The organism is [Flexibacter] sp. ATCC 35208 (assembly GCF_001975825.1).
Classification (GTDB): Bacteria; Bacteroidota; Bacteroidia; order Chitinophagales; family Chitinophagaceae; genus Chitinophaga.
In genome coordinates this window covers 1-57,671 of the sequence record NZ_MTKN01000041.1, presented here as the reverse complement: position 1 = coordinate 57,671, position 57,671 = coordinate 1, and the positions used below count along the sequence as shown (strand labels likewise).

Sequence of the window (57,671 nt, the reverse complement as noted above, 5' to 3'; positions counted from 1 at the left end):
TCCCGCAGCCGGAAGGTAAACCTGCGGCGATTTCCAGTGCTCCGGATGAGGATGTGGTTTATGCCTGTGTGTAAAGGTAGCTGCACCGGGTTTTGCACAGTTTTTACTTCATGGCCATTACAATACAACACCGTGCTGTCTCCGGCTGTCAGCCATGCATCTACTACCCGGGCGCTGTCTGTTTGTAGCTGGCAATAGGCATATACAACAGATGGCAGGTATTTTTCTTCCAGGTCGATAATCCCTCCATTTGTGGCTGCAAACTTCTGCCAGCGATACTTATTACCATCATAAATGTATACATCGCCAGGCGAAGGTTGCAACGCTTTATCCATTCCATCTATTGACGGCAGGTTACCGCACAGCAGCCAATTGGTAAAGTAAAAGGAGGTTGTTGGTATGATATCCTTTCTACGGGCTGGCAGCTCCTGTAATTCCTTCACCTTTTGCGACCAGGAGTGTAACACCGTATCCAGCCAGTAAGGTTGATTTTCATTCAACCATAGCTTCCTGAAGGTTTCGGCAGTAGCCTTGTAGGCTGCTACGAGACTGTCTGTGCTCATATCAGGATCTACCATAACCTGCCTGGTTCGCAGCATCAGCTCATACTGATGGATGACCAGCTGCATCGCTGCAAGATCTTCCGGATGAAGCGCAGGCACTGCCCGGTGGCTTAGGCTAGTGGCTATTCTCACAATATGTAATGCCTCGGCTATACTGTTATTATTCAGGATCATTTGTTTGCCGCTGTCAGGTACAATCTGTTGTTTCCACAGCTGATCATTCAGGTTATAGGTAACTGGCTGTTCACGCAGCTGCATCAGCGTAAAAAGAGCATTTACATAGTTACCATTATACGTACCATATGCAACGTTTTCAAAGCGGAGATCAAACCCATCAGCACCCGTATTCCAGCTTTTGTCTGCAGCAAGGTAAACCCCATACCAGTCTGCATCAAAAAGGTAGGTGCCGCCATCATCCCACACCGTAGTAAACACACCAGCGGCACCGCTCTCCCTGCCCTGTTTAATAAATCCGCCTATGTTTTTTTTCGCCATGATCATATCAGGAAACATGCGGTAAGAGTTGACAATACCCGGGCATACCATATACTGTAATCCCCGCCGGGCAAAAGGTTTTATCCACTGATCAAAGTTCGCCTGGTCTCCATATTCCCATGAGAGGTACATGATGTCTCTGGGGAGGAGGTCCAGAATTTCCGTATGCTTTAAGGCCATATCTCCCCACATCATCATTTTTTTACCATGTTGTTTCACGACATCATATAGTAATTGGAGAAAGCCGGCATAAAACTTCGGGATGCCTACGCTGTCAACATATTTTGCTGATCGTCCTTTATCAATTCCAAATGTTTCGTCACAGTTTACATTAAACCAGGGCGCGCTGAAGGCATCGCACAGCTCTCCAATTACATCCTTCAGGAATATGCGTGCACTGTCGTCAAGTGGTGAGATGAGCATAGCTGATTCTCCCATATGCCTGTATTGAGGTAATGCGAGGATCTTCTCAAAGTGGCCGAACGACTGAAAATTTCCTACCAGCTGCATGTGATAATCTGCTGCATAATCGCTTAGTTCACGGATTTGCCGGATAGTCAGCTTTCCATCTGCCGGGGCAAAATCCGGATGAGATAATGGCTGTACTACATGTTCTATATAAAACGAGAGATAATTGACCTTTAACTCTGCCAGGCGTTGAATTTGCTTTTTTATATAATCGACTGTCGATATGGGACCGCGGCTGATGTCGTCAAACACTACCCGGGCTGGAAAATCAGGCCAGTCAATAATGGTGACTGCTGTTTTCCAGTGTGCCCCTGTAAGCTGTCTGAGCGTTTGTAAACCGTAAAACAGTCCAACTTCATCGTTGGCAGCTATGAACCGATGTTGGTGATTGATGACTAGTATATATCCTTCTTTTCCTATTTTCTCAATATTATTTTGAGCATAACGCCGGACAAGCGCATTGATAGTTGCATTACCACTAATGATATATAGGCTAATGGCTTCCTGCGGACCGGATGCTGCCGGCAGTTGCCAGTGGCGAAGGAGACGTGCCTGCATAGCACTGTCCTTTCCAGTCAGCAGTAACTTTACAGGCATGCTGACATTGTCTTTCCCCTCCTTTACAAACTGCGGATAAGGAATTACCGGTAGAACAGCTGCGTGCGTGAATACCATGGGCAAAAACATCCCCATTAATAGAAATAGATTTCTATAAGCTGTCATAGTTTATGTATATCCACTGGAATAAAAGAATTGTCCCCCCTGATAAATTAGCTCCTACTTACCTATAGTGTGTTTAAACGAACATTTACATGAAAATGAAATACCTCTACTACAATATAAGAATTTTTCCGGTAACGTACCCGTAATTATTCAATTAATTTCTTTTTTGCACCTTTCTCCTGTGTAAAACCATTGCTGCTATCCTGTATGCTTATTCCTGCTACATCCAGATCAGTGCAGGCAAATTGTTGTGTATGGCTGATCACCAGGCCTGGCCTGCTGTCCTTTTCTTTAGCACGGAATGTAATATCAGATAATCTTATATCCTTTGCATATCTTATAAACAGGCCATAAGCTGGTAATACGCCAAACATGGTAGCTTCAGGATAATCCTTTTCCAGTTCCGGCACTGGCTGGCCAGAGGCTTTGCCACCACCAGCTGTTTCGATAGTAATATGAGATAGAGAGAGCGCCTGCAAGGGTGTACCTGCAATACCTGTGATGGAGCATCCTGTAACGTCGGCACCTGTAGCATGAATATCTGACAAATGTATATTTCTTATTATTCCGGGAGCTGGTGTTGCGCCGCCTTCCTTATATTTCCGGCCCCTGTTGCACAGGCGAATGAACAACGGCACTTGTGGCCCATCTATTACTATATTATTTATGGATACATTTTCCATGATGCCACCATCGGCCATTTCCAGTGAAATGCCGCTGTTTCCTGCAGGTTTGCCGTAAATGGTAATTAATTGCGCAGATGGCCGTATCACACAATTGGTGACGGCGATATTCCTGAAACCACCGGTGGATTCTGTACCAAACTTCAGCGCATTGCAGTGGCTGCTAATGACACAATTGCTGATAGTAATATTTTCCGAAATACGTGGTGATGTGCTCTTAATCGTAATTCCATCATCATCGCTATCCCCGTTGATGCCTGATATGATTACATTACGACAGCCATCAATATCCATCATATCATTATTCTTGTTGGAATGGTTCCAGATTCTTATATCCTGGATCTTTACATCGTCACAGTCAAGGTAGTGTTGCATCCAGAAGGCTGAATTACGTAGTGTAATGTCCCGCACAGAGATATTTTTACACCCGATGAACCACAGAAGGTATGGACGATTGCGGTATCGGTCCGGCTTCTTTAGGGTATTGGTCACAAATGCTGCGCCCTGTCCATCTATGATACCATTCCCTTCAATGTGCACGTTTTCCTGGTCTTTGCAGAAGAAGAGCGCCTGCTGTGCCCATTCATCTCCATAAAATCTAATACCGGCCTGCTGATGCGGGTATAATTTTGTATCCTTTTGTCCCAGGATGGTTGCTCCTCCTGCTATATATAAGGTGACATTACTTTTCAGATAAACGGTTGCACTCAGGTATTTCCCTGCTGGAAAATACACCTTTCCTCCCTTGGCAGCACAAGCATCCACTGCTTTTTGAATAGCAGCTGTATTATCAGTGGTGCTGTCTCCGATGGCTCCATAGCTGGTTATGTCGAACCATTGGCTGCGGGCTTCAATAGTAAATAATAAGCACCAAAGCCATATGCAATGCCTTATCATGAGTTTCTCATTTTACATGTGATGTAACAAAAACTGCTATCGTTTAACTAAGATAATAAATTTACGGGTACGTACCCGTTTTTTTATTATTTTTTTGAATGAGATAATTTATCAAACGATAAGCCTATAGGTAACACTACGAATCCGCTGATCTTCCGAAGGCTGTAAAATCAACTCCAGAGGGTATGCTTTCAATGCGGGATAAGGCGTCCGGTACCTTGCTACTATCCAGCTGTCATTGCCTGAGGTGATGCTGAGCGCCCATTGATGTGTACCTGTACTAAGCAATTCCGTTTGGCTATCTACCATTGTAATTTTCATGCTGTTGTCCCGGATAATTGGTTCAATAATCCTGACCGGTGGCAGGGCGTCATGGCCGATAACTGTAATTTTTTTTGAAGGAAGCTGTCGTCCAATAAATAACGGATCTTATAGCCTACGCCTCTTGTGAGCCATTCCTTATCTTTCATCTCACCAGATACGGTCACTTCGTAGGTGCGTGGCCAGGTCTGGTTTGCAGATAAACGGCTGTCGAACTCAAACATGTTGGTAAAATACCCTGTGCTGTCAGTATATTCAATCCGTGGTGTTAGTGGCAAAACGCCCCAGGCTTCCGGAAAGCTCATATGCTCAGGACGGGTGTAGATGGTGGGGCTTGAAGCGCCCATGAACCCGCAGCCTGAGGCCCACAGGTGACTCACCTTTCCCCCATCAGGACAGAACATCTATTTCCCTTTGCTGCCTGGTCTTTGTAGCGGTACACAGTGATTGTGGCCATAAAGCAGGCCGTTTTGACCTCAATCACATCAAGTGTGGGCAAACATCATCAAACTGGCTTCATCAGCAGGAATCGCCTTATAATGCCACATTTTTTTGTTTCCAACTCATAAGCCAGCACCAGGTTTTTAGCTTTTGCAAAAGTGGGATATACACAGGGCGGGGTATTTAAGACTGCTATATGCTGTGGGCCGTATCCCAGCAAGCTGTCTTTCAGGATATTCTGCCGGATAAAGGCCAGGTTCCGCAGGGCCGCGGTGGCATAACGGTCATCCTTGTTTAATAGAGGTAGTCAGCGGTGGCTGTCATGCCGGTGCGCCATTGCTGTTGCTGTGTGGGCGTTAATGCCAGCTTCTGATAAGACAGCAATAACAACAGCAACTGATCTGTAGTGGTGCCTGTTCACACCAGATGCTGCCATCAGCAGCCTGCCTTTGCAATAAGGCACCTGAAAGGGTGGGTAAAGTACCTGCATAGGCCTTATTGGGATAAAGCTCCTGCGCACTACCAGGCAGGCAAAGGAGCATGAATCCTGACAATAAAAGGATCAAGTGCTGGCTACGAAACATTGTGTGTGTGTTTAATTCCGATAGTACCGGCAATTTTCTTTTGTAACAATCTCAATTGGCATAAGGTACTCAGGCTCTACGGGTTGGTCATAAACAAGGTGCTGGAACAAAGTGATGATACCTCTGTACCCTTGCTCACGCGGCTTCTCACAGATAAGAAAATCAATAGTTCCAGACTGGAGATAGCTTACATTATCTGGAATAAAATCATATCCCAGCAGGATCAGGTGTTTAAGGCCAGCCTTTTCAAGGCAACGGGCAACCAGTGATACCCTGGAGTTAGTGACGAAAATAGCGCCGATGGCATTATCTTTTTTAAGGAGCTTTGTCAGATGGCGGGCCACTATTTCATAATCCGTATCCTTAGAATCGAATGTAATCAGCTCATAAGGCAGCTGATTGTCTTTGAAATACGCCCTGAAGCCTTCTTCCTTTCTCAATATGGAATAGTTGGTATCTATTTCCTGCGCGATTTTCGTAATAACAATCTTCTGCCCTTCCCGGATGCCATAACTTGCAAGCTGAGCGGCTACGTAGCCACTATGAAAGTTTTCAGGCCCAATATAGCACATGGCGTTAAAGCCGGGAATATCTGTATTGATCAGCACATAAGGAATACCGGACTCCTTGCAGTAATCAATGAGCTGTAAGGCAGTATCAGAAAATGTGGGTGTTAGCAGGATGCCATCCGGGGCCGAGCGTATGATTTTTTTTACCTGTTTTTTAAAAGTGGCTTCATCGTTCTGGTCAAAGAAAAGCCGCTCTACCTTTATTCCATACTGCCTGATTTCATTTTCGGCCTGGTCAATCCCTTCCTTGGGTGCTTCCCAGAAAGCTGTCTCTGGCGAGGTGACAGGCAATAGCGTGGCCAGCCGCAGATTTCCCCTGCTGGCCAGTGCCAGGCGCCGCGCCAGTACATTGGGCTGGTAATTCAGCCTTTTCATGATCTCCCGGATCAAGGCCTTTGTCTTCTCAGATACTCCTTCCCTGTTGTGAATTACCCTGTCTACCGTTGCTATAGATACCTGTGCAAGCCTTGCAATTTCTTTTACTCCTGCGGCTGCTTTGCTATTATCTTTCTTCATAATATTATTAGCTATAACAAATATAAACAATTAAACAGCCGCGTTGTATGACATTGCCTCCATGTTTTTCACTGTCCTTTCTCCAGTATGATCGAATCCCCTTTCCCGTTCATAATCCACCATAGCGGCAGACCTGTAATTGATGAACGCCTGGTGCAGGTGGCAGAGCTATTGCCCCTGCTGTACTTACTAAAATAAAAAAGCGCACCTGCCAGAAGACAGATGCGCTTTTTTACATTTGCTTTTTTTCAATAGTAGATATCTACCACCCCATTCGGGGTACCATTCGTTACCACACTCGCATGTTGTCCGCAATCCGTCACCGCATTCGCCACTGTCCAGGACAATGCTGATTGCGTACCACCCTGTAACTGTATCTGAATATTACTGAAGGTGGTCTTCGTTGTATTCGGATAATCAGTACATACTACAGGATAGTATACTTCCAGTGACTCAGCTGCCCAATAGAGCTTTTGGATATTACTCACTGAAAGATTGATAGAAGAATAGCCGGTGAAAGCAGATGTGTAGCTATAGGTGCTGCCACTGCTGCCGGTGAGGGTCATGATACCAGTGAGGCTCGTACCGGCACTCACCCTCACAAGGTTACTGAAGATAGCAGTTCCGCTGGAACCATCTACATACCAGTTGGCAATGGCCCAGTAGTTACCACCACCTGCTGCAGAAGGCCCCCATTGTAAAACGGGTTGCAGGATGTAGGAACTATTTTGGAGACCATTGAACATAAAGATGGTCTGCCCATTGGAAGTGGAAGGTGCAGGTGGTACCGTCCAGGTGGTAGAAAAATAAGAAATCGGTGTAGACACCGGGTTACTCCAGTAAGTGTAAGCAATCCAACCGGAGCTGAGGGGTTTTACTTTCCGCGCTAAAGGAGCAGCGCTGTTGACATTACCAGGGTAATCAGGAAATGCGCCGGCATCGGCATGGATAGCGCCAAAGTCTTTGGCGACTTTGCCTGTGGCATCGTCGATGGCTCTTAAACGGCCACCCTGTACATCCAGGTGTTGTCCTTGTTCGATTTTGCTAACTTTGTCAGCTGGGCGCCAACCGCCGGGAGTTAGTACCATACCTGCCTGGGCTGAGTTGTCAGTGGCAACGGTAGTGGTAGAAACGGGGGGCGCGTCCGGAGCAGATTTGGTCGTTTCTTTGCCGCATGCAGCAAAGAAGAGGGCGCTGATGAGTATCAGACCGCCAACATAGGTGTGTTTCATGCGTGATCGGGTTTTCTGGTTATTATGGGGATGTTCTTAAAGTTACCTTGTTTGGATGCGGGGACATAGCAGGGGGAGGTTTTTAAGTTGTTTTTAAGTTCCTTTGTGATATGAAAAGGGAATTACTGGTCACGGCTGATGGCTCCCATACAATAGCTATTCCGGACATGAACGTAACATATCATAGCACACACGGTGCGATACAGGAAAGTATGCATGTATTTATCCATTCGGGTTTACATGCTATACAGGCACCTGCCATTCGCATCTTTGAAATGGGATTTGGTACAGGATTGAATGCTTTGCTCACTTTACAGTATGCTACTACACCTGTATATTACTACGCTGTAGAACAATTTCCCTTGACAGCACAGGAAGTAGAAGGATTAAATTATGGTGCCGATCTACATCAATACCCCTGGAATAAAGATGTAAAAATTTCTGAAAAGTTTACCCTGCACAAAGCCCATGCATCTTTATTAGATGTAGCTCCTTTTGTCCAAACCTTTCATTTAATTTATTACGATGCCTTTGCACCTGCAGCCCAACCGGAATTATGGTCGGTCGCTGTCTTTGAAAAATTATATAGCTTATTAGAACCGGGAGGAATACTGGTTACCTATTGTAGTAAAGGAGATGTAAGAAGAGCTATGCTGGCCGCGGGTTTCAATGTAGAAAAATTAGCAGGCCCGCCGGGAAAAAGAGAAATGCTGCGAGCGGTAAGACCCTAACGACAAATGTCCCAACATATGTTGAGACACCTGTTCTTTTTTTAAACAGATTATTTTTGTACGACCTGTGTACGCAGCGTTTCTACGAGTGCACCTACCCTTCCGATCAACTGATCAGACAAGCCATTTTTCTTTGCACCTATTACGAGGTCTGCAACAAATGCATCGAAATCATCATTGGCAGCCTTCCCATTCATGCGGGAATTCTGTGCCGGATCGTGTGCTGCTGTCATACTTTTACCACCATATGTATAACTGGTAGAACCTGTACCTACACATACAAAGTCAGTGAGGTTCTTGCTAAGTGCTTCAAAACCGCTGGTATTGCCGGCGGTAACTTCTGCCAGCAGAGTTTGGAAAAATCCATTGATAGCAGTATCTGCTGCAATCACGAAGATGGTACTGTCTAATACAGAACGAATGCCAAGACGACCCTGTTGAATCATAGTACCAGAATTGGCAGGATCATTCACCATAGTGGATCCTCCGAGCGAATCATACAATGTTTTTGTTGTTTCCGTTTTATCTGAATCTTTCTTGCACGAGGTGAGGAACAGGCCTGTGCCAAAGATACCAGCTAATAATAACAGTGCTGCGTTACTTTTCATTTTCTATTTTTTACTTATGAATAAGTTCATAATTTTTCCGGTGAATGACTGTGCCATAGCCGGACAGCCTTTCTGCATATCAGCAGCGCTGGGTACAAATCGTGTAGCCGTATAATGTAGTGACTGACCACACCTGCTGATGATGTCGTTGGCATCCGCCAGCAATGGAGAATAAGTAAATATAGCGATACGTGTTCCTGCATTCACCAATACGTGATCTACGCCGGGCTGTGCATAGAGCCAGGCCTGTACCTGTTCTCCTTCCTGGGCCGTAAGTGATTGCTGAATGTCCATTCTGGCCATGATTCGTGTATGCGCATCCGCTGGCTTTGGCCGGGTTACAAGGTAAATGTGTACTGCCAGTACGAGTACCAGGCACGCGAGTATACCTCCCGCCCATGGCAGGATTTTCAGAGCTTTCCTTATCATAAAATAATGTGTAAATTATAGAAACCAGCTTCCGTATCTGACGATGTAGTTTTGCTACATATTCAGATACGGGAAATATATTCAGCTGGATTTAAAAGCTGAAAAATAATTGAAGAGGGGTTATTCGGAAGTATATTCTCCTTTCAGTATGCGATCCAGTTTAAAATATCCCAGGTGTACCCGATCTGGCTTTGCAGCTGGACCAGCAGGTTTTAACTCCAAAGCATATTGTGCTCTGATAGTAGCAGGGAGTATTTCTTCTATCAATGCAAAATCATCGATATCTACACCATACTTGTCATCGATGTGTGATGTAGCACCGGGGAATGTGGTATGCTTGAAAAACGCAGTAGCTTTTGCTTTTCGAAGCGCTTCGTTCTTTTCTTTACCAGTGGAGAGCAATTTGTAATGGTATTCCTCCATTTCATTTTCTTTGTATCCACCAAGGTTGATGAAGTAAAGTTGTGTACCACCAGCTTCTTTTTCTGTACGGGGTATCACCTTTACCTGCATATCATCTACAAGCGTCACTTCTCTGAAAGCATCAAGGTGAAGATTCCCTTTTGCTTCCGGCCAGAAGGCTTCCAGCGCAGGTATTACCTCCTTCAGTGAAGTAGCGACACCAAAGAATACATCATGCTGTTCTGTGTGTCTGCCTGCAGGCTTGCATCCTGCAAGGATCATAAAAAGCTTTACTTGTTCCATAATGATAAAAGTATTGCGACGTCTTCACCCCAGTAAAAATGAATGTAGGAGGCGAGCACATTTTGTTGTCTGTAAATAGGTGTTAGTACGGCTTTACCACGGGCATTCTGTACTTCGCCGATGGTGATGAGATTTGATGTGGCGTGTGAGTAATGGAATTCGTGCCCTTTCAAAACCGCATCTTCAATTTTTACTTTGCGATAACCTAGTGATAAGCGACTATCAACCATGCTGGTCTCAAGGTCCAGTACACCACACATGTCGTGGCGGGTGCCTTCCTGATCTGTAATAACGTTGCCCAGGTACATCATCCCCCCACATTCTGCAATCACACGTCCGCCGTTTTCGCAATAGTCGCGAATAGCTTTTCGCATGGCGAGGTTCTGCTGTAAGGCGGATAAATATAATTCAGGATAGCCTCCGGCGAGGTAGAGCAGATCTGCTTCAGGTAAAGATGTATCATGTATTGGACTAAAATAGGTCACATCTCCAAACTGACGGATATTCTCTGCATAGATAAAATTAAATGCTTCGTCCCGGGCTACAGCGATCTTAAATTTCTTTTGAAAAAAAGAATGCCTTGTCTCTGTCGAAGGTCTGTTTTTCTCCGTCAAAGCCAATAACCCATCAATATCCACCGACTTACTTACATGAGCAGCTGCCAGCTCTACAATCGCCTCATAATCATTTTCACCTGACAATGCCAACCCCAGATGTCTGGAAGGAATCTTTATCTCTTCATTCACAGGAATATACCCCAATGGCATAATACCCACATCCCCGCACGCATCCTTCAGAAACTGATAATGACTCTCCGTATTGACAAAATTGAAAATAACCCCGGCAATCTTTACATCCGTATTAAAATTCTTCAACCCATACAACAACGGCGCCACTGAATACGCCATTGCCTTTGCATTCACCACCAGTATCACAGGTATATCCAGCAACAATGCAATCGCCGCACTACTCCCCTCCCATTTCACTGCTCCGTCATACAACCCCATCACACCTTCTGTGACTACCACATCTGCATCATCGCTGTAGTGACTATACAGATCCTGCACATGTGCCTCACTCATCATAAACGTATCCAGATTGATGCTCTGCCTGCGGGCTGCCCGGGTATGATGGGTTGTATCGATATAATCAGGGCCGCATTTAAAAGGCTGGACCTGCAAGCCCCTGTTATGCAATGCCCGCAACAACCCCAAAGTGAGTGTGGTCTTGCCTGAATGGCTGGATGGTGCTGCGATTAAAAACTGAGGCTTCTTCATTTGGTCAAAGATAGTACATTTGTAAAATTATCTATACGCCCAACGCTATGCAGCAATTAAAACCCATCATGTTTGTAGGTACCGCTTCAGACGTCGGGAAAAGCTTTATAAATACCGGTTTCTGCCGCATCTTCAAACAGGATGGTTACCAACCAGCTCCGTTTAAGGCACAGAACATGTCACTCAACAGCTTCGTTACTCCTGACGGACTTGAAATAGGCCGAGCGCAAGCAGTACAGGCAGAAGCCTGTGGGCTGCCCTGTAGTGCAGATATGAACCCTGTATTGCTGAAACCTACGAATGACAAGACCTCGCAGGTTGTATTGATGGGTAAACCTGTGGGGAGCCAGTCGGCCTATGATTACTTCATGGGGAATAATAAACAGGAATTGTTGAATGCTGCCAAAGCAGCCTTTGACAGGTTGCTGGCCCAGTATAGCCCTGTAGTAATGGAAGGTGCAGGTAGTATCAGTGAACTAAACCTGAAACACAGGGATATTACAAATATGCGGATGGCACTGCATGCAAGGGCAGATGTATACCTCGTTGCAGACATTGACAAAGGCGGCATCTTTGGGAGTGTATATGGCACAATCGCACTTTTACCTCCTGAAGAAAAAGCATTGCTGAAAGGCATCATCGTCAATAAATTCCGTGGCGATGCCCGTCTTTTTGAAACCGGAAAAACCTTGCTGGAAGAGCTGTGTGGTGTTCCTGTAGTTGGTATCATCCCTTATCGAAGGGATATCTACGTAGAGGAAGAAGACTCTGTGGCACTGGCTCGTAAGCAACAACAGGCAGGTAGTGGCAAAGTCAATGTAGTAGTAGTTTTACTAAACCGTTTGTCCAACTTCACAGACTTTACCGTACTCGAAAAAGATGAGCGCGTACACCTGTATTATAGCAATAACGCGGCTGAAATTGCACAGGCAGACATTGTGATTATACCCGGTAGTAAAAATACCATTGCAGACCTGGTGGATATCAAAAATAATGGTGTGGCAACAGCCATCACACAGGCATTCAAAGACGGCAAGACTGTGATTGGTATCTGTGGTGGTTACCAGATGATGGGGCATAGTGTGGAAGATCCTGTAGGTGTGGAAGGTACTGTTTCTTATATGCCCGGGCTGGGGTTGCTACCAGTAACAACAGTACTTACTGAAGTAAAGACCACACAACAATGCACCTTTCAATATAAAAATAGTGCCGCTATCTGTGAAGGATATGAGATTCATATGGGGATTACCTCAAGCAACACCCCATTGAATACGATGCCCCATGGCCACGGTGATGGGTATATATTGAACGACCGCTGCTGGGGCACCTATATCCATGGCATTTTGGATAACCCTGTAGTCGTGGACGACCTGCTTTCCCCTTTCAGGCTGGAAGCTGCCGCCCCCTTTGATTACAACAATTATAAACATGAGCAGTACGATAAACTGGCACAACATCTGCGCGAACATGTCGATATTGCCTACATTTACAGTCAATTAAAAAGTGAACAATGATATTAGGTCATGGAGATGACAGGTATCTGTATTCCCGGGAAATTCTTGCTGATTTTAGTTCTAACGTGTATTACAAAGGACTTTCCATTGGTTTGGTACATCACCTGAGCACACAACTTTTCAGATTAAAAAATTATCCGGAAGCAAACGCACAAAGTTTGCAGGAAGCATTGGCACAATGGCATGAGATTACGCCGTCACAAGTCTTAGCCACAAATGGCGCAACTGAAGCTTTTTATCTGGTAGCCCATGCATGGAGAGGCCAATCGGCAACGGTTGTCATTCCTGCATTTGCAGAGTATGAAGATGCCTGCAGGGTGAATGATATTTCAGTATCGCATCTTGAATGGTCTTCTCTAAAACAGGATACTACATTTGCGACAGAGCTGGTATTTTTAGGTAATCCTAATAATCCTACCGGGGCTTTGTTATCAGTTGACTTTCTACAGGCATTGCTGCTAAACAATACTACAATCACGTTTGTGATCGATGAAGCATATGTAGACTTTACCCATGAAAGAAAATCGCTGGTTAACTCACTGGATGACTTACCGAATTTAATTATCATCAAATCACTCACCAAAACTTATGCAATACCGGGTTTGAGGCTAGGGTATTTATTAAGTAGCACTGATACGATCGCTAAAATAACAGTCTCAAAAATGCCCTGGTCAGTGAATGCACTGGCCATTGAAGCGGGCTTGTATATTGTGGCGCATAAAGAACAACTGACATTTAATGCAGTAGATTTATTGCAGGATACGGCTAACTTAATGGCGGCATTGAGTATTCATGTGAAAGTCATGCCTACTCAGACGAACTTCTTTTTATGTGAGTTAATAAATGGTACTGCTGCTGATCTAAAGGCATATCTGGTAGAAGAGCATAGCTTACTCATCAGGGATGCCAGCAATTTCAAAAGTCTCAGTCCGAAACATTTCAGGGTGGCGACACAGACGCCCGAAAAAAATGCTCTATTGATTAAAGGTATCAATGCATGGATGGAAAAATAATATGGATTCCTTTGGTGGTGGGGTATGTGTTGGATTTGCTCCTGGGCGATCCAGGGTGGTTGCCGCATCCGGTGCGGTTGTTTGGCAATCTGATCGCATTTGGTGAAAAGAGACTCAATAATGGATCCAGACGTATTCTAAAAGGAGCTGTATTAACCGTGGTATTGTGCCTCGGGGTGTATGCTTTCTTCTATTCCATGCAGGAAATACTGCCGCTCTGGGCGAGGTATATTTTCAACAGTATTTTTGTTTTTTACGGTTTGGCCAATAAGAGCCTTTTACAGGAGGGCGCAGCCGTTTATGACGCCTTATGCCACCAGGGGCTGGAAGCAGGCAGAAAACGCCTTGCCTGGATCGTAGGCAGGGATACTTCAAAGCTGCAGGAGAACCAGATCCGGATAGCGGTATTGGAGACCTTGTCAGAGAACCTTAGTGACGGAGTGATTGCCCCCCTGCTCTTTTATGCAGTAGGTGGTGTACCTGCTATGATGCTGTACAAGATGATCAATACGCTGGACTCTATGATTGGGTATAAAAGCGAGCGCTATTTATATTTTGGCCGGTTTGCCGCCAGACTGGATGATGTGGCAAACTATATACCCGCAAGGGTGACGGCGTTTTTGATGGTGCTGGTCTCCTTCAGTAAACGGGGATGGCAGTATATATTTAAATACGGTCACAAGCACGCCAGTCCCAATTCAGGTTACCCGGAGGCGGCGCTGGCTGGGATTATGAATTGCAGGTTCGGCGGGCCGAATGTGTATCATGGCGTGGTGGTAGAGAAGCCTTATATCGGTGAGCACCAACGGGAAATTCAACATGAAGAATTACGAAAAGTGATGTTTATAAATCAATCAGTAACTTTCCTGATGGTGGTGCTGATAATATTATTTAAAGCATTCTATTCATAACAATAAAAGCGGAACTCTGAAACCTGGTATCAAAGACCAGTTTTTATCCCCTCCCCTAACGAATCTAAATCGTCCGCCAGCTCACTCTTCCCTTCACTATCCATATAGTTATACTTCATAAGGTGGGTTTATTGTCCTTAACTGCCGGAAAGTTAATTTTATTTACTACTTTTACCCCGGTTTATGGTTTTTATACGCCTCCCAGGCGGATAAAATTAAAAGGGAATCTGGTGTAAATCCAGAACAGTTCCCGCTGCTGTAAGTTCCATCAATCGCTTTTAACATCTGCAAAGCCACTGTTCCTACCGGAACGGGAAGGCGTTAAAAGTGGAACAAGTCAGAAGACCTGCCAAAAACTATAACTACTTATCCAATGCTTTCGGGAAAAAAGTACAGGGATTGCAAACAACATACACTGCGTTTGCTCTTGCCGCTTTTTCTCCTGTCTGCTTGTTTAATCGTTAACGGGTAATTAACTGCATTAAATGTTTTAAAAGGTATGGCTATTAAAGATCTGACCAAGGTTCAGAAGATGGTTTTTATTTGCAATGGTGGAACCTGTGCTAAAGGCGGTGCAGACGAAAACACTTTAGCTTTGAGGGCACACCTCACCAAACATGGCATGGATGATGAAATTCATACTGTTCGCACTAAATGTATGGGTCAATGTACCAGCGGACCAATTATATTCATTCACCCCGAAGGTGCCTGGTATGGTGGCGTAAACCCTGAGATTGCACGTGATATTGCGACTCAGCATCTCTTACAAAACACTTTACTGAAACCACAACTTTGCTTCCCGGAACCAGATGCCTTGGTGTTACAGCCTGTAACGTTTAGCGCAGCGAAAGCAGAATAAACCACAGCATCGTCACCAACGAAAATGGTGAATATACCCTTGCCTACCTTGCTCCCGGAGAATACACATTGATCCATGCCCGGACTCATACACAGAGAACCTGTTCAATACACAATAGGCTGAGGCATAGTTTTACGACGAATCAGGATTGAAAGGTGAGGCGGAACCTGTTTATGATTTTCACATCACACCAGGCATACCCTTGTTTATAAAAGGAAGTTTGCGCGTATATTTTTAAATTATGGGAACCGATATTTCAGGATTTATCGTATTGGCTGTCCTTGGCCTTCGCCACGGACTTGACCCGGACCACATTACAGTGATCGATGGTTATACTTACCGCCTCCACATGCACAAAAGTACATGGAGCAAATGGGTAGGTACCCTCTTTACATTTGGACATGGCATTATGGTCACCGCCATTGCATTATTCCTTTGTATACTGAAGAACAATTTCAATATCCCACCATTGCTGGATATCGTGGTTGAATGGACTGCCTCGCTGATGCTGTTCTTTATGGGTATTTCTAACCTTATCTATTTGAAGAGAGGTCAGGTACAAATGGCCGGTATCCGACAGAAATTAATCCCGAATGCATTCAACAAAAGCCTGAATCCGTTCACAGTAATACTCACAGGCATCATCTTCGGGTTCATCTTCGATACCTCTTCGCAGATTGCAGCCTTTGGTTATGCTGTAGCAGTATCAAACCAATGGATCTACGCAATCCTGGGTGGCGTAGTGTTCTCCCTGGGATTAATCCTCACAGGCACCTGCGATTCCATGTTGCTCAGCAAACTACTCAAGACCTTCGACCAGAAGAAGATCCAAAACCACCGGTTCAAATTAAATGTACTGATCACAATCATGTGTTTCGCAATTCCCATCTATAAAATACTCAGTACATGGAATACTTCCCTGGAATTGAGCGACACACAGAACAATATTGTGGGAATAATTTTCGTAAGTATCATCATTTCATTGTATGCTGATTTATATTTGAGGCACAAATTCAGTAAATCAGACAATGGAACAGAATGAGTATACAAAGAACAGATCCATCAGCATCTTAGGCTGTGGCTGGCTCGGCTTACCATTAGCCGAACTTTTTGTTCAGCAGGGATACCAGGTTAAGGGGTCTGTGACCAGTGAAGAAAAGCTGGAAACACTGTCTGAAAAAGGGGTACTCCCCTACCAGGTCACCATCACCGACCAGGCCATTGACTGTAATGACCTGCAGGCATTCCTGGATAGCGATATCCTGATCATCAATTTCCCACCCGGTCGCAGACCGGATATTGCCACTTATCACCCTGCCCAGATTGCCCTACTGATTCAGGCAATTGAGGTAAGCCCTGTCAAACACGTGCTGCTTATCAGCTCCACCTCCGTATACCCTGACCTGAACAGGGAAATTACGGAAAAGGACATAGTACCCCCGACCAAAGGTAGCGGACAAGCCCTGTTGCAGGCAGAGAACCTGCTCCTTTCACAAACGAAATTTACCACTACTATACTTAGATTAGGAGGTTTGATCGGGTACGACCGTATGCCGGCGCGCTTCCTGGCGGGCAAAAAAGATGTGGAAAACGGAGATGCCCCTATCAATGTGATCCACCAGGACGATTGCTTAGGACTGATCAGTGCGCTCATTGAACAGGAGGTTTGGGGAGATATTTTTCATGCTGCTGCCGATGAACACCCGACCCGCAAAGTTTACTATACATTGGCAGCTGAAAAAGCAGGGCTGGAAGTTCCTACCTTTGCCGAAGGCAAACCATTGTGTTTTAAGATTATCAATTCTGATAAGATCAAGCACCGCCTGCGTTATACATTCAAACATCCTAACCCACTGGCATTATTATGAAAGGGATATTAATATGCGGACATGGCAGCAGGGACCCGGAAGGAGTACGGGGATTTAAAGAGCTGGTCGCTTTGCTTAAAGAGCGATACCCGGACTATATGGTCGATTATGGCTTCCTGGAATTTTCACATCCCGTATATGCAGCGGCGGTAGAACGCATGTATCTGGCAGGAGTGCGCGAAATCCTGGCAATTCCGGCTATTCTCTTTGCCGGCGCGCATGCCAAGAATGATATTCCTTATGAGATGAATACCCTGCAAAGCCAGTATGAAGGATTGACGATACGGCTAGGCAGGCATATAGGCATTACGCCGTCTATTTTAAAACTCGCACAGAAACTTATACGGGAAGCAGGTGGTACGGGAGATCTTTCTGATACCTGTCTGCTTGTAGTTGGCAGAGGAACTTCCGATCCGGATGCCAATGCTGATGTGGCGAAAATGACCCGGATGCTGTGGGAAGGAATGGGATTTGGCTTTGCAACGACGGCCTATATCGGAGTGACAAAGCCTTTGCTGCAGGAAGCCTTGCCCCTGGTGAATCTCTTGCCCTATAAGAGGATCATCTCGGTGCCGGTATTTTTGTTTACAGGCGTGTTATTGAAAAAGATATATACGCAGCTGGACGAATACAAAGCACAGACTGATAAAACAATACTATATACTTCCGGTTTCGAATGTGATGACCTATTATTAGAGACGATCGATGAACGGATCAGAGAGGTAGAAGTTGGAAGACCAGAGATGAATTGCCAGCTTTGTAAGTATAGAACTCAGATAATTGGATTTGAGGAGGAGGTGGGCAAAGAGCAGGTGGGGCACCATCTGGCTGTGAAAGGGATCTTGTTTGAAGAGGATGAGAAGATTGAATCGGGGAATAAGGTGATCAGCAAATTTAAAAAGATATTGGGGATCTGAGTTATGGCAAAACAAGGTAAAATTTATGGTGTATCTCTTGGCCCCGGCGATCCTTTATTGATAACCGTTAAGGGCCTGCAGGTGTTGCAGCAGGTAGATAGAATTTATTATCCGGGCTCTTTGCTCGAGGATGGCAGTACCATCAGTTACTCACTGGGAATATTGCAATATCATCAACTGGATGAGAGCAAATTCAGGGGCATGTTCCTGAAAATGAGTAACGACAGAAGCGAGGTAGCAGGCACATATGCAAATACGTTCCTGCAGATGTGGGAGGACTACCAGATGGGATTACAGGCAGCGTTTGTCAGCGAAGGGGATATTTCCTTTTACAGCACATTTGCTTACCTGATGGAGCATATTCAGCAATATAAGTTGGATGTGGAGATCATTGCAGGAGTACCTTCTTTCCTGAATGGAGCGGCAGTTCACCAATTTCCATTAGGTGTACTGAATGAGAAGATAGCCATTTTGCCACGCATGCAGGATGCTAAACAATTGGATCATTTATTAGATTCTTTTGATACAGTAGTACTGATTAAAGTGCGGAGTGTGATCAAAACATTGTTGCCGGTGATGCACAACAGGGCATTGCGGATGATGTATTGCGAAAGACTGGGTACACCGGATCAGTTTATCACAACAGATATACAGGCTATTAAAGAGAGAGAACTGCCCTATTTTTCGCTGATTATTCTAAAGAAATTATGAGATTAAGTGTAGTGGGCATAGGTCCCGGCGGCGCTGATTACATTTTGCCAGTCGCACAACAGGTATTATCAGATGCAGATATCGTGATTGGATATAGTTACTATTTCCAGTTCATCAGTCATTTACTAAAACCCACCTGCGAATGTATTGGCAAAGACCTCACTGAAGAAGAAGCACGTGCAGTACTGGCAGTAGATAGCTGTGCCCCCGGTAAGCATATAGTCGTGATCAGCTCTGGTGATGCAGGGATTTATGCTATGGCATCGCTGGTATACCAGTACGCAGGCAAACACCCGGAAAAAGAGATTGCATTACAGACTATTCCGGGTATCAGTGCATTCATAGCCGCTGCAGGTAAACTAGGCGCGCCACTGGGCCATGATTTCTGCTGCATTTCCCTATCAGATTTAATGACACCATGGACCACCATAGAGCAACGTATCAAAGCTGCGGCCTTTGGTGACTTCGTCACCTCATTATATAATCCAAGAAGCAAAAAACGCTTCTGGCAACTGGAACGCTTTAAAGAGATCTTTTTAGAACATCGTTCGCCGGATACACCTGTGGCAATTATACGCCAGGTAACACGCCCGGAAGAAAACATCCTCATTACCACACTAAAAGAACTACCTGTAGCAGCTGTAGATATGTTCTCGCTGGTGATGGTGGGTAATTCCCAGACATACCAGTTCAAAAACTTCTTAGTTACGCCACGTGGTTATTTAGATAGAAAGCCACAGAGCGGACAGGAGATCCAGGACGAAAGTTTCAGACAGATCGCCGCACAAATGCAACGTACTGATTTATCACCTGCCGATAAGTGGGCGGTAATGCGTTGTATACACACAACGGCTGATTTCGAATATGAAGATTTATATCATTCTAACGATAATGCCATTGACCGCTGGCAGGAATACCTGCAACAAGGCGGTACAATTGTAACGGATGTGACAATGGTGCAATCTGGTATTACCCGTTCTTTTCTGGAGAAATATCAGTCTCAGGTACATTGTTATTTAAATGCAGAAGGCGTACTTGAACTCGCGGCACAGAAAGGTTTGACAAGAAGCCAGGCCGGGATGCGGCTGGCGATAGAGAAGCACCCGGAGGCATTGTTTGTAGTAGGAAATGCACCGACGGCTTTGTTTGAGTTATGTGATCATTTGGGAAATGCGGGCTTTAAACCTGCAGGCATCATTGGTGCACCGGTAGGTTTTGTGAATGTGGTGGAGTCAAAATTGAAATTGCAGGCGATGAAGCATATACCTTATGTGATAATAAAAGGTCGCAAGGGAGGTAGTAATGTGGCAGCAAGTATCGTAAATGCAGCATTCTCTTATGAATAAATACGTGGTCATAGGTATTTCAGATCAAGCACACTTCACCTTACCAGATGAAGTGCAGACCCTATTACCACAACACCGGTATTTTTCGGGAGGCAAACGACACCATGAACGGATACAGCAATACCTGCCTGAGAAATATGAATGGATCAATATTACAGGTGACGTTCCCGGCTTGATACAACAGTTTCGCCAGCTGGATGGCACTATAGTGATCTTTGCTTCAGGCGATCCTTTATTTTATGGATTTGCAAATAGCATCCGGAAGTATGATCCACTGGCAGCTATGAAGGTCTATCCTTATTTTAACAGCCTACAGTTATTATGTCAGAAATGCAATATCGCTTATGCCGGAATGTATAACACATCTGTTCACGGGCGTGGATGGGATGAATTGGATACAGCACTGATCAAAAGAGAAAAGCTGATCGGAGTATTGACAGATGGAGTAAAAACACCTGGTGCTATAGCAAAAAGACTTTTATCATTTGGGTATAACAACTACACAATGATAATAGGTGAAGGGTTGGAAGGTGTGGAGGAAAAAATCACAAGACACTCATTATCAGAAGCCACAAACAGTTTATTTCACACCTTGAATTGTGTATTATTAATACAATCTACGCCACGCAAAAAATATTCAGGCATACCAGATGCATTATTCGAAGGACTACCGAACAGGCCAAACATGATCACCAAGATGCCGATAAGGCTATTGAGTTTGACCCAACTGGATTTGTTTCAGCGAAGTGTATTATGGGATATCGGTTTTTGTACCGGCTCAGTAGCCATTGAAGCAAAGAATAATTTCCCTCATTTACAGGTAGTCGCTTTTGAAAAGAGAGAAGAATGTGATGCATTGCTGGATATAAATGCCTGCAAATTTGGAGTACCTGGAATCATAAAGGTGATGGGTGATATTTTCGAGCAGGACTTATCTGTCTATCCCCTACCCGATGCGATATTTATTGGAGGCCATGGAAATAGGTTAGACACTTTAATCCATCGCTTGCATTTGCATATACAAAAAGGCGCCCGCATTGTCATGAATGCGGTCAAACCCGACAGCAGGGAGCAATTTACGCAGGCTATAACGACCTTAGGCTATCACCTGCATCCCCCTGTAGATATTACAATTGACGATCATAATCCGATTACTGTCCTCACGGCAGAAAAAATATAAACATGAACAAAACAGCGATCATAGCCAGTACAGACAGAGGCGTGGAATTAGGCTTGCGCATCAGACAGGAATTTCCTCATGCTGTAGTGGTAAGTACGCGCACACATGAGCAGGTAACCTCCATCCCTGCTATTGCAGATTTCTTACAGACCAATTACGACAACTTCGACACCCTGGTATTCATTGGCGCATTAGGTATTTGTGTAAGAAGTATTGCACCCTATTTACAGAACAAACATACAGACCCTGCAATCATCAATATGGACGACCATGGGTATTATGTGCAGGCAGTAGTATCCGGGCATGAAGGTGGCGCAAATGCATTAGCCACGAAACTCGCACTTGCTACGGCAGGACAGGCCGTGATCACGACCAGTAGTGACCTGCAACAGTTATGGGCACTGGATACATTGGCCGCGCAGTTTAATTGGAAAGCAACTCCAAATAATGCATTGATTGCTTTATTTGTCAATAACAAACCCACAGCAGTTTTATTAGATATTAAAGATAAAGGCACACAGTATCTGGAAAGAACAAAGCCGGCCTTTGCCGATATTTATTACGCTTTTGAGGAGATCGACTTTTCGAAATATGAATTACTGATTGCGGTAACTTATAAAAACTATGAGGCCCCCATTCCGGTATTTCACTACCATGTCCCCGTATTGAATATAGGTATGGGATGTTCAAGAGATATTGAAACTGACCTGCTGGAAGCTTCACTCCATGAGCAGTTTCAGATACAGGGACTGGCTTTATCCGCTTTAAAAGCAATCGGCTCTATTGATATCAAAGGAGACGAAACTGCTTTCATCGCCTTAGCACAAACATTAAGTGTACCCTTTATCACCTTTACTGCGGATGAATTAAATACACAGGTAGTTCCAAATGCATCTGAAGTAGTTCTGTCTAAATTAGGCGTGCACAGTGTATCTGAAGCTGCTGCCATGTTGCTCTCCGGTAATACCGGTTTATTTCTCGAAAAGCAAAAGATAACAGTAGCCTCCGGCAAAAAACATACACTGGCTATTGCCATTGATAAAAGTGCAGTGCGCAAAGCAGAGGTGGTGATCGTAGGTGCAGGACCGGGAGATGCTGAATTGATCAGTATCAAAGGAAAACAGTTATTAGAGACTGCGGACCTGATCTTATATGCAGGTAGCCTGGTTCCGGAAGAACTCACCCATTATGCGAAAACAGGCGCAGTGGTACGTAACTCCGCTAGCATGACGCTGGAAGATCAAATCAGTCTCATGGAAACACATTATGCGAAAGGACATCTGATCGTACGTTTACAATCCGGCGATCCTTCCATATATGGCGCGATACAGGAGCAGATGACCATCTTTGATGAGAAAGGCATGGACTACTCCATCGTACCGGGTATCTCCTCGTTCCAGGCGGCAGCAGCTTATCTGAAATCTGAGTTTACCATCCCGGAAGTCGTGCAAAGCATCATCTTAACACGCGGTGCCGGCAAAACCCCATTACCGGAAAATGAGAAACTGAATGAGATGGCAAAGCATAAAGCGACCATGTGTATCTTCCTGAGTGCGACTATTGCTAAATCAGTACAGGCACAACTACTGGAACATTACGCACCTGAAACACCGGTGGCAGTTTTGTACAGAGTAACATGGAAAGACGAAGCAGTATTTACCGGTCAGTTAAAAGATCTTGCCCAGATTATCAGGGATAATAAACTGACCCTCACTACCCTGGTCATTGTTGGTGATGCAATTGGTGCAAGAAAAAACAGGTCACATTTATATAGTCCTGAATGGAAACACACATTCAGAACAGGTAAAACATTAAAAGTATAATCATGATACTTGTATTTGGTGGAACGACAGAAGGAAGAAAAACGATGGCCCTGCTGGAACAGGCAGGCTTACCCTATTGCTATTCCACCAAATCGGAACTCGAAATACCATCGCAGACCTATGGTACATACAGGCATGGCGCGCTCACCCCTGCTGCATTACAGGCTTTCTGTAAAGAACAAAGTGTACGGGTAATAGTACATGCCAGTCATCCGTTTGCAACTGTATTACACCAGACAATTGCGGAAGCAGGCTTGCCTGTTCTACGCTTTGAAAGAGAATATCCGGCGCGTACAGTACATCCGCTGGTGCATTATTTTGATAGTTATAATGCAGCAATGGACTACCTGTCCATACATCCTGTAAAAAAACTATTAGCATTGACAGGTGTACAGACAATCAGTCAACTATACAGATATTGGCAGCATAATGAAACACTCTTCAGGATCCTGCCAAGGAATAGTTCACTGGAACAGGCCTTGGCAGCAGGTTTTCCGAAAGAAAACCTGATCATGGAAATGCCGGGCAATGAAGCGGCACTGATTGCTTTTCACAATATTACAGGTATACTGACAAAAGAAAGTGGAGAATCAGGTTTATTATCTGTCAAGATCAATGAAGCACTGGCAGCTAATATTCCCATTTTTATCATTTCCAGACCTGTTATGCCGGCAGGCTTTATATCCGTAAATGAGGATGATTTATTGGATCATTTAAAAGTCTATGGAGCATGTCTCTAAGAACAGGATATACCACCGGCGCCTGTGCGACTGCCTGTACCAAGGCAGCCCTTACAGCGCTGTTGACTCAGACACCTGTTGAAGAAATTGAGATCACATTGCCACTGGGTCAAAAGGTATTATTCAAAGTAACCTGTTCTTTTAACAACCTGAATGCAACCTGCACCACGATCAAAGACGGTGGCGATGATCCGGATGCAACACATGGAGCTACCATCGGAAGCAGGGTTTCATTAAATACAGGTGACGATATCGTTTTTCTAAGAGGCGAAGGTGTAGGTGTAGTCACATTACCCGGTCTGGCCATCGGTGTTGGCGAGCCTGCGATCAATCCCGTTCCAAGAAAAATGATGCAGGATGCCGTGAATTTTATCCGGCATCAGTACCAGCTCACACAAGGCGTTGACATACAGGTATTCGTGGTGAATGGAGAAGAGATCGCAAAGAAGACGTTGAATGCACGTATCGGTATTATTGGCGGTATATCTATATTAGGTACCACGGGAATTGTAAAACCATTCAGTGCCTCCGCTTATATCGCCAGTATTACCCAGGGCATCGATGTATCAATTGCCAATGGTTGCGATACCGTAGTGATCAATTCAGGAGGTCGCTCTGAAAATATATTAAGAAAGCGCTTCGCGCATCTGCCTGAGTTTGCCTTTGTGCAATATGGTAACTGGATTGGTGAAACATTGAATAAAATAAAAACCACGCCCCTTCGGAAAGTGAAGATGGGGATTATGCTTGGTAAGGCCTGTAAACTGGCACAGGGAGAGCTAGACACACATAGTGGTAAATCCAGCTGGGATAAACAATTCATAAATGAATTGGCTATGGGGTGCGGGTATCCTCCGGAACAATGTCAGCCTATTCTGGATCTGAACCTGGCACGGAGACTAACAGAATTGTTTCCTTTTAATGCGGAAGAACCTTTCTACAAAGCATTGGCAGAACACTGCTATGCGGTATGTAAAGCGATCATCCCTGCCGTAAGACTGGAAATATTATTGATTGATGCGAATGACAATATAATTAGCTGCTAGCGAGGTTTGGAAATACTATTGATTGATGCGAATGATAATATAATATGATTGGATTTTTATTAACAGATTCTATTTTATTAGGAGTACAACATTCTTTTGAACCGGACCATATGGCCGCCGTTTCAGTATTAGCATCTGAAAAAGCGAACAACAAACTAAGTCTCCGCAAACTCATCTGGCGATCTTCCCAATGGGCATTAGGACACTCGGTTTCTTTGATCCTCTTCAGCTTTTTTGCTTTATTACTGAAATCGGCTTTGCCCGTAAATATATCCGGCTATGCAGAAATGGCGGTAGGCCCCGTCATGATATGGCTGGGAATTTCCGCCATCCGCCGCAACCACCAGTTAAAGAAACTGATGGCTACCCACAAGGAATTTGCAGAACACGACCACCTGAACAATGCCCTGCATATTCATGGTAAACAAGGGAAGGAGATCGCCATGAATCCCCTGAGCCGTAGCTTTTGGGTAGGCATGCTACATGGCCTTGCAGGTACGGGTGGCGCCTGTGCCATCGCCCTCATCCTGGCATCAAAAGATGCAGGTACGGCCATGTGGATCATCGTATTGCAAAGTTTGGGAATCGTTATTGCCATGACCACATATAGTTGTGTACTGGCATTTTCCGTATCCCGTTTTATTGAAAGAAATCAGGTGGCGTTCAAATCAATGAACGCGATCGTCGGCCTCTTCTCGATTGGAGTAGGCTGTGTATGGGTATATAATTGTTTTGTATGATCACGTATCCTTTTACTGCTATCTGCGGACAGGAAGATTTTAAACTGGCGCTGACACTGTGTATGATCGATCCCGGATTGGGAGGCGTACTCGCACTGGGTGACAAAGGCACTGGTAAAACCACCACTGTAAGAGGGCTAAGCCATCTCCTGCAGGATGTTCCTTTTGTAAACCTGCCAATAGGTGCAACAGAAGATCGTGTACTGGGCACCGTAAAACTGGATGTACTCCTGAACGAAAAGCGGCTGGAAATACAACCCGGTTTGCTGGCAGCAGCACATCATGGAATACTCTATATAGACGAAGTGAACCTCCTGAGTGATTATCTCATGGATGTATTACTGGATGCTGCGGCAAGCGGTGGCTATTATCTGGAAAGAGATACCATCTCTCAGTGGATGGAAAGCCGCTTTTGCCTGGTAGGCACCATGAACCCGGAAGAAGGGAATCTTCGTCCACAGTTGTTAGATCGGTTTGGACTGAGTGTACATATCAGTACACCTACAGATAAAGCATTGCGCATGGAAATTGTACAACGCAGGGTAGCTTTTGATACAGACGCAGCAAAGTTTGTTAAAGAATATTGTGAACATGAAAAGATGCTTGAAGCGCAGATCGTAGCCGCTCAGAATTTTTTACCCGCTGTTGCGATTCCAACAAAGATCTATGATGTAGTAACTGACCTTTGTATCCAGCACCAGGTGGAAGGGATGCGTGCAGATATATTATTGATGAAAGCAGCCAGGGCACATGCCGCGTTTCATGGACAAAATACAATAAGAGAAGATGATGTGCGTGTAGTACAAAACTTTGTCCTCTCCCATCGTTCACGTCAAACACCGCCCTCTCAAAGCTCTTCCCGCGAAAGTAAGCCTTCGGGCGATAAGGAGGGTGAGCCGAAAAAGGTCAGAACGATTTAAATAATTACCTTTTACAGGCAGCTGGCACTGAAAAGAGGTTGAACCTCAAAAGCGGTCCGAAAGGCCGTAAAAGAGGCCTGCCAATGCCTGTAATGTCCACTCCGGTCATCGGCAATGATCATCGAACACGCGATCTGCTAGGCACAGTGAAAAATTACTTACTCACTGGCCAACCTGAAATAATATACCAGCGTAAAGCTTCCAAAGCCGCCCTGTCCTTGCTATTTTTGATTGACAGCAGCGGCTCCATGATCAAAGACAGGCAGATCGCTTATATCAAAGGAGTCATTGCTCAAACCATTGCGCAGCATCAACACAAACGGCTGCGATATGGCGCAGTAGCCCTTACACAGGGCGATGCACAACTGGTATCACATTATACAACAGACACGACCAGTTTTATCGAAAGTATCGCCCAATTACGGTCAGGCGGCAAAACCAATCTGAAAGCAGGGTTACAACTAATACAACAAATGAAAACATCCGATAAGACACAACTTTACATCTTCACAGATGGAAAGATCAATACCGGCGGAAGTTTGCAGGAATCGGCCCTGTATTTCAAACAACACCTCCGGACTTTATCGGCAACCACTGTTGTCAATATTGAAAGCGGTTTTGTGAAACTGGGTAAGGCTGCTGAACTGGCAAAAGGTATCGGTGCTACTTACTTAAACTTATAAGAAGTGGTCCATTTTCAAACTGGCAGAATGCATGAACTGGCAAAAGGTATCAGTACTACTTACTTAAACTTATAACAGATGATCCATTACATTTCTGGCGGACAAAGGTCCGGCAAAACAAAATTTGCTATGCAGACTGCCTCGCAGCTGTCCCCAAACCCTGTTTACCTGGCCACCAGCCGCATCTGGGATACAGAACACCAGGCAAGGATTGAGCTGCATAAACAGGAACGGGATCATCAATGGGAAAATATAGAAGAAGAAAAAGAAGTAAGTAAACTATCACTGCCCAACAGAACCGTGGTTTTTGACTGCGTCACCCTGTGGCTGACCAACTTCTTCACCGATGCACATTATAACATAGACATCGCACTAAGAGAGGCCAAAGCAGAATTTGACCTATTTGCTGCACAGGAATTTAATCTCATCATCATATCCAACGAAATCGGTATGGGCGTTCACGCAGAGACTGAAATCGGCAGGAAGTTCGTTGACCTGCAGGGATGGATGAATCAATATATCGCACAAAAAGCGGATAAGGCAACTCTGATGGTATCAGGACTACCTATTACAGTTAAATAAAACTGGCAACCCTGATAATATCAGAACCACCTTCACAGTAACAAAACTGTCAAGCCAACCCTGATAATATCAGAACTACCACCTCAATAACAGAACAGACAAGGAAAACCTGATAATATCAGAACCACCACCTTAGTAATAAAACTGCCAAGGCAACCCTGACAATATCAGAACTACCCATTATAATTAATCAGACATGACCGAATTTAACATTACACCACTTGACCGCAGCCTTGACGCTGCCCTCACCGAAAAGATCAATTTAAAAACCAAACCATTAGGCTCCTTAGGCAAACTTGAAAAACTCGCCTTACAGATAGGGAAAATTCAAAACACCCTCTCGCCAACATTAACAAAACCTACCATCGTTGTATTCGCAGGTGACCATGGCATTGCAAAAGAAGGCGTAAGCCCATATCCCCAGGAAGTAACCTGGCAGATGGTATACAACTTCCTGCAGGGCGGAGCAGGTATCAATGTATTTGCCCGCCAGCACCAGATCGCCATCAAAGTAGTTGATGCCGGTGTGAATTATACATTTCCCCCCCATCCTGCCCTGATTGACTTAAAAGTAGCACCAGGTACACAAAGCTATCTCCATGCACCTGCCATGAGTGTAGAAGAATGTAACACCGCGATTAGCCGTGCGGCATCACTGGTTGCGCAATTACATGCGGAAGGTTGTAATGTAATCGGATTTGGAGAAATGGGCATCGGCAATACTTCTGCTGCAGCATTGCTGATGAGTCTTTTATGTAACCTGCCACTGGAACAATGCATAGGCAGAGGTACAGGTCTGGATGATAAAGGATTAGAAAAGAAGAAAACAATCCTGGGCGAAGCTCTGCGTACACAAACACCGGCTGACAAATCTCCGCTGGAAATATTAAGAACCTTTGGTGGCTTCGAAGTAGCCATGATCTGCGGTGCCATGCTGAAAGCCGCTGAATTGAAAATGGTTGTTCTGATAGATGGCTTTATTACAACAGCCGCCTTGCTGGTAGCAGCTGCATTACATCCTGCAATATTGGATTATTGTGTATTTGCACATCAATCAAACGAACAGGGACATCAGCAATTATTAACTTATTTAAAAGCAGATCCGTTATTGCAACTGGGTATGCGTTTGGGTGAAGGCACCGGTGCAGCTGTAGCATATCCTCTGGTACAGTCAGCCGTAGCATTCCTGAATGAAATGGCCAGCTTTGCATCTGCGGGTGTAACAAATAAAGACTAACATGATCAAAAGGGAGATCCTGTACTTCAGGGCCGCTTTAATGTTTTTCACCCGTCTGCCGGCGGGACATAACATCACTGTCGGGCTACAAAGTGCCGCCAGGTATTTGCCACTGATAGGAATACTGGTAGGTGCAACTGGCGCCACTGCATATTATCTGGGGCATTTGCTATTCAAAGATCCGTATGTAGCAGCTGTACTCTCGATTGTAGCCACGCTACTGATGACAGGTGGCTTTCATGAAGACGGACTGGCAGATGTGGCTGATGGCTTCGGAGGTGGCTGGACAAAAGAAAAGATCCTGGAGATTATGAAGGATCCCCGAACAGGAGCTTATGGTGTGATGGCGCTGGTATGTAGTATTGGATTAAAAATATTCGTACTCGCGAAGCTAGGGACGTTGCTGCCAGATCAGTTCTTTTTGATCTATGTATGTGGGCATACAATCAGCAGGGTAACACCGTTGTTTCTGATGCGTTTTTTGGAGTATGCCCGCCTGGATGGAACTAGTAAAGTAGGTGCCGTGATCACCCCGGTCAGTATCGGCGCTTTGGTATTTGCTACGGTTATCGGATTCGTACCACTGGCTATACTCGGTGTGGAAGCTGCATGGATCAGTGTAATACCTTGTGCTACGATGACATTATATTTAGGATGGTATTTCCAGAAGTGGATAGATGGGTATACAGGTGATTGCCTGGGTGCTACTCAACAATTGAATGAGCTTATTTTTTACCTGTGTTTACTTGCAATATGGAATTATGCTTTGTAAGACATGTACAGCCAGCGATTGAAGCTGGAATTTGTTATGGGCAGCTGGATGTACCTTTGCCGGCAGGATATGAAACACTGCATAATGAGATCATCACTGGCCTGGGTCGTTTCGACAAAATATATACCAGTCCTTTACAAAGATGTCAGTTATTAGCTCAAACCCTTTCAGCAAACTTTGTCTCGGATGAACGACTGATGGAATTGAATTTTGGTGAATGGGAAGGAATAAAATGGGATGAAATTGATCGTAAATTGATGGATCACTGGGGAGCTAATTACATAACTTCAGGCCCTCCGGGAGGTGAATCATTACAACAACTGGTAGCAAGACTAGATGCTTTTTTAAAAACAATTCCCTTCGCGGATCGCATCGTTATTGTAACCCATGCAGGCGTAATCCGTGCAGCACGACATCTGCTGGAAGCCCGGCCACTGAACAAAATCATGTCAGAAAAAATTAATTACGGAGGAATCTATACATTCAACTTATTATGAAGATCTATACAAAAAAAGGAGACCGGGGTACAACCGCCTTATTCGGCGGAAGCCGTGTAGATAAAGACGATGTAAGAGTAGAAAGCTATGGTACACTGGATGAAGTAAATTCTACCATCGGCCTGTTAAGAGCCAAACTGGGACCAGAACACGAATGGCAACCCCGCTTACATAAGATCCAGAAAGACATGATGAACATGATGTCGCATCTGGCCCGTCCATCTGACTGTAAAAAGGAAAACCCGAATCCAAAGCCGGAAGACGGTGCAGCCTTTTGTGAAGAATGGATTGATGAACTGGAAGCTGCCATGACATCAAAATCTGATTACTTCTTACTACCAGGTGGCAATGAGATTTCTGCTTTGTGCCATGTAGTAAGAACACAATTGAGAAGAGGCGAAAGACGACTGGTATCGCTGATGAAAGTAGATACCATTGAAGATTATATACCCGCGTATGTAAACAGACTATCTGATCTGTTCTTCATTCTCGCAAGAGCAGAGATGGACAAGACAGGGGTAGCTGAGGAAAAATGGCAGCTGTTTCTTTACAAAAGAAAGAAACAGCCGGAATGATTGTTGCCTTCATCTCGCTAAAGCAAAGATGTACAAGCCTGTAATGCTCTACGCCCTGACGTCACAAAAGTAAAGCTGTACAAGGCATAATGATTTATGCCCTGACGTCACAAATGCGGAGCTGTACAAGGCAGTAATGATCTACTCCATATCCACAAATATACTTTGCAGCTTTTCCAGCGTCTCCGGTTTTGGCGCCTGCCACATTCCCCGTTGAATAGCTTCCAACATACGTTCTGTCATATCCTTCAAAGCCCACGGATTTGCCTGTTCGATGAACTGACGATTCTCTTCATTGAACAGGTATTCCTGGGTAATCCCTTCATACATAAAATCATCTACCATATTAGTCGTCGCATCATAAGCAAAGAGATAATCCATAGTAGCTGCCATCTCAAATGCCCCCTTATAACCATGTCGCTTCACACCAGCAATCCACTTCGGATTCACCACCCTTGAACGATATACTTTCAGCAACTCTTCTTTTAAACTCTTTATACGCGGCGAATCCGGACGTGCATGGTCTCCAAAATAAATAGAAGGTTGCTCTCCTTTGATAGTTTCCACCGCATTTGCTAAGCCTCCCTGGAACTGGTAATAATCATCCGAATCGAGAATATCATGCTCCCTGTTATCCTGATTATGCATCACGATTTGCAGATCAGATAAACGCTTTTCAAATACCTCATGCGCAGATTCACCTGTGCGGTCAGCACCATAAGCATACCCACTCCAATTGATATAAATTTTAGCAAGGTCTTCCCTCGTCTGCCAGTTCTTTTCATCTATCACTGCCTGCAACCCTGCGCCATAAGCACCTGGCTTCGAACCAAAAACCCTGAAAAGAGATCTTTTATGTGCCTTGGTTTCATCCAATCCCTTATTGAGCCATTCCTGCTTTTCAGCGAGATAGCGTTTGCGGATAGGATTCTGTTCCAACGGTTCATCCAGTAAAGCCACCTTTTCTACCACTGCATTCAACAATGAGATCACATCCGGAAATGCATCCCTGAAAAACCCTGAAATACGTAGCATGACATCGATACGTGGCCTTCTCAATTGAATAAGCGGAATGATCTCAAAATCAGACACCCGCCTGTTAGCCGCCTGCCATACGGGTTGTACCCCCATAAGAGCCAGTGCCTGTGCAATGTCATCTCCACCTGTACGCATGGTACTGGTACCCCATACAGAAAGCCCTATAGATTCAGGATAATCCCCCTGCTCCTGCATATAACGACTGATGATAAGGTTCGCGCTTTTTACCCCCAGTGTGTAAGCGGCCTGTGTGGGTATAGCCCGGACATCTACAGAATAGAAATTTCTTCCTGTTGGCAATACATCCATACGACCACGTGTAGGTGCGCCGGAGCTACCACTGGGAACATAACCAGCGTCTAAACCGTGTAAGAGGTTGGTGATTTCCTCCGTAGTACGTTGAATCTTTGGTAAAGTATGAGTAAGGATATTGTGACAATAAGCTTTGGTCGCTGGAAGATGGAAGTCTTCGCCTTGCAGGATATGATGACCACTCAGCATCCTCTCACCTTTCAAAAGACCTTCCCCATCCAACATCCCCATACCCTTCAGCATCTCTTTCACAACCCCCTCCAACACCTCCACTGCATCCCCCCTGTTCCTACACCCCCTAAACAACAAATGCTCACTTTTAAAAGCCATCTCATAATCCCCTCCCAAAGGATCAAATCCTAACCCCATCTCCTCAGCCGGCACCTGCGTAATCCCCTTCTGCCCCGCCACAGGCACCCTATGCAATGCTATCAGCAAATCAATCAGCTGCTCATCCACTGGTGCCTTCCCCAAAATATGCAATCCATCCCGGATCTGCGCCTCTTTCAATTCACACAAATACCCATCCAGCTTCAACAACAACGTATCCATATCAGAAACCGCTGCCTGCAGATCTGTTTCCAGATCCGCCTCCTTCACCAACTGTGTGATCTGCGCACGAATCACCGCCGTACGCTTCGGATCCACACTAAACGCTTCATAATATTCATCAATCAAATGTTCCAGCTTAGTCAACGTACCATAATTCTCCGCTCTCGTCATGGGCGGAATCAGGTGATCTATAATAATAGCATGTGTCCTGCGCTTTGCCTGCGTTCCTTCCCCCGGATCATTCACTATGAACGGATAGAAATGCGGAACAGGACTTAACAATACAGCCGGGAAACAACTCTCCTTGCTCAATGCCACACTCTTTCCCGGCAACCATTCCAGGTTTCCATGCTTACCACAATGAATCAAAGCATCTGCTTTGAACACCTCATTCACCCAACAGTAATAAGCAAGGTATCTATAAGTAGGCGGTAAATCAGGCGAGTGGTAAATAGCCTTCTCATCCTGATTATAACCGCGCGCAGGCTGAATACTCACGAAGACATTCCCCAACAAACACCCGGGAATAATAAAATCCTCTTCCTGTGAAGGCCCCCATTGCTGAAGGATCTTCTCTTTAAGCAATGGTGATAACTGCTCAAAATATTCCTGAAACCGATCCTTGTCTATACTAATCTGATAAGGACGATAAAGCGTAGTATCCGTATCATTCGTAACATAATGCGTGATCAGCCCGATCAACTCCCCGCTGTTAGCAGGAATATAATCTCCCGTATCATACCCTGCTGTTTTCAACGCATGCAGGATCTCCACAATACTCGCAGGTGTATCTAATCCTACCCCATTTGCCAAACGACTATCCTTATTTGGATAGTTCGGCATAATAAGGGCAATATGTTTATCTTTTTGTTCCTTCTTACCAAGCTGTATCCAATTATTTGCAAAAGCCACCACAAAATCACACCCTTCCTCATGCGTACTATATTGCAGAATATCTGAATCCGTCAACACGTCCTTGCCCATAGAAGATTTAAAAGAAATAGCCGTCGTAATAATGCGACCATCTATCTCCGGCAATGCAATATTCATCGCCACATCTACTGGTGTCAGACCAAATAGATTCTGCTCCCATACCTCTTTTGTACAGGCAGCAAAGATGCCCTGTATAACAGGTACATCAAGATTATCAAATAAGAAACTTTCATCCTTATCCAAAGATTTAATTGAAAAGCTGGTCGTGTTGATCAACACTTTTACCTTTCCTTTCAATAAAGATTCAAGTTCCTGTAAACTATGCTGATCACGAAGATTGCTCACAAAAGCAATCACAGGCTTCAGCCCTTTAACCGCCAACGCCTTTATTAAATAATACACCGGCGCCAGATTATCCGCCAGATAATGCGTTTGGTAAACAAGGATGGCTACATCTGCTATATAATCCCCCGGCGGGATCATTCCCTTCTCCGGATGAAATAAAAACAGATCCGCAATTTTTTGAGGAGGTGCGAATTGTAAATCTTTATTAAAGCAATGATGAAATATATAAGCCAACCCATTCTTCAGGTTATGCTTTCCACCGGCACAACAGTATTTCCATAAGGTATCAGCAATCTTCACATCCACAGTGGAACTATTCAGCAATTCTACATCCGGCGCGTCATAACCCGGCAGGAAGAGTACGGGAATACTTTGCTGTTCACAGGCAATGCTGATAGCTTCAAACAAATACGGGTAGTAATTCCTGCCACCTAACAGGCGACAGATCACCAGCTTTGCATGGCTGATCACCTCCTCTACATATTTATCGATGGTCAGTTCCTGCTTCAGGTATACCAGGTTGGCAATTCGCAGGGACGGGAGCTGTGTGTGGGTTTGGTGTAACTCCCTATAAGCATTGCTCAGTGAATGGATCTCCGTATCGGCAGCAGAGAGGAATACGACGTCTCCTATTGATTGCTGTATGTGGAAGACCCCATCCCCGTTGGGATTCCACCCACCGGGGATTGTTGGGATCAGGTGCATATTAGTTTAACTTTTCGTGTAACAGTGCGGACAGGTCTTTTTCCATCAGTTCATCGCCGATGAATACCAGACTGGTTTTGCGGACTTCGCCCTCCTTCCATTTACGATCAAAATAATGATCAAAACGGTGAGATACGCCCTGCAATACCATGCGCATAGGCTTATTGGGAATATCGATAAACCCTTTGATTCGGTAGATCTCATGCTCTGCCACCATTTCTTTCAGCGCAGCTACCAGTGATTCCGGGGTATGCGGTGCAGTTACAGTTACCACGATCGAGTCGATATCATCATCGTGATGGTGATCCAGGCCATTGGCATGATCTTCCTCGTGATGAGAGTGACGGCTTTCCAGGTCGTTTTCTGCAGCAGCCTGCACGCCTAACAGTACGTCGGCAGACAGGTCGCCATTGTTGGCAGTCACCATCTTCACATTCGGACGAAGTTTGCTGCTTATAATACCTGTTACTTCATCAAACTGTAATCCTTCCAGCAGATCTTTCTTAGTTAATACAACGAGGTCAGCACAGGAGAGCTGGTCTTCGAAAAGTTCTTCGATCGGTGTTTCATGATCCAGGGAGTCATCGGCCTCACGCTGTGCCTGTACACGTTCACGGTCACAGATTTCGCCGGTCGCCTGACCTACCAGGTCTACCACAGTGACAACTGCATCTACAGTGATCTGTGATTTCAGGTCAGGCCAGTTAAATGCATGCAGCAGCGGTTTGGGCAGTGCAAGACCTGAAGTTTCGATGATGATATGATCGATCGTATCTTTTCTATCCATCAATTGCAGCATCACTGGCAGGAACTCTTCCTGCACGGTACAACACAGGCAACCGTTGTTCAGTTCAAGTACGTCTTCTTCATTGGAGCAGCAGGATTTGATAAGGTCTCCGTCGATGCCCATTTCACCAAATTCATTGACAATTACTGCAAGTCGACGACCATTGGCGTTCTGAATCAGGTTGCGGATCAATGTAGTTTTTCCGGAGCCTAAGAACCCCGTAATGATGGTTACCGGTATTTTGGAAGTCATGTTATTGTTTTGTGTAGGGCGCTAAAATACGTGATTTTTATATACTTTTGCTGGCCCCGTTTAAACCCATTCATACCATGACACATTTTCCAGTAGTTAGTTCTATTTTGTCGGCCCAATACCTGGTCCCTTTATTTCAGGTGAAGTATAATTTGAGTCGTGATACGACCTGCAGATTGCTGAAAGCTGGCGTAAATCACAGTTATCTCGTGACCGATGGTGACAATAAGTACATCTTTAGGATATATTGCATCAACTGGCGTACGAAAAAGGATATTGCAGAAGAGATACGTTTGTTAAATCTATTGCGCACACATGCTATGCCGGTCTCCTATCCTATTGCAGATTTTGACAACGACTATGTACAGCTACTGCATGCGCCGGAAGGGTTGCGGTATGGCGTGCTGTTTTCCTATGCCCATGGAGAAAAGCTTTTACAGTACCCGACAGCCCTACATTACAAAATGGGTGTTGCAATAGCACGTCTTCACCAGGTAACCGAAAATTTCAAACTGGATAGAGTAGACTATACTCCCTCTGTCATGGTAGTCGATTCATTTGAAAGACTGAAAGGTTATCTCCCATTGGAGACAGAAGAAATGCAATGGATGCAGCAGGCGCAGGACTACTTATTAAAGCTATACGCCACCATCGATCACTCCAGCGTGAGAAATGGTGCCGTGCACATGGACCTATGGTTTGACAACATGAATATTACTAACGATGGGTTTACCATTTTCGACTTTGACTTTTGTGGCAATGGCATGCTCTGTTATGATCTGGCCTATTACATCCTGCAGGTACATAGTACAGAAAGAGAAAATATGGAGGTGTGCAAAGAAAAGGTAGCTGCTTTCCTGGACGGTTATTCTTCCATTACCCCCATCTCAGAAGAGGAAAAGGCATTGATCCCGGCCTTCGGTATAAGTATGTATTTCTTCTACCTGGGCATTCAGTGCCAGCGATATGAGGACTGGTCCAATACTTTCCTGAATGAAGTATACCTAAAGCGATTTATAAAATTATTAATAAAAAGATATGCAGACTTATATGAGTTAGCTATCTGAAATCACCTACCATTCACACATTTTTTTAAAAAACCTATCGCTTTTTGATTATTTTTCAATGAATCTATGCTAAAAAGTGAATTTTATGAAACGTGTGTTTTTTCTAATGGCAAGTTATTGCCTTATGGGTGGCGCCATTGCGCAGAATAAGCTGCCCCGTATAGCTATCGCAGGTCTCGCTATCGAGTCCAGCACTTTCTCTCCTGCCACGTCAGACGAAGCGGCTTTCAAGGCGCAGTATGGCAATGAGGTATTTAAGACGTATCCATTTATGTCGGCAGATTCGCCCCTGCGAAAGGCTGCTATGTGGTTCCCGACAATTACGGGCCATGCATTGCCGGGTGGCGCGGTGACCAAAGAGGCATATGAGTCGCTGGTTAGAAAAACACTGGATTCATTGAAGAAACACCTCCCTTACGATGGATTGTATTTCGATATTCATGGAGCGATGAGTGTAGTGGGCATGGAAGATCCGGAAGGTGATTTTATAGTACGCATCCGCAAAGTAGTGGGTACGAAAACGCTGATCAGTACCTCTATGGACCTGCATGGAAATGTAAGCTGGCGACTGGCGGAAAATACAGATCTCATTACCTGTTATCGCATGGCACCTCACGAAGATGCACTGGATACAAAGGAAAGAGCAATACGTAATCTCGTAGAACGCCTGAAAAGTGGTAAAGGGAAACCCGCCTACAAAGCCTGGATTCCAGTGCCAATCTTATTGCCGGGCGAAAAAACATCTACCCGAATAGAACCCGGTAAGAGTTTGTATGCGCAGGTAGATCCGGCTTCCAGACAACCCGGTGTAATTGATGCTGCAATCTGGATCGGGTATGCATGGGCAGATGAACCACGCAATCATGCAGTCGTAATGGTAACAGGTGATGACAAGGAAAATGTAACCATTGCCGCCGAAAAACTGGCAAAAAGCTTTTGGGATGTGCGCAAACAATTTGAATTTGTAGCACCGACTGCCACCTTGCAGGAAGCGCTGGATGCTGCCGTGAAAAGTGATAAACATCCTTTCTATATTAGTGATTCTGGTGATAATCCAACTGCGGGTGGTGCAGGCGATGTAACCTGGACATTGACGCAGATACTGGCACGATCTGAGTTTAAATCAGAGAATGGGCCTACATTGATTTATGCAAGTATCCCTGGCCCCGATTTTGTAAAGAAAGCCATAGAACTGGGTGTAGGAAAGCATATAGAAGCTGAAGCAGGTGCAAAGGTGGATGCGCGTTTTGCAGGTCCTGTGAAGCTGTCCGGTACGATTGAGTCAATTAAATATGGTGATAAAGATGCTGTTGTAGAAGTCGTGGTAAAGGTAGGGAGTGTGCACGTGATCGTGACACAGAAGCGGAAACCTTATCACAAAGAGAAAGATTTTACACGGTTAGGATTGAATCCCCGTAAAGCAGATATTGTGGTGGTGAAGATTGGCTATCTGGAACCTGAATTGTATAATATGCGTGCAGATTGGCTGCTGGCGCTGACACCGGGTGGTGTAGATCAGAATTTGGAACGGCTAGGATATAAGCATATAACGCATCCGATGTTTCCGGTTGATATGGATATGAAGGATCCGGATTTGAAAGTGAGGTGGGTACCTGCGGCAGATAAGTTGAAGAAATAGTTTTTATAAAAAGGGGGCGTCTCGAAGTTTCGAGACATCCCCTTTTTATAAAAATGGTTTTCATTCCCCGTTGGAGAATTCCCTCTTTCATGAATGTTTTATTCGGTACCTGATGGAAAGAATTTTTCTAAGCGTTTTTATTAAACCAATCTATATACGCTTTCACCGCCTTTGCAATAAACTCTTTAGTATCCCCTTCTTTCAGGTCCCCCTTATCATCAAACAGCTCATTAGATTTCTGAATATACACCTCTGGCTGTTGCATCACAGGAATATTAAGAAATACAAGACTTTGCCTTAAATGATGATTTGCCCCAAACCCACCAATATTACCAGGGGAATTACTAAACACAGCACCGGGCTTGCCATTCCACACACTTTTCCCATATGGTCTTGACCCTACATCCAGCGCATTTTTCAAAGCCGCAGGTATAGACCTGTTATGCTCAGGTGTCACAAAAATGACCCCATCCACAGATTGTATCGCATTTCTGAAAGCAACATAGGAACCCGGCACGTTTTGATGATCATCAAAATCCTGATTATAAATGGGCAGCTCATCAATGGCGATGATTTTAAACTCAAACCCCGCCGGAGCCATGGGAAGTAATCCACTGGCAATCTTCTTTGAAAAAGATTCTTTGCGCAGACTCCCTGCGATAATGCCTATAATCTTGCTCATAATACTTGATTTTTTAGCATTAACATGGCAATGATAATGCCATAGCAATATTTACAAAGTTGGGGAATGTGACAGGACTTACTGGTACACTTTCACAGAATATTAGTATTTTCTCACGATTTGATAGATGCGGCGGAGGTATCCGTTTAGAGAGTCAGAAAGCGTACCCGGAAAAAAGTTTGAAAAAAGTAGTCGGAAAGTGCAACCTTTTTCACTAAAACGGGACTAATATATACAAACAAGGACAACAATTGACAGATCAGGAACTGATACAACAGGTTTTGAATGGTAATAAGCAGGCCTTTGGAGTGATCATTAAACAATCAGAAGGACTTGTAGCCCAGATCATGTATAAAATGATCACAGAGGCGCATGTTCGGAAGGGTCTGGTGCAGGAGGTGTATTGAAGGTATATCTGTCATTGAAAGAGTTCAGGTATCAGTCCAAGTTAAATACATGGATAGGCGGGATAGCATATAAGACTTGTCTGAAGTACCTGGAAAGACGGCACCTGGAATTTGTATCCGCTGACCTTATGGAGGAGGAAAATGAGATAATGGATAATGGAAATGCGACAAAGGCAATGACGCAGAAAGAGCTGGCAGGAATATTAAAAGAAGTGATCGATCAGTTGTCGCCAATATTCAGGACGTTGATAATACTACTCATTCATCCCTTATGAGGATAAGCCTTTCAACCTTTCTTTTTGCGGCCCTCTTTTCAAAGAGTATATTTTTAACGATGCTTCCACTGCTGAAGTGTAATCAATCAGCACCTGTATTTTTGCAAGTAATAGCAGTTGCTGTGGGCTATCCACCACTAATCGGATTTCATGATTTGCATCCCCCTCTTCAGCATTAGGAGCCTCCATTGCCAACTGCTCCAACACCTGATCCCTATTAATCTCCGCCTCCTCCAAAAGTATATCCACCATATAATCCACTGCTCTATAATCCACCTCCTTCTCCCTCAGAAAAACCGCTAACTCCTCTGCACTTAAACCATCAAAAAAGGCCTTGCTCCCAAACTTCGTCCCACTAAACGCAGCTTTAATCTCCTCCAACGCCTTTGCAGGCTGATCCTTTCTCCGAGCTATAATTGCCCTCATGGCTCTTCCCAGCTCCTCTATCATTTCTAAAATATAATCTATTGGCATATTATCAGCGAATTTAACGTTTTTAAAAGGTTATAAATAAAGCCTTCCCCCACAATGGCATAATTCTGGAAGTTAGTAAGACAAAGACGAAAATACTTACCAGTCACAGCCGCTTATTTGAAAACTAAATTACTTTATTGAAAAAACCTAAAACAACTGAGTTATGGAAACAATCACCCAAAATTACCGATATAAATATATTCGTGAAATGCCTTGTGGAGATTACGAAACAGAAGGCGAACCGGAAACAACCATCTTTCCTTCCATCTTATACGACACTGCAAAAGATGGATGCCACCGTCTTCTCGGCAAAGTCGCGCTGATAGAGGGCGGAGATACTGGCCTTGGCCGTGCCATTGCCGTACAGTTTGCCAAAGAAGGCGCGGAAGTTGCTATCCTTTTCAATGATGATGGCAGCCAGGCCAGAGAGACAGCAGACATGATCAGGGAATATGGCAAACAAGCACTTTTACTTTCCTGTAATGTAACAAGTGAAGATGGTTGCAAACTAGCTGTCGATAAAACGATTAGCAGGTTTGGAAAGATCGATATCCTTGTAAACAATGCAGCACAGGAAAATCTTGTTCCGCAATATTATCTCGTCAATCATGCCATCCCACACCTGGCAATAGGGAGCAGTATTATCAATACTTCAACCCAGGAAGCCATTATCGACTTTACCAGGGTCTTGTCTTCCCAATTAATTAAAAAAGGGATCAGGGTGAATGGAGTGGCGCCAGGCGCAATATGGGATTCATCTGTCTATGACATAGCCGACCCTGACTATGGGAAAGATGCCCTTTTCGGACATGCCGCTCACCCTGCAGACATTGCACCTTGTTATATTTTTCTGGCTTCCGAAGATGCGGCCTTTATTTCCGGGGAAATATTGCATCCGAACGGAGGAATTGCAATTACCAGTTAAAGAGAAACGATGATGTCCGGTAAGGAGAAACGTTAATTTCCATGTAAGGAGACACCATGATGCCCCAGTTAATGGGACATTATTGATGTCCGGTTAATAAGAAACGAGGATTCCAGTTAAAGTGATGCGTTAATTTCCATGTAAGGAGACACCATGATGGCCCAGTTAAAATTTGATCGCTATGAGCTTAGCTAAGTACAGGCAAAAAAGAACTTTTACAAAGACACCTGAACCTACAGGTGGCAAGAGTGATAATAAGGAATTGCATTTTGTAATTCAGAAGCACGATGCTTCGCATTTGCATTATGATTTCAGACTGGAAATGAAGGGTGTACTTAAAAGCTGGGCGGTGCCAAAAGGGCCTTCAATGGATCCGAAAGTGAAAAGACTCGCCATGATGGTAGAGGATCATCCTTATGATTATAAAGATTTTGAAGGTGTGATCCCAGCCGGCAACTACGGCGCAGGTACGGTGATTGTCTGGGATGAGGGGACCTATGTTCCGCAGATAAGCGGACTCAATAAAAAGGGGTGGGAAAAGGAGTTGTTACATGCCATCGAAAACGGAAAGCTTCATTTTATTTTGCAGGGAGAAAAGCTGAAAGGGGAATTTGCCTTGGTGAAAACACACGGCAGAGGGGAGAATTCATGGTTACTAATGAAGATAAAGGATGAATATGCCGCAACAGCGGATGTGACAAAGAAAGAGAAATCGGTTTTATCCGGCAGGACACTTAAGCAGGTGGAGAAAGACCCGGAGATGGTTACCACTCATCCTCGCGTTAAAAAATCTGCCCCTCAGCCTACGGCGAAAGATCTTGCCACTCATCCTCCCCTTAACGAAATCGCTACTCATCCTGCATACGACTTCTCTACCCTCCTTTCAAAGGGCAAAAAAGCCCCCATGCCCAAAGAAATAAAACCCATGCTGGCCACCCTCACTGAAAAACCATTTGATAAAAAAGACTGGCTCTATGAAATCAAATGGGATGGCTACAGGGCTATCAGCTATATAAACAAAGGCAATGTAAACATCCTCTCCAGGAACCAACTTTCCTTCAACGAAAAGTTTGACGTGATTGCTGATGCCCTAAAAGAATGGAATACAAAAGCTATTATCGATGGCGAAATAGTTGCATTGAATAAAAACGGTAACCCTGATTTCCAGGCGCTACAAAATTACCTGAAGACGGGCAAATCCGTACAACTTGCTTATTATGTCTTTGACCTGCTATGGTATGATGGCAAGGATATCACACAACTACCTTTACTGGAAAGAAAGGAAATATTACAACAGGTATTACCACAGAATAATAAACTGATACGGTACAGTGAACACATCACAGGAGAAAATGGTCAGGGCACCGCATTCTTTAAAGCCGCTTTGAAAAAAGGACTGGAAGGCGTAATGGCTAAAGATGCGGATAGTACCTATTCTTTAGGCCGCCGCACGGATAGTTGGCTAAAAATTAAAAACAATTTGCAGACGGAAGCGATCATCTGTGGCTATACCGCCGGCCGGAATAGCCGGAAACATTTTGGTGCGTTGATATTAGGAAAGTATAAGAATGGCGTATTGAATTATATAGGTCATACAGGAGGAGGATTTGATACGAAGTCACTGAAAGAATTGTATGAAAAATTCCAACCTTTGATAACAAACGAATTTCCCTTTAAAATAAAACCAAAAACCAATATGCCGGCTACCTGGATAAAGCCTGAGTTGGTATGTGAAGTGAAATTTGCCGAGGAGACAAGAGAAGGCATTTTAAGACAACCGATTTTTCTTGGTTTGAGAGAAGATAAAAGTGCGAAGAAGGAGAAGAAGGAAAAAGTAGTGGCGGCACCAGTTTCTGATAAAAAAACAAAGACAGTGAAAAAGACAGCTAAACCCGAAAAAGTAGTAGAAAATTTGACAGCGAAAAAAGCAACACCCCCAAAAGCTACTACTAAAAAAGCTACCGCTGGAAAGACCTCCGCTAAGAAAGCTGCTGCCTCAAAAGCAACACCACCTGTCCCCAAGGCCACCTCTAAGCCTTCCACCTCTCCTAAAAAATCAACTCCCAAACCAACTTCAAAAAAAAAGCCCACTCCCCCCCTCCTTCCGGAGGATCAAAACGAAGTCGAAATCAAAATAGACGGGAAACTCCTAAAATTCACCAACCTTGACAAACTCTACTGGCCAGATGAAAACATCACCAAACGAGACATGCTCAACTACTACGCAACCATCTCCGATACCATTCTCCCCTACCTCATCGACCGCCCGCAATCCCTCAACAGATTTCCCGACGGTATCAAAGGCTTCCACTTCTATCAAAAAAATGTAGAAGACAAAGTCGCCGACTGGATCCAAACCTTCCCCTACGTCAGCGAATCAGATGGCGAAACAAAAAACTTCCTTGTCTGCAAAGACAAAGCCAGTCTACTTTATATGGCCAACCTTGGTTGCATTGAACTCAACCCATGGCATAGCCGCATTCAAAAACCAGACAATCCAGACTACTGTCTCATCGACCTCGATCCAGACACCAATGACTTCAATGAAGTCATTCAAACCGCACTCGAAATAAAAAAATTACTCGATGATATAGGCGCTGATTCCTACATCAAAACCTCCGGCTCTACCGGCATGCACATCCTCATTCCTCTTGGCGCAAAGTATACATTTGATCAATCCCGTATGCTTGCAGAACTCATCGTCCAGGTCATCAATAAAAGACTACCTGACATTACAAGTATTGAACGCTCTCCTAATAAGCGAAAAGGAAAAATCTACTTAGATTTCCTTCAAAACAGGCAAATCCAAACCATGGCTGTTGCCTACTCTTTAAGACCCAAACCAGGCGCCACCGTATCTGCCCCACTAAAATGGGAAGAGGTCAAAAAAGGATTAACAATTAAACACTTTGATATCTTCAATATGCCTGATAGAATTGCTGAAACAGGGGATTTACTGAAAGGAGTATTAGGAAAAGGAATCAATATGCAACAGGTATTAAAAAAACTACAAAAATTCATCTGACAGATCTTATAGAAAATGTCTTTCTTATAGAAATTCCCAACCCTTAAACCTTTTTAATCCATGCCCGAAGGCCCCTCCATCGTCATCCTGAAAAAAGCCATCTCCCACTTCAAAGGGAAAAAAATCCTCGCCGCCTCCGGCTACGCGAAAATTGACCTATCAAAACTTAAAAACAAAAAAATCACCGCCATCAAATCCTGGGGAAAACATCTCCTCATCTGCTTCAACACCTTCACCATCCGCATCCACCTCCTCCTCTTCGGCACCTATCTTATCAACAACCGCAAACCAGCAAACCCCACCCTCCGCCTCACCTTTACAAATGACGAATTGAACTTCTACACCTGCTCCGTCATCATCATCGACCAACCACTTAATGAAGTCTACGACTGGGAAATCGATTTGCTCAGCGACCAATGGAACGCTGAAAAGGTATTGAAACAACTCAAAAAATTCCCTGACATGTTAGCATGCGATGCCCTCCTCAACCAGGACATCTTTGCCGGCTCCGGCAATATTATTAAAAACGAAGTCCTATTCCGTACCCACATCCACCCACTCAGCAAAGTGGGGAAATTGCCCCTTAAAAAGAAGAAAGAACTGGTACAGGAAGCCCGTCAGTACAGCTTCGATTTCCTGGAATGGAAAAAAACTTCTGTACTAAAACAACACTGGCTCGCCCACACCCGCAAAACCTGCCCCCGCTGCCATATAGCATTTAATAAAGAATACCTGGGCACGACCAGACGAAGATCATTTTTCTGCAATAATTGCCAGTTTTTATATGAATAACGATTGTAATGGCATGAATTTTACCACCCTATGCCCTATAACTAATTGCTCTGGAAATTAATGAAGAACAGTCCACAAACCCTCCATCTACCAGTCCACATTACCCCTGGTAGTCCATATCCATTAGGCGCAACCCCTGATGATAAAGGCGTGAATTTCGCCATCTACGCCGACTATGCAACCAGTGTAGACCTTTGCCTGTTCAACAGCCCCTCAGACCCAAAAGAATCGCAAAGAATCAAAATGACTGAGCGGTTTCATCAGGTATGGCACGTGCATGTATCCGGCCTGAAGCCCGGCCAACTGTACGGTTACCGTGTAAATGGCCCATACACTCCACAGGAAGGTAGCCGTTTCAATGAAAATAAATTACTCTTAGATCCATACGCCAAAGCCATATCAGGCACTATCAACTGGCACGACTCCCTCTTTGGCTACCAAATAGGCAGTCCGGAAGAAGACCTGAGTTTCAGCGACGCTGACAGCGCTCCATATATTCCGAAATCGGTAGTGGTCGATGATGCCTTTGATTGGGAAGACGATAAATTTCCAAAAATCCCCTACAATGCCACCATCATCTATGAGATGCATGTAAAGGGCTTTACAAAAATGCATCCGGACATTCCTGAAGAGATCCGCGGAACATATGCGGCCATCGGCCATCCGGTTACAATCGACTACCTCAAAAAGCTAGGGGTAACGGCGGTTGAATTAATGCCGGTACATCACTTTGTAGCCGACAGACACCTGGTTGAGAAAGGATTGACTAACTACTGGGGCTATAATACCATTGGGTATTTTGCCCCTGATGCGCGGTATTCTTCTTCCGGTATCGAAGGCCAGCAGGTAACCGAGTTCAAGGAAATGGTCAAAGCCCTTCATAAAGCAGGTATTGAAGTATTCCTGGATGTCGTTTACAACCATACTGCCGAAGGTAACCATATGGGACCGACACTGAGCTTCAGAGGAGTGGATAATTGTAGTTATTACCGGCTTACTGAAGATAAACGGTACTACATGGATTTTACCGGCACAGGCAATACACTGAATGCACAGTTGCCCAATGTACTGCGCCTGATCATGGATAGTCTTCGTTATTGGGTAGAACAGATGCATATTGACGGATTCCGTTTCGACCTGGCGGCAGCATTAGCACGGGAACTACATGAGGTGAACAGCTTGAGTGCTTTCTTTGAAATCATTTACCAGGATCCGGTGATCAGTCAGGTGAAGTTGATTGCTGAACCCTGGGATGTGGGAGAAGGTGGCTATCAGGTAGGAAAATTCCCTCCTGGATGGGCGGAATGGAATGGTCTATATAGGGATTGTATCAGGGGATACTGGAAAGGTGATGATAGTATGCTGGCTGAGTTTGCCCTTCGGTTTACAGGAAGTCCGGATTTGTATGAGGCGGATTATCGCAGACCAACGGCTAGTATCAACTTCATTACCGCCCATGATGGTTTTACCCTGCATGACCTTGTCTCTTATAATGGCAAGCATAATGAAAGTAATGGTGAAGACAACAGGGATGGAGCGAATGATAATTACTCTTTTAACTGGGGGGCTGAAGGTGACACCAATGATGAAGGCATCAATAATATCCGTGCACAGATCAAGCGCAATTTTATTACAACCTTATTCCTTTCACAGGGTGTGCCTATGCTTGTAGCGGGTGATGAATCGGGGAATACGCAACATGGGAATAACAATGCTTATTGTCAGGATAATGAAATTTCATGGTTGGATTGGGAGAAACAGGATCCGCAATTACGGGAGTTTACGAGGAATATCATTAAGTTGCGGAAGAGTCATTCTGTTTTTGCTAGGCCGGGATGGTTTCAGGGAATTCCTATTAAGGGAGTGGAAGATATTGGATGGTTCCTGCCGGATGGTGCGGAGATGCAGGAGGATCATTGGAAAGAATATTATGCGAAATCAATTGCTATTTACTTGAATGGAAAAGGGTTGAGATGTGTGAATGAGGTGGGTGAAAAGATGGTGGATGATTCTTTTTATGTTATTTTCAATGCACACCATGCTGCGATTGAATTTGCGTTGCCTACAGAAAAGTATGCGAAGAAGTGGCAGCGGATCCTGGATACCAGTGTATGGAAGACGGAAGATCAAAATACGTATGTGGCTGGGAATAAGGTGCAGGTGCAGGGACACTCTATTTCGTTATTCATTCATAAAGAGGATTTGCTGCCGGTAGCAGGATTGCCGGTTCCGGAAGTTACGCATACTAAATAACCCGTTCCGGGCTTACCTGTTCAGGAAGTAAAGCGTTCCATGTAATATGGGATAAAAAGCAGGCGGTCAGGAATTTTGCCGAAGGGAAAATTCCTGACCGCCTGCAAGCGGCTTTCGGCGGGCTTATCGCCCGCCGAAAGCCAATAAGATAACGAGCCCGACACCCGCCTACAACCTAACTAAATACTCTCCACATAAACATTCCCAAACCTATCCGTCGCCCTCACCATTATTTTCTTCACCCCCACGGACGGCTTCGCAAAAAACAGATGATCCGTCAATGAAGGCTCTACAAACTTATGTTTCTTCGGCAACTCCGGCCCCAAATACAACTCCACCGCCCATGGATCATATGCCACCCGCCTCTCCATCTCCCCCTTACTGACCCCATCCTCAAACCACTCCACCTTCCACTTCTTATCCCAATTCCATACATTCACCGCCACCTCATCAGGCGAAGCCTGCACCCGCCCCTTTTCATAGATACGCAACTGCTTCTCCTTTGGTAACCCCGTCCCTTTATACACCCACTTTATATCTGTCCCATCCACATCATAGATCCCATACCCTGCCGGCGTTCCATCACTACAAATTGGCCCCGTCCACCAGGCCCCACACACCGTTCCATGATTATGCTCCATGATATTCCCTTCTTCCCAATTATCATTAAAATGCGTATGCCCACTCATTATGTGCACCTTATAAGGCGCAAACATCTTGTACAACTTCTTCCTGTTCGCCACCGTACCACCTCCCGGTTCATCCTTCTTCCCCTCTCTCCTTGCCTGTCCGGTATAAGTCGGTATATGCAAACTCAATACGATCATACTCCCAGCCTTCACCTGCGCCAGATCCTGATCCAGCCATTGTAATTGGTTCTCTGTCAGATAACCAATGTAATTTTTAGCTTCCCCCAAAAAGAACACATCATCCAACACAATGTAATGGATCTCTCCCCTGTTATATGAATAATAAGTAGGCCCGAAATGAGACTTAAATGTATTAGCCGAACCATCATCCGTCCTCGCCTCATTATCCATATCATGATTCCCAATCACATTAAAGAAAGGAATTCCACACAACTCCACCGCCCTGCGATAACCATGATACAACTCAAACTCATCCCATACCAGATCACCACAACCAATACCATGTATCAACGTATCCTTAGGATAAGATTTAATCACCCCCTGCAAATCAGGCACAGACTCTTTCAACAACTGATCTACATCTTTCTGCGACTTCATCTGCGGATCCGCCCAAACCATAAAGGTGTGTTTTGTATCATCCACCTTCAACTTCTCCAATTTGAAATCAGCCGTAAAGGAAGGCTTGTTCTTTGGAATAGCCTGATAAAAAGATGCGATGCCCCGCTCCTCCGGAAACGCATACCCACGTGGTACACTCATGTACACAAACTCCGCCGTACCATTGGATTGCAGCTCATACCCACCATTTTTATCTGTCAGCGTAATATTAATCCCATCTGTCACCGGAACACCTGCCACGCCTTTCCCCTCACAAAGAACCTTGCCCCTGAGCGATACAGTAGAAAGATCAATATTGTTCTCCCGCAGCAAAGGCCTTGCATTCACTATCGCCGCCGGCAAAGCTAACAATGAACCGGTCACACCTACATTCTTTAAAAAGTTTCTTCTGTTAAGCATACATCTTATTTAAGTGTTGTTGCGCCATCACCTTCTATATCGGTTATCGCTGATGTTTTTATACCATTACTTTCTATATCAGTTATCGCTGAGCCTTATTTAAGCGTCGTTGCGCCATCACCTTCTATATCCGTTATCACCGATGTTGTACTAAGTTGTTTATTATTCTGCGCCCTTGCCTGTACCCACTTACCCAACGATACATTATACACTCCACCCAGCATATTAAATATCCCCAAATCCGCCGTATTATACGACAGCGCCAATGTATTAGACCCCTGACGATAAAATGGCTGTTCTTCCAGCGTGATCGGATTGATTATATCATAAAAATCGGTATTCGCAATGCGATAACCTTTCGCCGGTGGCCCAGCTGTATACAAACTACCACCCGTCGACACCCACATCACATCTACCGGTTTTGAATCTACCGTTACCAATGTATCCTGGAATACCGCCATCCCAAATGCATTCCCACTATTCGCCATCAAACCTGTCGTCGCTGTACCAAATCCATCTCCACCCTTAGTCGTATAGTCAAATGTACGTACCCAGTTAGCACTACTGATATCTGTAGATTTGGACCCATTAATTTTTTTCCCGATACCTCCTACATAAAAGAACGTTCCTTTCGCTGCCTTACCAGCATAAAGATTAAACTTGTAAGAACGCTTTTCACCTGTCGCCCATCCCCTGGATGGATAACCTGTAGGCGTGCTGGCATTGGCATTGTTCGTCACCACGAGCGCAAATGGCGTAGCTGCAAAGTCAATATCCCTCGTCGCCATCATCTGCACATATTCATAATTACCATCCGCACCACTTGCATCTGACATAAAACCAGTGATCAACACGGGTGCTATAGAAATTTCTGAACTCAATACAGTGACATCAGCAGCAGTGCGCATACGGAACACAGGCGTATTATCCGCACCTATAAACACAATACCATAGAAGTTGGCGCTCACCGGCGCAGTGATATTCGCAAACGCACTGGTATCTGCTGTACGTAACAACAAATTTCCAAAACCATCATTCAATACTTTATCGCCTTTCAATACATCTCCTTTTGCAGGCAATGGATCGAACCCACCTTTTACAATTACCGCCAATGTACTTTCAAAATCACCCGGATTCGCCAATATTGCCGCAGTCGTAACACGGTTTACCGGAATCGTATTCCCGGAAGAGATCTTCCTCATTTTCGTCAGTGATACCCCGGTCAGTTCCAACATGCCATCTGTTTTTTCCAATACTGCCCCCTGCACATCGATCAACACAGAATCTCCCGGCACATAACTATTCGCTACATCCCCCAATTGAATCGCGATCCCTCTCAGCTTTGACAAACGCCGCGCATCCTGCACAATCAGCAGTCCGGCTGGCAAATTGCCTCCGCTATGATCTGATACGACCATCGCTGCTATACTCGTAGAGCCAAGCATGTTTTCTTTGCTGAGTGTAACGGGTTTTGACTTATACAGATTCCTGATATCGTATATCGAAATATAAGGGCTGATGGTTCCACCGGGATAGGTCTCACTTTTTTCACAACCCCAAATGAATAATATGAGTGGTAAGTATACTAAGAATTTCTTCATTGTAAAATGATTTTATTGTTACGGTTTCTGCCACCATACCTGTGTACTGATTTCATCTGGTCCCTGACTGGCTATCGCCAGCTTGTAGTTCGTCGGATTGGTAGACTGCACATACACCGGGTAAGTCATTCTGGCTGGCATCACACCATTATTCCGCAACCCTGCACCCTTTGGTAATTCAGGATGCCCTGTACGACGATACTCAAACCACTGCTGCATATCCGTCAGGAACAACGCATAATACTTTTGCTTATGTATTTTCTCCATCTTCTGATCCAGCGTTTCATCATTCAGCCACTCGATATCTGCCGCTGCCAGCCAGGTGGTGATGGATGTAGGCCAGGTAGGAATCCACTGTGTAATGCTGTTGAGCGCACCTGTATTATAAAACGTCTCTGCCGAACCACTGATCCATCCTTTCGCCGCCGCTTCTGCCAGTATAAATTCCAACTCTGCATAGTTCATCATCATCCCCGTCATCGGTTCTGTCATGAGAGAAACAGCCGATGTATTGGAATAGAAATAACATTTCTTCACAGGATTCTCACCCGGTGAATAACCACTTGGTACACCCTGATAAGAACCGGAATAAGGCGCGATCCCCCATCTGTTAAAACCTCCCGTACCATAAGTAGGTATATCAATACGTGGATCATTCCACTGAGAAAGATTATCAATAAAGAAACTCGCGATACCCGGTGAACGGAAATCCTGCTCCCTCACTGCCAGATAAGGTGATGAATAAGGCCCCACACCCGTCCATCGCAATATCGCAGATTCATCATTGCTGGTCATAATAGGATAGCTACTTTTATTCGTCTCCACGATATCCTTAATTTTCAGAATTGCTGAATCCGACTTTGCTGACACACGCAATAACAAACGCAGGTAAAGTGAGTTACCAAACTTCCTCCACTTTGCTACATCCCCATTGTACACCGGATCACTAGAACCTGTAATAGCCGTACCCGCACTCAGCAACGTATTGGCTGTATCCAGTTTTTTGAAGATATCGAGATAAATATCCTTCTGCGCATCAAAGCGAGGCTCATAGATCAGGCTGTCTTTTGCAAGGTTAGACTGGAAATAAGGAATATCCCCATAAGTATCTGTAAGTATGGAATAGATCCATGACTGACAAATGAGCGAGATCCCCATATAAGATTTATTGTAGTTCAGCTCATCACTGGATATGGTATACATATCCTTGAAGTTGGTCAACTCAGAATAGAGACCATTGTACAGATAATCTGACCAGGTTGAACGAAAGTCGTAACGGAACACCTGACCTTCTGCATCACTCATGTTCACCGTCACCTGCATCAGCTCATTGTTAAAGTTGCGGTTACGCAGCATGTTGTATGTAAGGGTATTCACCAGTGCCGGGGCCATCAATTGCGATGGCAAAGCTTCAGGCGTACCATTCGGGTTCGTATTCGTCTCCTGAAAATTTTTCGCACAGGAACTCAAAATGATACCCAGTAAAAGTATGTATGTAAATTGCTTCATCATGTCGAATATTAAAGTCCAATTACCAGATTAAAACCGAGGGTACGTGTGGATGGGAACTGACCGATCTCAAAGCCCTGCAGTATGTCGGAACCATAGAGGGTACCAAATTCAGGATCAAACATCGGCCATGGTGACCAGATGAACAGATCACGACCATACACACCTACTGTGGCGCGCTGGAATCCCAACCTTTTTACCAACCCCTTGCTGAATGTATAGTCTATACGTGCTTCTCTGAATTTGATAAAGTCTGTACGAAACACACTACCTTCTGCATTGTCTACACCATAGTGTGAACGGTAGTATTCGTCTATATCAGTTGCGATCACATCGTTCTTACGATATTTACCATCAGTGGTCGCCACTACACCATTACCGACGATGCCGTTGTAACGGCCCGGCAGCGTCTCCTTCAGTTTACCCTGCTCTGCCATTTTATAGTGTGTAAGCGAGTGCGATACGCCACCATATTGTGCATCAAAAAGCAGGTGCAGATTGAAACCCTTATACCTGAAATCGTTCGTCCAGCCGATCTTTGCTTTTGGCAGAATGTTGCCAAGATATTTTACATCTTCTGTCAACAGTGCTACTCCCGTGCTGGCATCATAAATAACCTGACCATCCGGCGCACGCTGATAACCACGACCATACAGGTCGCCCATGCTACCACCTACTTTCGCCACGATCTGACCACCGCCTACAGGGCCTGTTCTCAATACGACAGAGCTATCGGCCAGACTCATAATACGGTTACGGTTCGCAGAGAATACCACATTGGAACTCCACGAAAATCCATTCTTCACACTAACAGGTGTTGTGTTAAGGGCGATTTCTATCCCTTCATTTCTCACATCCCCCGCATTGATCAATACCTGTGTATAACCAGATGCACGGTCTACCACCCGCTTTAAGTGCTGGTCTTTTGTATTCCCTCTGTACACCGCTACATCAATACCGAATCTGTTATTCAGGAACTGTACATTCGCTCCTACTTCATAGGTAATGGTACGCAGTGGCTTCAGGTTCGGATTCGTCAGCAGATCTGGCGCTGACAAACCACCATTATACAAACTACCCGCAGATAAATAATTGTACGAAGTGAGGTAAGCAGTTGTACCACCACTACCTACGCTGGATGCAGAAAAGCGTACCTTTGCAAAGTTGATCGCCTTGGGCATATGCAATACTTCCGATGCTACAAAACTCAGGTTGGCAGCAGGATAAAAGAACCCGGAGTTAGTCGTACGGTCAGGTGTAGCCAGCGTACTGGTCCAATCCTGTCTGCCGGTAAGATCCAGAAATAAATAATCCCTGAAACTACCCGTCACCATACCATAAAAACTATTGATGGCATATTTACTTCTGTAGGGCATAGTCACCAAAGGACCCGCTGCATTGGAGAAAGTAAAGATACCCGGGAATGTCAGTGAATCCGCACGGGTTTCATCTTTGTTATAATTATTTGTCAGGGTGCTTCCACCAGCTGTAGCAGAGAATTCAATATCTTCATTTATGCGCTTGCTGTATTTCAACAGGAAGTCACTACTTGCTTCCATAGAAAAGATATTCTGTGTACGATAACTTCCCTTTGGTAGTTTCGCACCTGCATCATACGGACGTTCCTGCGCACGCTGGTCATAAGCAAAGTCAATGGATGTTCTCACCAGTAAACTCAGTTCTTTGGTGAAGTTGTAAGTAGCCTGCACATTCCCCGTAATGCCGTTACGGTTTGTTTTGTTGATGAACTCATTCGCTACGGCAAACGGGTTTTCAGGATAAGAGCTAAAAGGGTACTTAATAGCACGACCCTCCTGGCCTTTCACCCAGTAGTCACGCAACCAGTCGATATTTGCATTGGGTTGCCAGAAGATGTACCAGTACATCAGCGATTGGTTACCATAACCTGAACCGGGCAGGTTATCACTCCCTTTATTTGTATAGTTAACTTTGGAAGAGATGGTTAGTTTGTCACTGATCTTTGAATTCACAGACATGGCAACGGTGTTACGTTTGTAACCCGTGTTTGGCACGATCCAGTCGTTGTTCACGTTTGTGAATGAAAAGCGCGCAGTGGTTTTGTCCGTACCACCATCTACACTAATGCTGTTCGTAAAAGTCTTTCCGGTCTGAAAGAATTTCTGTAACTGATTTGTATAAGGTCTCCACAGCGTTCTTTCTGTGCCTACCTTTTGCGTAACCGGATCATATTGAAAGAACATCTGTCCGTCGAACTTTGGGCCATAAGCAGAGCTGGTACCACTGGTGCTGGCGCCATCTGCAGATGTACCGTAGGAATAATAAGCGGCACCATCCAGACCTTGTCCATATTCATATTGCAACTCCGGCCAACGGTTTACCTGTTCCAGCGATTCGTTGCTATTGAAAGTAACACCTAACCCTCTTTTGTGGGGCGTACCAGCTTTGGTGGTGATGATCACCGCACCATTTGCACCACGCTGACCATAGAGCGCTGCAGCACCGGGGCCTTTCAGCACGGTAACCGATTCAATATCTTCAGCGTTCAGGTCGTTCAAACCTGTGCCATAGTCGGCAGGCATGTTGTCAGAACCTGTACCATAGGGTGTTTCACCATCTATACCTGTACGGCGTCCGCTACCATTGTTGATCACCACGCCATCTACTACGATGAGGGCTTCGTTGTCGCCATTCAGGTTGTTCTCACCACGAAGAATGATTTTGTTAGAGCCTGTAGGTCCCGCATTGGAACGAACCAGGTTAAGACCTGCTACTTTTCCGGAAAGGGCGTCTGTCCAGTTATTAGACAAGGCGTTAGTCAGCTGTTCACCTTTAACCACTGTGGTGGCATAACCAAGCCCTTTTTCTTCTCTTTTAATACCTAATGCCGTTGTTACCACCACTTCATTCAGTGCTTTGGCATCAGGGGCCATTTGCAGGTCCAGTTTCTGTGATTCATTTACCGCTACCTGACGGGTGATATAACCTATAAAGGAAAATACGAGTGTAGGATTATTACCGGGTACCTTCAGGAAGTAGTTACCATCCGTACCGGAAATAGTGCCGATATTACCGCTTTTAATACGCACATTCACCCCCACCAGCGGTTCCCCCCGCTCGTCTGAAATACGCCCCCGGATCACAATGTCCTCGGGTTTGCGGGTTACGATAAATGTATTGCCGGTTTGCGTGAATACATAACCCGTATTTGCCAGGGCAACATGCAAAATTTCCTTTGCTGTGGCATCATAGATCTTAATGCTGACCCGTACATTAGCATCTACATCATTAGGACTATAATTTATGAGATAACGGCTATTTTTCTGGATGTACTGAAATACATCTTTCAGAGGCTGGTTGCTCACCGTGAGGTCCAGCTTCTTTTCAATGGTTTGTGCATTGATGTTGGGCAGCCATGCTACAAAGAAGAATAATACCCATACAGAAAGTTTGGGGTAGGAAATCCCTAACGGGCATCCCCGCTTTTTTGTACATTTGTCCATTCATTTTAAAATTTAGCTTGTACTGAATTTTGGCGCCCTGTTACCGCAGGGTGCTTTTTTACCTGATAACTATTTGATTGTCTGTAATTGTGTACTGGAAACTGCTCATCAATTTTAACTGCTGCATGATGTTTTCGATCGTATTATTCCGGAATGTGGCAGTGTATTTCCTTTTAAATAAGGTGGCATCCTTCACATCAAAGTGAACAGCGTACTTATGCTGTAATACCTGTAAGACCTGTTGTAAACCTGCATCCTGGAAAATTAATTCTCCCCTGATCCAGGCGGTTGTAGTGGCAGTGTCAATTTCCTCTTTTATAAATGTCCCGTTTCTCTTATCTGCGGTCAATCCCATACCGGCGCTCAAAACGAGTCCTTTTAAGCCGATTTTACCGCTATTTACGTTTACGATGGCAGTCTGTTCATCTTTATAATCCCTGACGGTAAAAGACGTCCCTAATACCTTTACATTGAGTTGTAGTGACCTTACATAGAATGGTCGTTTGGCGTCTTTGGCAATTTCAAAATAAGCCTCTCCTTCTTCTACATATACTATACGTGCGCTATCTTCAAATTCTTCCGGAAAATACAAGGTGGATCCGCCATTAATAGTCACCCGACTCCCATCAGACAAGGTGATGGACCCGTGATTACCATCTGCTATACGCATTGTCCTAAAGCGGCGCTCTGCTTTTTGCTCCCAGTTTAATACCCCTTTGCGTATTAAAAAACTACTCCCCAATAATAACACAAAGATGGCGGCGTAACGGCTGACATTTTTCAACAAAACAGGTTTTACTTTTAATGAAGCCAGTTTTACAGCCGGTTTCCTGTTATGCCGGAAGCGAGTCAGTGCTGTATCAATTTCTGCCTCGGGCAACTGATGTGCTATATTATTTACAAATGCATCTACGGGAAATAGTTCCGACAATTCCTGTTCAGACAGACCTTCTAATGCCTGCTGCAATTCCTTCTTACCGGCGGCGTCCAATCTGCCTGCCTGATAGTCTGCCAGTCTGTGTCTGATGTCGGAAATATTCATTTAAGAGACGTCGTTTTATATAAGAACGGCGAATTAAAATGGGCACCGACAGGAAAGTAGGTTAAGGAATTGTTACCAGATAAAAATTCATGACGGAAGATGCTCCCAACGGGAATGAAACCCCTTACCAGGTAAAAAAGATAGTAGCCAGACGTGAACGAAGCGAGCGAAGTACTCTACCTATATACCGTTCTACAGTTTTTTCAGACACCCCTTCCTGCAGGGCGATCTCCTTGTAAGTCAATCCGTACTCGCGATTAAGCAGGTAATAACGGCGAACCGTTTCTTCGTGATTATTAATGGTATGATTAACGATTTGCTGCTGTTCTTTAGCTTCTATAACAGTCATAGCCGGAGAGAAATGTCCGGATTCAGGGAAACTCACCTTATACGCATCGTGCTGTTTACGTTCCCGAAGCGCAACTTTCAGATGATCAAGAAAACAATTACGGGCGATGACAAGGATATAACGTGCTATCTCAGTTTCTTCTTCAGGAAGCAGGTGGAATTTTTGCCAGGCTTTCAGGTAGGCTTCCTGCGCCAGATCTTCGGCTAGTTCATTATTATTACTTATTTTTATAAGATATGCAACAGTGCCCGACCAGGTCTCTTTAAAGATCCTGTCGAAAATTGCAGCAGTATTTTCAGAATTGGAACGCATCATATAAATTGACGCACAAAATTAGGAAGTCAGTTTAAAGTGAGTGTTAAGTTATTATAGAAGTTGTTTA

At 44.7% G+C, this 57,671-nt stretch carries 51 protein-coding genes and 1 riboswitch (1 of these 52 running past the window's edge); of the genes, 30 read left to right on the top strand and 21 right to left on the bottom strand.

Going from position 1 to position 57,671, the window contains the following annotated elements; all coding sequences use genetic code 11:
- The 7 genes from BW716_RS23045 to BW716_RS23015 form a co-directional block, all read right to left on the bottom strand.
- A protein-coding gene (locus BW716_RS23045; protein ID WP_083726435.1) for a glycoside hydrolase family 20 zincin-like fold domain-containing protein crosses the window boundary here: on the bottom strand, positions 1–2,249 show its 5' portion. Its footprint begins 73 nt before the window's first position; only the first 2,249 of its 2,322 coding nucleotides appear in the window; the start codon lies at positions 2,247–2,249; its stop codon lies beyond the left edge, outside the window.
- Positions 2,250–2,395: 146 nt separating this feature from the next.
- Complete coding sequence (locus tag BW716_RS23040) at positions 2,396–3,829, bottom strand: glycoside hydrolase family 28 protein (RefSeq protein WP_083726433.1); 1,434 nt, start codon at positions 3,827–3,829, stop codon at positions 2,396–2,398.
- Positions 3,830–3,940: 111 nt separating this feature from the next.
- Positions 3,941–4,150 carry a hypothetical protein gene (locus BW716_RS23035; protein ID WP_083726431.1) on the bottom strand — a complete coding sequence of 70 codons (210 nt, stop codon included), beginning with the start codon at positions 4,148–4,150 and terminating at the stop codon, positions 3,941–3,943.
- A complete protein-coding gene (locus BW716_RS23030; protein ID WP_083726429.1) occupies positions 4,147–4,554 on the bottom strand; it encodes a hypothetical protein in 408 nt (135 codons plus the stop codon). The genes BW716_RS23035 and BW716_RS23030 overlap by 4 nt, the downstream gene beginning before the upstream one ends.
- A gap of 393 nt (positions 4,555–4,947) precedes the next feature.
- Entirely contained in the window at positions 4,948–5,175 is a 228-nt protein-coding gene (locus tag BW716_RS36230; RefSeq protein ID WP_143708982.1) for a hypothetical protein, read from the bottom strand.
- Positions 5,176–5,186: 11 nt separating this feature from the next.
- Positions 5,187–6,260, bottom strand: a complete 1,074-nt coding sequence (locus BW716_RS23020; RefSeq protein WP_083726425.1) for a LacI family DNA-binding transcriptional regulator — start codon at positions 6,258–6,260, stop codon at positions 5,187–5,189.
- A 248-nt stretch (positions 6,261–6,508) separates the two neighbouring features.
- Positions 6,509–7,492 carry a hypothetical protein gene (locus BW716_RS23015; RefSeq protein WP_083726423.1) on the bottom strand — a complete coding sequence of 328 codons (984 nt, stop codon included), beginning with the start codon at positions 7,490–7,492 and terminating at the stop codon, positions 6,509–6,511.
- A 110-nt stretch (positions 7,493–7,602) separates the two neighbouring features.
- Here BW716_RS23015 and mnmD point away from each other — a divergent pair, with 110 nt between their 5' ends.
- Positions 7,603–8,223 (top strand): tRNA (5-methylaminomethyl-2-thiouridine)(34)-methyltransferase MnmD, encoded by a 621-nt coding sequence (gene mnmD, locus BW716_RS23010; protein WP_083726421.1) that lies wholly within the window; start codon positions 7,603–7,605, stop codon positions 8,221–8,223.
- Positions 8,224–8,273: 50 nt separating this feature from the next.
- On the opposite strand, the gene BW716_RS23005 is transcribed toward mnmD, so the two are convergent.
- The 4 genes from BW716_RS23005 to BW716_RS22990 all read right to left on the bottom strand — a co-directional run bounded on the left by BW716_RS23005 (position 8,274) and on the right by BW716_RS22990 (position 11,242).
- Positions 8,274–8,831, bottom strand: a complete 558-nt coding sequence (locus BW716_RS23005) for a group 1 truncated hemoglobin (RefSeq protein ID WP_083726419.1) — start codon at positions 8,829–8,831, stop codon at positions 8,274–8,276.
- Between the two features lie 3 nt (positions 8,832–8,834).
- Positions 8,835–9,260: a hypothetical protein gene (locus BW716_RS23000; protein WP_083726417.1), complete on the bottom strand. Its 426-nt coding sequence runs from the start codon at positions 9,258–9,260 to the stop codon at positions 8,835–8,837.
- Positions 9,261–9,380: 120 nt separating this feature from the next.
- On the bottom strand, positions 9,381–9,965 hold the full coding sequence (locus BW716_RS22995) for a DUF1543 domain-containing protein (RefSeq protein WP_083726415.1): 585 nt from the start codon (positions 9,963–9,965) through the stop codon (positions 9,381–9,383).
- Entirely contained in the window at positions 9,953–11,242 is a 1,290-nt protein-coding gene (locus BW716_RS22990; protein WP_083726413.1) for a cobyrinate a,c-diamide synthase, read from the bottom strand. The genes BW716_RS22995 and BW716_RS22990 overlap by 13 nt, the downstream gene beginning before the upstream one ends.
- 47 nt (positions 11,243–11,289) lie before the next feature.
- On the opposite strand from BW716_RS22990, the gene BW716_RS22985 reads away from it, so the two are divergent.
- The 21 genes from BW716_RS22985 (at position 11,290) to BW716_RS22885 (ending at position 31,176) form a co-directional block, all read left to right on the top strand.
- Positions 11,290–12,756 carry a cobyric acid synthase gene (locus BW716_RS22985; RefSeq protein ID WP_179091235.1) on the top strand — a complete coding sequence of 489 codons (1,467 nt, stop codon included), beginning with the start codon at positions 11,290–11,292 and terminating at the stop codon, positions 12,754–12,756.
- Positions 12,753–13,769: an aminotransferase class I/II-fold pyridoxal phosphate-dependent enzyme gene (locus tag BW716_RS22980; RefSeq protein WP_083726411.1), complete on the top strand. Its 1,017-nt coding sequence runs from the start codon at positions 12,753–12,755 to the stop codon at positions 13,767–13,769. Before BW716_RS22985 ends, BW716_RS22980 begins: the two co-directional genes overlap by 4 nt.
- The gene (cbiB, locus tag BW716_RS22975) at positions 13,754–14,680 is read left to right on the top strand and encodes an adenosylcobinamide-phosphate synthase CbiB (RefSeq protein WP_083726409.1); all 927 of its coding nucleotides are present in this window, start codon (positions 13,754–13,756) and stop codon (positions 14,678–14,680) included. Before BW716_RS22980 ends, cbiB begins: the two co-directional genes overlap by 16 nt.
- A 167-nt stretch (positions 14,681–14,847) precedes the next feature.
- A riboswitch (cobalamin riboswitch) is annotated at positions 14,848–15,049 on the top strand.
- Positions 15,050–15,179: 130 nt separating this feature from the next.
- Positions 15,180–15,539, top strand: coding sequence for a ferredoxin (locus BW716_RS22970; RefSeq protein WP_083726407.1), 360 nt, complete (start codon positions 15,180–15,182; stop codon positions 15,537–15,539).
- 241 nt (positions 15,540–15,780) lie between these two features.
- Positions 15,781–16,581, top strand: coding sequence for an NAD+ synthetase (locus BW716_RS22965; protein WP_083726405.1), 801 nt, complete (start codon positions 15,781–15,783; stop codon positions 16,579–16,581).
- Positions 16,568–17,407 carry an SDR family oxidoreductase gene (locus BW716_RS22960; protein WP_083726403.1) on the top strand — a complete coding sequence of 280 codons (840 nt, stop codon included), beginning with the start codon at positions 16,568–16,570 and terminating at the stop codon, positions 17,405–17,407. The genes BW716_RS22965 and BW716_RS22960 overlap by 14 nt, the downstream gene beginning before the upstream one ends.
- Positions 17,404–18,324 carry a sirohydrochlorin chelatase gene (locus tag BW716_RS22955; protein ID WP_083726401.1) on the top strand — a complete coding sequence of 307 codons (921 nt, stop codon included), beginning with the start codon at positions 17,404–17,406 and terminating at the stop codon, positions 18,322–18,324. The genes BW716_RS22960 and BW716_RS22955 overlap by 4 nt, the downstream gene beginning before the upstream one ends.
- A 3-nt stretch (positions 18,325–18,327) precedes the next feature.
- On the top strand, positions 18,328–19,035 hold the full coding sequence (gene cobI, locus BW716_RS22950; RefSeq protein ID WP_083726399.1) for a precorrin-2 C(20)-methyltransferase: 708 nt from the start codon (positions 18,328–18,330) through the stop codon (positions 19,033–19,035).
- Positions 19,032–20,381 (top strand): precorrin-3B C(17)-methyltransferase, encoded by a 1,350-nt coding sequence (gene cobJ / locus BW716_RS22945; protein ID WP_083726397.1) that lies wholly within the window; start codon positions 19,032–19,034, stop codon positions 20,379–20,381. The genes cobI and cobJ overlap by 4 nt, the downstream gene beginning before the upstream one ends.
- Positions 20,374–21,561, top strand: coding sequence for a precorrin-6y C5,15-methyltransferase (decarboxylating) subunit CbiE (gene cbiE, locus BW716_RS22940; RefSeq protein WP_083726395.1), 1,188 nt, complete (start codon positions 20,374–20,376; stop codon positions 21,559–21,561). Before cobJ ends, cbiE begins: the two co-directional genes overlap by 8 nt.
- 2 nt (positions 21,562–21,563) lie before the next feature.
- A complete protein-coding gene (cobM, locus tag BW716_RS22935) occupies positions 21,564–23,384 on the top strand; it encodes a precorrin-4 C(11)-methyltransferase (protein ID WP_083726393.1) in 1,821 nt (606 codons plus the stop codon).
- A 2-nt stretch (positions 23,385–23,386) separates the two neighbouring features.
- Positions 23,387–24,124, top strand: a complete 738-nt coding sequence (locus BW716_RS22930) for a precorrin-6A/cobalt-precorrin-6A reductase (protein WP_083726391.1) — start codon at positions 23,387–23,389, stop codon at positions 24,122–24,124.
- Positions 24,115–25,170 (top strand): cobalt-precorrin-5B (C(1))-methyltransferase, encoded by a 1,056-nt coding sequence (locus BW716_RS22925; protein WP_083726389.1) that lies wholly within the window; start codon positions 24,115–24,117, stop codon positions 25,168–25,170. The genes BW716_RS22930 and BW716_RS22925 overlap by 10 nt, the downstream gene beginning before the upstream one ends.
- Before the next feature lie 110 nt (positions 25,171–25,280).
- Complete coding sequence (locus BW716_RS22920) at positions 25,281–25,910, top strand: hypothetical protein (RefSeq protein ID WP_235643930.1); 630 nt, start codon at positions 25,281–25,283, stop codon at positions 25,908–25,910.
- Positions 25,907–26,830, top strand: coding sequence for an ATP-binding protein (locus tag BW716_RS22915; protein WP_083726385.1), 924 nt, complete (start codon positions 25,907–25,909; stop codon positions 26,828–26,830). The genes BW716_RS22920 and BW716_RS22915 overlap by 4 nt, the downstream gene beginning before the upstream one ends.
- A gap of 83 nt (positions 26,831–26,913) precedes the next feature.
- Positions 26,914–27,513, top strand: a complete 600-nt coding sequence (locus BW716_RS22910) for a VWA domain-containing protein (RefSeq protein WP_143708981.1) — start codon at positions 26,914–26,916, stop codon at positions 27,511–27,513.
- Between the two features lie 78 nt (positions 27,514–27,591).
- The gene (locus BW716_RS22905) at positions 27,592–28,095 is read left to right on the top strand and encodes a bifunctional adenosylcobinamide kinase/adenosylcobinamide-phosphate guanylyltransferase (protein ID WP_083726381.1); all 504 of its coding nucleotides are present in this window, start codon (positions 27,592–27,594) and stop codon (positions 28,093–28,095) included.
- Between the two features lie 196 nt (positions 28,096–28,291).
- Positions 28,292–29,332: a nicotinate-nucleotide--dimethylbenzimidazole phosphoribosyltransferase gene (gene cobT / locus BW716_RS22900; protein ID WP_083726379.1), complete on the top strand. Its 1,041-nt coding sequence runs from the start codon at positions 28,292–28,294 to the stop codon at positions 29,330–29,332.
- A 1-nt stretch (position 29,333) separates the two neighbouring features.
- Entirely contained in the window at positions 29,334–30,104 is a 771-nt protein-coding gene (gene cobS / locus BW716_RS22895; RefSeq protein WP_083726377.1) for an adenosylcobinamide-GDP ribazoletransferase, read from the top strand.
- A complete protein-coding gene (locus BW716_RS22890) occupies positions 30,086–30,601 on the top strand; it encodes a histidine phosphatase family protein (RefSeq protein WP_083726375.1) in 516 nt (171 codons plus the stop codon). Before cobS ends, BW716_RS22890 begins: the two co-directional genes overlap by 19 nt.
- On the top strand, positions 30,598–31,176 hold the full coding sequence (locus BW716_RS22885; protein ID WP_083726373.1) for a cob(I)yrinic acid a,c-diamide adenosyltransferase: 579 nt from the start codon (positions 30,598–30,600) through the stop codon (positions 31,174–31,176). The genes BW716_RS22890 and BW716_RS22885 overlap by 4 nt, the downstream gene beginning before the upstream one ends.
- Before the next feature lie 141 nt (positions 31,177–31,317).
- Here the strand turns inward: BW716_RS22885 and cobN are convergent, their stop codons facing one another.
- Complete coding sequence (gene cobN / locus BW716_RS22880; RefSeq protein ID WP_083726371.1) at positions 31,318–35,061, bottom strand: cobaltochelatase subunit CobN; 3,744 nt, start codon at positions 35,059–35,061, stop codon at positions 31,318–31,320.
- 1 nt (position 35,062) lies between these two features.
- Positions 35,063–36,100, bottom strand: a complete 1,038-nt coding sequence (gene cobW, locus BW716_RS22875) for a cobalamin biosynthesis protein CobW (protein ID WP_083726369.1) — start codon at positions 36,098–36,100, stop codon at positions 35,063–35,065.
- Between the two features lie 77 nt (positions 36,101–36,177).
- Between cobW and BW716_RS22870 the strand changes: the two genes are divergently transcribed.
- Both BW716_RS22870 and BW716_RS22865 read left to right on the top strand, forming a co-directional pair.
- The gene (locus tag BW716_RS22870; protein ID WP_083726367.1) at positions 36,178–37,167 is read left to right on the top strand and encodes a phosphotransferase; all 990 of its coding nucleotides are present in this window, start codon (positions 36,178–36,180) and stop codon (positions 37,165–37,167) included.
- 85 nt (positions 37,168–37,252) lie between these two features.
- Complete coding sequence (locus BW716_RS22865) at positions 37,253–38,806, top strand: M81 family metallopeptidase (RefSeq protein WP_083726365.1); 1,554 nt, start codon at positions 37,253–37,255, stop codon at positions 38,804–38,806.
- Positions 38,807–38,933: 127 nt separating this feature from the next.
- Here BW716_RS22865 and BW716_RS22860 read toward each other — a convergent pair whose 3' ends face one another.
- Entirely contained in the window at positions 38,934–39,488 is a 555-nt protein-coding gene (locus BW716_RS22860; protein ID WP_083726363.1) for an NADPH-dependent FMN reductase, read from the bottom strand.
- A gap of 251 nt (positions 39,489–39,739) precedes the next feature.
- Between BW716_RS22860 and BW716_RS36885 the strand changes: the two genes are divergently transcribed.
- Both BW716_RS36885 and BW716_RS22855 read left to right on the top strand, forming a co-directional pair.
- On the top strand, positions 39,740–39,895 hold the full coding sequence (locus BW716_RS36885; RefSeq protein ID WP_179091234.1) for a hypothetical protein: 156 nt from the start codon (positions 39,740–39,742) through the stop codon (positions 39,893–39,895).
- Positions 39,896–39,909: 14 nt separating this feature from the next.
- On the top strand, positions 39,910–40,170 hold the full coding sequence (locus BW716_RS22855) for an RNA polymerase sigma factor (protein WP_083726361.1): 261 nt from the start codon (positions 39,910–39,912) through the stop codon (positions 40,168–40,170).
- Here the strand turns inward: BW716_RS22855 and BW716_RS22850 are convergent.
- Positions 40,165–40,644, bottom strand: a complete 480-nt coding sequence (locus BW716_RS22850; RefSeq protein WP_083726359.1) for a hypothetical protein — start codon at positions 40,642–40,644, stop codon at positions 40,165–40,167. The two genes, BW716_RS22855 and BW716_RS22850, sit on opposite strands and share 6 nt — an antisense overlap.
- A gap of 163 nt (positions 40,645–40,807) precedes the next feature.
- On the opposite strand from BW716_RS22850, the gene BW716_RS22845 reads away from it, so the two are divergent.
- The 4 genes from BW716_RS22845 to glgX all read left to right on the top strand — a co-directional run bounded on the left by BW716_RS22845 (position 40,808) and on the right by glgX (position 47,639).
- Entirely contained in the window at positions 40,808–41,569 is a 762-nt protein-coding gene (locus BW716_RS22845; RefSeq protein ID WP_083726357.1) for an SDR family oxidoreductase, read from the top strand.
- Between the two features lie 181 nt (positions 41,570–41,750).
- A complete protein-coding gene (ligD, locus tag BW716_RS22840) occupies positions 41,751–44,594 on the top strand; it encodes a non-homologous end-joining DNA ligase (RefSeq protein ID WP_083726355.1) in 2,844 nt (947 codons plus the stop codon).
- A gap of 60 nt (positions 44,595–44,654) precedes the next feature.
- Positions 44,655–45,386: a DNA-formamidopyrimidine glycosylase family protein gene (locus tag BW716_RS22835; RefSeq protein WP_083726353.1), complete on the top strand. Its 732-nt coding sequence runs from the start codon at positions 44,655–44,657 to the stop codon at positions 45,384–45,386.
- Positions 45,387–45,446: 60 nt separating this feature from the next.
- Complete coding sequence (glgX, locus tag BW716_RS22830; RefSeq protein ID WP_083726351.1) at positions 45,447–47,639, top strand: glycogen debranching protein GlgX; 2,193 nt, start codon at positions 45,447–45,449, stop codon at positions 47,637–47,639.
- A 179-nt stretch (positions 47,640–47,818) separates the two neighbouring features.
- Here glgX and BW716_RS22825 read toward each other — a convergent pair whose 3' ends face one another.
- The 6 genes from BW716_RS22825 to BW716_RS22800 all read right to left on the bottom strand — a co-directional run bounded on the left by BW716_RS22825 (position 47,819) and on the right by BW716_RS22800 (position 57,604).
- Complete coding sequence (locus tag BW716_RS22825; RefSeq protein WP_083726349.1) at positions 47,819–49,306, bottom strand: calcineurin-like phosphoesterase family protein; 1,488 nt, start codon at positions 49,304–49,306, stop codon at positions 47,819–47,821.
- 95 nt (positions 49,307–49,401) lie between these two features.
- The gene (locus BW716_RS22820; RefSeq protein WP_083726347.1) at positions 49,402–50,907 is read right to left on the bottom strand and encodes a DUF5689 domain-containing protein; all 1,506 of its coding nucleotides are present in this window, start codon (positions 50,905–50,907) and stop codon (positions 49,402–49,404) included.
- A gap of 18 nt (positions 50,908–50,925) precedes the next feature.
- A complete protein-coding gene (locus BW716_RS22815) occupies positions 50,926–52,419 on the bottom strand; it encodes a SusD/RagB family nutrient-binding outer membrane lipoprotein (protein WP_083726345.1) in 1,494 nt (497 codons plus the stop codon).
- 8 nt (positions 52,420–52,427) lie between these two features.
- Positions 52,428–55,898, bottom strand: coding sequence for a SusC/RagA family TonB-linked outer membrane protein (locus BW716_RS22810; protein ID WP_083726343.1), 3,471 nt, complete (start codon positions 55,896–55,898; stop codon positions 52,428–52,430).
- Positions 55,899–55,956: 58 nt separating this feature from the next.
- Positions 55,957–56,940 (bottom strand): FecR family protein, encoded by a 984-nt coding sequence (locus BW716_RS22805; protein WP_083726341.1) that lies wholly within the window; start codon positions 56,938–56,940, stop codon positions 55,957–55,959.
- 124 nt (positions 56,941–57,064) lie between these two features.
- On the bottom strand, positions 57,065–57,604 hold the full coding sequence (locus BW716_RS22800; protein WP_083726339.1) for a sigma-70 family RNA polymerase sigma factor: 540 nt from the start codon (positions 57,602–57,604) through the stop codon (positions 57,065–57,067).
- Positions 57,605–57,671 lie beyond the last annotated feature (67 nt).

Bases quoted from the DNA above. Each gene is read 5' to 3' on its own strand.
- BW716_RS22865 (WP_083726365.1), top strand. From the start codon at position 37,253: ATGAAACGTGTGTTTTTTCTAATGGCAAGTTATTGCCTTATGGGTGGC.
- BW716_RS22910 (WP_143708981.1), top strand. From the start codon at position 26,914: ATGCCTGTAATGTCCACTCCGGTCATCGGCAATGATCATCGAACACGC.
- BW716_RS22815 (WP_083726345.1), bottom strand. From the start codon at position 52,419: ATGATGAAGCAATTTACATACATACTTTTACTGGGTATCATTTTGAGT.
- BW716_RS23015 (WP_083726423.1), bottom strand. From the start codon at position 7,492: ATGAAACACACCTATGTTGGCGGTCTGATACTCATCAGCGCCCTCTTC.
- BW716_RS22800 (WP_083726339.1), bottom strand. From the start codon at position 57,604: ATGATGCGTTCCAATTCTGAAAATACTGCTGCAATTTTCGACAGGATC.
- BW716_RS22805 (WP_083726341.1), bottom strand. From the start codon at position 56,940: ATGAATATTTCCGACATCAGACACAGACTGGCAGACTATCAGGCAGGC.
- ligD (WP_083726355.1), top strand. From the start codon at position 41,751: ATGAGCTTAGCTAAGTACAGGCAAAAAAGAACTTTTACAAAGACACCT.
- BW716_RS22925 (WP_083726389.1), top strand. From the start codon at position 24,115: ATGTCTCTAAGAACAGGATATACCACCGGCGCCTGTGCGACTGCCTGT.
- BW716_RS22930 (WP_083726391.1), top strand. From the start codon at position 23,387: ATGATACTTGTATTTGGTGGAACGACAGAAGGAAGAAAAACGATGGCC.
- BW716_RS22835 (WP_083726353.1), top strand. From the start codon at position 44,655: ATGCCCGAAGGCCCCTCCATCGTCATCCTGAAAAAAGCCATCTCCCAC.
- BW716_RS22920 (WP_235643930.1), top strand. From the start codon at position 25,281: ATGGCCGCCGTTTCAGTATTAGCATCTGAAAAAGCGAACAACAAACTA.
- cobN (WP_083726371.1), bottom strand. From the start codon at position 35,061: ATGCACCTGATCCCAACAATCCCCGGTGGGTGGAATCCCAACGGGGAT.
- cobJ (WP_083726397.1), top strand. From the start codon at position 19,032: ATGAGATTAAGTGTAGTGGGCATAGGTCCCGGCGGCGCTGATTACATT.
- cobS (WP_083726377.1), top strand. From the start codon at position 29,334: ATGATCAAAAGGGAGATCCTGTACTTCAGGGCCGCTTTAATGTTTTTC.
- BW716_RS22905 (WP_083726381.1), top strand. From the start codon at position 27,592: ATGATCCATTACATTTCTGGCGGACAAAGGTCCGGCAAAACAAAATTT.
- BW716_RS23035 (WP_083726431.1), bottom strand. From the start codon at position 4,150: ATGAAAATTACAATGGTAGATAGCCAAACGGAATTGCTTAGTACAGGT.
- BW716_RS22995 (WP_083726415.1), bottom strand. From the start codon at position 9,965: ATGGAACAAGTAAAGCTTTTTATGATCCTTGCAGGATGCAAGCCTGCA.
- cobW (WP_083726369.1), bottom strand. From the start codon at position 36,100: ATGACTTCCAAAATACCGGTAACCATCATTACGGGGTTCTTAGGCTCC.
- BW716_RS22960 (WP_083726403.1), top strand. From the start codon at position 16,568: ATGGAACAGAATGAGTATACAAAGAACAGATCCATCAGCATCTTAGGC.
- BW716_RS23030 (WP_083726429.1), bottom strand. From the start codon at position 4,554: ATGTTCTGTCCTGATGGGGGAAAGGTGAGTCACCTGTGGGCCTCAGGC.
- BW716_RS22980 (WP_083726411.1), top strand. From the start codon at position 12,753: ATGATATTAGGTCATGGAGATGACAGGTATCTGTATTCCCGGGAAATT.
- mnmD (WP_083726421.1), top strand. From the start codon at position 7,603: ATGAAAAGGGAATTACTGGTCACGGCTGATGGCTCCCATACAATAGCT.
- BW716_RS23020 (WP_083726425.1), bottom strand. From the start codon at position 6,260: ATGAAGAAAGATAATAGCAAAGCAGCCGCAGGAGTAAAAGAAATTGCA.
- cobT (WP_083726379.1), top strand. From the start codon at position 28,292: ATGACCGAATTTAACATTACACCACTTGACCGCAGCCTTGACGCTGCC.
- BW716_RS22965 (WP_083726405.1), top strand. From the start codon at position 15,781: ATGGGAACCGATATTTCAGGATTTATCGTATTGGCTGTCCTTGGCCTT.
- BW716_RS22955 (WP_083726401.1), top strand. From the start codon at position 17,404: ATGAAAGGGATATTAATATGCGGACATGGCAGCAGGGACCCGGAAGGA.
- BW716_RS23040 (WP_083726433.1), bottom strand. From the start codon at position 3,829: ATGATAAGGCATTGCATATGGCTTTGGTGCTTATTATTTACTATTGAA.
- BW716_RS36230 (WP_143708982.1), bottom strand. From the start codon at position 5,175: ATGTTTCGTAGCCAGCACTTGATCCTTTTATTGTCAGGATTCATGCTC.
- BW716_RS22985 (WP_179091235.1), top strand. From the start codon at position 11,290: ATGCAGCAATTAAAACCCATCATGTTTGTAGGTACCGCTTCAGACGTC.
- BW716_RS23000 (WP_083726417.1), bottom strand. From the start codon at position 9,260: ATGATAAGGAAAGCTCTGAAAATCCTGCCATGGGCGGGAGGTATACTC.
- BW716_RS22915 (WP_083726385.1), top strand. From the start codon at position 25,907: ATGATCACGTATCCTTTTACTGCTATCTGCGGACAGGAAGATTTTAAA.
- BW716_RS22970 (WP_083726407.1), top strand. From the start codon at position 15,180: ATGGCTATTAAAGATCTGACCAAGGTTCAGAAGATGGTTTTTATTTGC.
- BW716_RS22870 (WP_083726367.1), top strand. From the start codon at position 36,178: ATGACACATTTTCCAGTAGTTAGTTCTATTTTGTCGGCCCAATACCTG.
- BW716_RS22990 (WP_083726413.1), bottom strand. From the start codon at position 11,242: ATGAAGAAGCCTCAGTTTTTAATCGCAGCACCATCCAGCCATTCAGGC.
- BW716_RS22810 (WP_083726343.1), bottom strand. From the start codon at position 55,898: ATGGACAAATGTACAAAAAAGCGGGGATGCCCGTTAGGGATTTCCTAC.
- cbiB (WP_083726409.1), top strand. From the start codon at position 13,754: ATGGATGGAAAAATAATATGGATTCCTTTGGTGGTGGGGTATGTGTTG.
- BW716_RS22825 (WP_083726349.1), bottom strand. From the start codon at position 49,306: ATGCTTAACAGAAGAAACTTTTTAAAGAATGTAGGTGTGACCGGTTCA.
- BW716_RS22860 (WP_083726363.1), bottom strand. From the start codon at position 39,488: ATGAGCAAGATTATAGGCATTATCGCAGGGAGTCTGCGCAAAGAATCT.
- cobI (WP_083726399.1), top strand. From the start codon at position 18,328: ATGGCAAAACAAGGTAAAATTTATGGTGTATCTCTTGGCCCCGGCGAT.
- BW716_RS22845 (WP_083726357.1), top strand. From the start codon at position 40,808: ATGGAAACAATCACCCAAAATTACCGATATAAATATATTCGTGAAATG.
- cobM (WP_083726393.1), top strand. From the start codon at position 21,564: ATGAACAAAACAGCGATCATAGCCAGTACAGACAGAGGCGTGGAATTA.
- BW716_RS22890 (WP_083726375.1), top strand. From the start codon at position 30,086: ATGGAATTATGCTTTGTAAGACATGTACAGCCAGCGATTGAAGCTGGA.
- BW716_RS22885 (WP_083726373.1), top strand. From the start codon at position 30,598: ATGAAGATCTATACAAAAAAAGGAGACCGGGGTACAACCGCCTTATTC.
- BW716_RS23005 (WP_083726419.1), bottom strand. From the start codon at position 8,831: ATGAAAAGTAACGCAGCACTGTTATTATTAGCTGGTATCTTTGGCACA.
- BW716_RS22820 (WP_083726347.1), bottom strand. From the start codon at position 50,907: ATGAAGAAATTCTTAGTATACTTACCACTCATATTATTCATTTGGGGT.
- BW716_RS22850 (WP_083726359.1), bottom strand. From the start codon at position 40,644: ATGCCAATAGATTATATTTTAGAAATGATAGAGGAGCTGGGAAGAGCC.
- glgX (WP_083726351.1), top strand. From the start codon at position 45,447: ATGAAGAACAGTCCACAAACCCTCCATCTACCAGTCCACATTACCCCT.
- cbiE (WP_083726395.1), top strand. From the start codon at position 20,374: ATGAATAAATACGTGGTCATAGGTATTTCAGATCAAGCACACTTCACC.